Below are 55,366 nucleotides of genomic sequence, written 5' to 3'. Positions count from 1 at the left end.
GTAACCCCTGGCACATCGGCCACCACCGCAAACCGGCTTCCGGCCTTGGCATATTTCTCCGGTGCGGTACGCAATCCCAATAGTTTGTTGAACAGGCTCGACTTGCCCACATTGGGGCGACCCACAATCACTACTCGATACATAGCTCCACTCGCATTCAGTTTAGAAACCCACAGGGGCGGCTGTCCAGGAAGGGCACGAGCCTACGTTACATGAGCCCAAAAACAGCATCCTTGATGTTACCATGCACTTGTCGTATGGAACCGAAGGTTTGTTTGGTGGTGGGGATGGGACGGGGTATCGGGCTAAGCGTGGCCCGGCGCTTTGGTCGGGAGGGGTATCGGCTGGGCTTGGTTGCCCGCAGCGAAACCAGCCTGCAAAACTACGCAGGCGCACTGGAACTTGATGGCTGCATGGTCAAAACCTTCCCTACCGACGTAACCCGTACCCAGCAACTTATTTCGGCCGTTCGGGAAACCGAAAAGCAGCTTGGTTCCATTGGGGTCTTGATCTACAACGCCTATGCTTCCCAGGGCAGCCGGGCTTCGGAATTGAGCCTGGAGGCCCTCGAGCAAACCCTCCAGGTCAACCTTTACGGGGCTTTGCTGGCAGCTCAACTGGTCATCCCCGGCATGCTCTCGCGCCGCCAGGGCACCCTGCTCTTTACCGGGGATGGCCTGGCCCTAAACCCCCAGCCCGACCAGGCCGCGCTCTCCATTGGCAAAGCCGCCCTGCGGGCCCTGGTGGGCGCCCTGAGCAAAGAGCTCTACCGGGAAGGCATCCATGCCGCTACCGTGACCATCGCCGGCCCGATCCGGCGCAACACCCCCTTCGACCCCGACCTGATCGCCGAAAAGTTCTGGGAGCTGCACACCCAACCTGCGGGCCGGTGGAAGACTGAGGTGATCTACCAAGGATGAGGCCCACTTCATCAAAGCAAACTTCTTGTAGCACCTCTCCGTAAAGCTCGCTCGGCTCTGGATTTAAACAGGGGATACCGTCCTAGAGAGCGTGTTTGTATTACCAGACTTATTCCTCTGCAGTGGGCTTATCTGGACGTGCACCACGGAGCAAAGCCAACACCGCGAGTGCAGCGTTCAGACTTATAGCGAACAATACTATGGCCCATACTGCAACGGCTAAGCCTGAATTCCAGTTAATAACCATATCGCCGTTCACCGCAACGATGACCAGTGCAAAAAGTGATAACAGGATCCTGGTTAGATTTTTTTTCAAATGACGGTTCGATTTACTTTTCCCCAGCATATCTACCCTCCGCCGTGAAGCCTTCCTGTCCGTTTATTGAATTGCTGCTCTTGCTCGAACGACGCAAGAACTGAAGAAAAATCCCACCCAGCCACCCTGACAGAAACAAAATCATTGCGTAAAGTGGCAGAACCAGCAAAACCCCAGGTAGGCTAGCAACTCCCAGGCTATTGTAAAGTGCAGGGAACTGCACCACAACAGCCGCTGTTGCCCAGCCAACTGACCAGGCAAGCACCCAGAGGCTCATCTCGATGAGCGTATGGTGTTTCGTCCATGCTACTATACCGCTAAACACCGCCCCCACCAGTCCAACCGAAAAAATGGGTGGCCCACCCGACCCCATGGCTGTTCCCAGCGCGCTAAGTGAGCTTACAATAGCAATTAACCACGGAACCATGTTTATCCTCCAATTGCCGCACCAGCACGTAAATCGCGGGCAAACATCCGGCCAGTGCGTCCATCCAGGTACAGCAGACGGTTCGCGGTCCAGGGCTGGCCCAGTTCTGCCAGGTAGCGCAGGGCATCACCAGCGACATAAGAGGCAGCCCAAAAAGCAGTAGGTCCAAAGACCGGTATCTCTCTAAAGGGGCTACGCACAAACTTGGGTGGCGTTATTAGCTCGCCCAAAGAAGGGCCGGTACAAGTGTCAATAAACGGTCCCACCATTGTCCAGGTCTCGAGCAGACCCGCACCGATATGAGGGATACCCTGCCTAGCAGCTGCTTCGTCAATTACGAAAGCGATTTCTTGGGGAGTATCTACCGCTCGAACAACCAGATCACACCCCGCAATGCGCTCCTCAATCTGGTCAACCGACTCGATTGACTCGTGATAAGCCTCAACTGTTATGGTTGGATTAACCGATAGCAGGCGATCTTGTGCAGCAACTACTTTTGCTTTACCAATATCCTGTTGACCAAATAGCAGCTGGCGGCTGAGGTTGGATGGCTCCACCACATCTTTATCACTAAGCACAAGTTGTCCGACACCAGCTGCCGCGAGCAAATAGGCCACCTGAGTGCCCAAGGTGCCAACCCCCAAAATCGCCACGCGGGCCGCCTCCAGGCGTTTCTGGCGCTGGTGAGGGTCGTCGGGCCAGAAGCTGAAGAATCCCAGTTGTCGGGCATAGCGGTTGCCCTTTTCGATCCTGTAAGGAACAATATATCTTTCTTGCTCAAGAAACCGGCGCTCTTCCTCAGAAATTTCTGGGTGAGTTAAGACCACTTCTTCACCTTGCTCGAGTGCCTCAAGAGCGGGCCGATAACGAACCTGTACGGAGTTAACAGCGCCTAAGAGAAGATGTTCACCCAGCCGCGCACGGAAGCGGTAGGGGTTTACGAACATGTGTGGATGCATGCTTATCCTCCTATGAACGATTGGGTTCCTGTGACCCCTAAACTAAAAGGGCAGTTGCGATGTAGACGAGAACACTCAGGTACAGGCCCGATGCAAAGACCACCGAGAGGACCGCAAACACGCCAGCTAAGCCTGAGGCAGCACCCACAAACTGCGGCTGACCGCGGCGGGTCAGCAAGTAGCGCAGGTGCGCGAGCGAACGCTGGCGGAGGTTTTGTTGATCGAGAAGGTGGCAGAGCAACCAGTACCCATCAAGACGCACAAAAGGAACAAGATTGAGGGCAATGCCAATCAGGCTGGCAAGGGTGTAGGCGCCCAAGAAATGGTGTTGGGTGACTATCCATGCTGCAGCTGCCGCTAGCAGAGGGATGGTCTGGAAGAGAATTCCACCAAGCGCAATGGTGGCCCGAACCCTAGCTGGCTTGATCCACGATTCCGTAACGTCTGCGTAGCCCACGGGTTGAAGATAGAAAAGCCCGATTCCCACACTTCTAGTGCGAACGCCGAAGTGCGCTGCCACTGAAACGTGCCCCAGCTCATGCCAAGCTGTAGTGAGAGTCAGCGCCAACCACAAAAGTAAAGCCTCCTGCCAGCTAAACTGTGTCAAATTTGGTAACGAAGGTATACCTTTGAAAAACCCTAAAACAGCCAAGGTTGCAAGCATCCAGAGAATACTTGCAAGTATTGGTTTTAGTACTCGACCTTCGATGGCTTTGGTAAATGCTTCTGAAGGCCGCCAGATGGGGAATTTAATGAAGCCCGATTTGATCCCGGCCCAGATAAGGGAAGGGATGCCATTACTCTTCCGCTGGGCCACAAGCTCAAGTAGCTGGTCGGCAAGAACCACTGCGTCGGCCTGTGCGAAGTGTTTGCTAAGCGCAGAGATGGTTGCTTCACGCTCCATCGGTGTCTGTTGGCTAACGAGCTCGGCCAGAGCAGCGTACACCTTGCCACTAACACGAAAAAACTTCTGGCCCATACCTACAATGTTAGACTGGCAACTCCCTAGCACGGTTACCTCTCCCCAGTGTGGCCTGCTTGCATTCATGATTTGTTCAGGGGTACTTTTCGTCACGGTTTTTCCCAAAGGGTGTGCCCTGGAGCGCAGGTTGTGTCGCTCAGGGCACACAAGAGTGTGGCTTAGGCCGCGCCCAAGGCTAGATGCCGCCGCACACAAGTGCAGTGCCTATAGCAATTCCAATACCTACACCATCAAAAAACTCACTCCAATCCCAAGCCGCAGTTATATCTTCGAGCTCAGTCAATGCCATGTCGCGTGGATTCACTACTGCAAGATCGTTCATAAGCAAACCTCACCTCGGTTTTTTGAGAGTTCAAAGACCGCCGCAAACCACAATAATAATCCCGACTAAAATCCCCCAAGCTTTCTCATCGTCCAAAACGGTGACTGTCTCGAGGGGCTGCAACTCGAGCGGACAAAGCGTAGCATCTGCTTCTTCTTGCTTTCGAACCAGTGTATTTGTCATGGTTTATCCTTTCAACTCAAAACTAGAGGGCTTAGGGCCGGCTTACGCGGAAAAGATTTTTTTGGCGAAGTTACCTGTTTATACCACCTCCTCCTCTCTCAGATGGCCGTATGATTCCATCTCCAGAGAGACAGGGCGGGGACATTTTGTTGTCAAGTGTCTTTCCTACTCAAGCGCCTTCCTCAGCGGTGTTTGTCTGGCTTATAGAGGAGTAGGGCAACGCAGGACTTGTCTTTAGTTCGTCTCCACAGATGTCCGGTAGCCCCTTTTTTGATGCTGAATGCCTTGAACAGCTAGAAAACGTGTTTTTATCTATAATTTTAACTATATTCAAATAAATACAATCAAGTCGTCATAAGTCCTTTTGAGTTGAAATGTTGTGTTTACTGGAGCGGAATATGCCTAATAAATTCACCGGGCCTCAGCCAAAATTCGTTATTCCAAGCGTCCTTAAGTACGAGCTGACCCGCCCAAGCCTCATTGAAGAAATCGAGCAGTCTGCCGACTTCTCTTTACTTGTCTTGACCGCCCCCATCGGCTTCGGTAAGACAACCACCTTAACACAGTGGGCTCGAGCTACCAGGAGTCGTGTTGCCTGGCTGAATTTAGATTCGGAGGACGAAGATCCGAGCCAGCTGGCCCGCTCTCTAAGCAGCAGCATCAAGGCTGCAGAACCCTCACTAAAGCTGGAAAAGTTCGAGACAGCCCGGGGTCTCCAATCATCAGAGGCCAGCGCTTTTGCGCTGGCCGAGGACTTGAACACCTCGGCCAGTAACCTGCGCATCATAGTGGATCAAGCCCAGCACCTCGGGCCAGAAGCGGCCCATTGGATGGAACTGTTTTGTACCAATCTTGCCGAGGGGCATCAGCTAATTTTGAGTGGTTATACCGAGCCAAAGCTTCGTTTGGGGCGGCTAATAACCCAGGGCCGGGTGCGAGCCATCAACCCCAAACATCTGGAGTTTAGCCTTGAAGAAGCCAAAGTCTTCCTTGCAAGCCACGGCTACCAGGGCGACCCCATGGAGGCATACCAATGGCTCGAGGGATGGCCTGCAGGTCTGGCCATGATTGCGCAGGAGGCCCATACTAAGGTTCCTCCCGAAAAGTTGGTAGACGAGATACTAGACACTCTGGAAACTCCGTTGCAGGAAGTTTTGCCAGAACTATCTGTGCTAGAAGTCTGGAGCGAGACAGAAGCTGAGAATTTTGGCGTATCACTCCCAGAGGGATGGCTCGAGCGCATAAGGGATTTGGGCTTACCCATGACGCCTTTGGGAGGTGGGGTCTACCGCCCGCACACGCTGTTGTTGCGTGCACTGGATGCCCGCCTGTGCAAACGGCCTGCCCGCCGAAAAGAACTACATCGGCAAGCAGCCCTTATGGCCGAGCAAGCGGGAAACTCCCTCACCTCCATCCAACACTACTTAGTTGCTAAGTGCTTCGACGATGCCCGAAGGCTGGCCGAACAGGTAGTAGCCAGGCTCGAGGCCCGCGCAGAATTTAGACTTGTCCGGCAAGTGTTAGAGGCTTTTCCCGAGAACCAACTCTCCGACAAACTACAGGATGCACTGGCAGTTGCCTACATTTATTTGGGTGAAACCCAACGCACCGAAACCCTCATGCAAAAGCTATATGCAAACGGCATATTCCAAAGGCGGGGGTATTTTTCGCTCGGGCTGGTAGCCGCGCGCAAAGGCGATACCTCGAAAGCGCTGGGGCTTTTTGAGCAGGGCCTCGCCCAGGGGGGCAATGACCTGCTGGAAAACCGCCTCCGGCGAAATGTTGCCCATAGCCTAGTCAACCTAGGACTCTGGGAGCGCGCCATAGTCGAGGCGGAAAGGTGCGTGAAGTGGGCTGCGCAGGCAGGCGACTCGCTCGAACTTGCCAAATCAATACGCCTCCTCGTTTGGCCACTTGCCAGCCAGAGGCGGTTTGAGGAGGCCGAATCTGCCCTTCTCAGGGCACTTCGTGTATATCAGGAGGAGCACCTTATCTTCGATCAAATTTCTGTTTACAACGACCTAGCCGAGTTGTGCCGCCTGACGAACCGGCCCCAGGAGGCCCTCCAGCACGTCGAGCGGGCGCTGGCCTTGCTGGGCGCGGAGGACAGCCCTAATCTCCAGCTTATATTGGAGACCAAAGCGGATTGCTACATCTGGCTAAACGAGTTCGCTTTGGCCCGAGATAATTTATTGCTGGCACTGGAACGCAACGTGCTTCGTTACCTCGCCATAGAACAACGAGTTTTGTATAAACTGGCCGAGGTTTGCTGCCGCCTGGGCGACTTGGAGGCTGCAGAGAACAGGGTCTTGCAGGCCAGGGCGGTGCCACTTCAGCCACAGGACAGCACGAATGGCGTCGCACATTTTTATGAGGGCATCTTCCATTTTTTCACAGGCCAGCTACAAGGCGCCAGGAAACATTTCGAGGCTGCACTCGCGAGGCCATTGGAACGGGATCGGCAGGCGCGAAGCCACCTCTACCTGGCCGAGATTGCCCGGCTGGAAGGGCACTTGGAGCACATGCACGTCCAAAAGCTCCGGCAGGCTATTGAGCAGTTAGGCAACGCTGGGGTGCTGGCAGTGGATCGCGCGGCATTGGGCAAGACACTTGAGGAGCTGCTTGCGCTGGGTTTGCCCAATAAGTATTTCGAGATGGCCCAGGCCGGTAGTCTGAGGGTAGATGCTACCCCAACGCGGCTGCGGATGTACCTCTCTACCCTGGGGGAGTTCGCGGTAAAGATTGAGGGCAGACCGGTAGCTATAACCAACAGCAAGGCCCGGGAAATTCTGGTTTGGCTGGCACTCAACGGCAAAGGAAGCCGCGGACAGATCGTGGACGCACTTTGGGATGGCTCCGACGACTATCGTCACATTGACTATTTCAAGATCTCGGTTCGTCGGCTTCGGTCGGCGCTTGCCAGTCATCCGCTGGTGGACTTTGATCCAGTACCCTTCGAGGGCGGCCTTTACAGGCTTGGCGATCGCCTCGAGGTGCAGGTGGACGTCGTGGAGTTGGAGCGTCTTTTGGCGCTTGGCAGTGCCGAAGACCTGGAAATGGCCCTGAAAGTTTACCGAGGAACCTTTTTGCCGGAAGTCGAGGCGGGCTGGGTAGAGCCCATCCGAACCCGAGCCCTCGATGCAGCCCTGGCTGCAGCTGCCTCGTTGGGTGAAATGCTGGCGGAGGATAACCCCACCCAGGCTGCTTGGGCTTTTCAAAAGCTGGTTGAGCTTGATCCCCTCGCAGAGGCCTCGTACATCAAACTGCTGAGGGTGTTGCGCCGGCTTGGTGACCATCCTCGGGCAAAACTGGTTTTCCGCTCGTTGGTGCGTATGTTGGCCGATGAGTACGGGGCCGACCCCGATCCAGCGGTGGTTCGGGAGTTTGGCGACCTGGTGGAATAGCGAACCCAAACCACCTCCTAAAAGTACTTCCGAAGAACTCTTAGCCACGGCAACCGCACAGCCAGGGCGCGTTCATCCTTACTGCGCTGATTGTTCAACCGGGTTTGGCGCTCTATGGAGGCTTCCCGGTGTAACCGGGCCAGCTTTGTTTCGGTATACTCCCTGAGGAACATTTCGTTAATCTGCATAACCATCTCCTCTGTCCAACTCGAGCCAGTTGACAATAGCCTCTAACGAGGCCGAAACCGTCGCGGAGGCTGGGGGCAGAAGGTTGCTGGCTAGCTGGCGAATTTTGGCCAGGACGTCCGAAATTTCCTGGCCGGAGCTGAGTTTCTCTTCTGCCACAGCAATCAGCGTCTCCCCAAGTAAAACCTGCTGGTGTGTCCAGGTACGGGTAAGCGGGGCCTCGCGGAACCTGGCTCGAATGGTGTCTAAGGCCAAAAGCACGGCATCATGTCGGCGAGGATTTTTCACGCAGCCCCCGTATGCACAACATGGGCTTATACCAATCGGGATGGACCGCTTTCCTGAAGAACTGGGTATGCTTGAAGCCAGGGCTCCGGAGACGGCATTGGTTCAGGGATTGGAAGCGGAATCGGTATGGGAATTGGGCGTGGCCAGGGCAGCGGCATGGGCTCAAATCGGCGGCTCTCCACGCCAACGAGCTGGTAAGGCGAAGAAGCTCTATGAGCCTTATCAGACTCCACTAATCCCTGACTAACCAGCACGACCGAGCCCAGCACAACGCTGACCAAGGCCGAGATCAGAGCTCCTACCTGAAAACCCAAACGGCGTTTTTGCATAGCTACCTCCCTGTGTCACTTTGCGGCCCGCGCTTCTTTGGTGGCGAGCCAAGGGCAGGGTACACAGTGCGCGATAACAACATGGGAACAACCGCAAACCGCCAAGGTGTCTCCGAGGTGTCTCTGAATTGAGTTTTGGGTTGCTCCTTTAGCCTGCACGCCCGGTCAGGGGCTTGGCAGGGCCTATACTTGGGCCTGTGAGTGCCTCTACACCCAATCCCCTGGGTCGTCTGGTGGCGTCGGCCGCCTTCAACCGATTTATTACCGCTGTTATCGTGTTGGCCGCCATACTGGTGGGCCTCGAGACCTACCCATCCCTCATGGCGCGCTACGGCCCCGCCCTCCACCTGCTCAACAACCTGGTGCTGGCTATCTTTGCCCTCGAGGTGCTGCTGCGCATGGGGGCGCTGTGGCCCCGGCCGCTGCGCTATTTCCTCGACGGCTGGAACGTCTTCGATTTTTTGATCGTGGTGGGGAGCCTGCTGCCGGGGCTGGGGGCCTACGCGGTGGCAGCCCGCCTGCTGCGGCTCCTGCGGGTGCTGCGCCTCATCCGCACCCTCCCCGACCTGCAAATTATTTTGGGCGCGCTATTGCGCAGCATCCCCTCCATCGGCTACGTCTTGCTGCTGATGCTGCTTTTGCTCTACGTCTACGCGGTGGCCGGGGTGTTTTTATTCGGGGCCAACGACCCCTTCCACTTCGGCAACCTGCACACCGCGCTACTCACCCTCTTCAGCATCCTGACCCTGGAAGGCTGGGTGGATGTGCTGCGCGTCCAGTACCTTGGCTGCGAGCGCTTCGAGCTGCCCGACCCGGCCCTGTGTGTCCAACCCCAGGCCCAGCCCCTGGTCGCGGTGGTGTACATGGTCTCGTTTGTCCTGCTGGGCACGCTGGTGTTCTTGAACCTGCTGGTAGGCATCGTGGTCAACAGCATGGACGAGATGCGTAAGAGCCTGCAAGGAAACAAGGCTTCCACACCAGGCAATATAGGGCAGCTACAGGAGGTTGAAGCCAAACTAAATGAGGCCCAGGAACTGCTTAGGAAGTTTAGGAAGACAGAGGACTAACCAGATCGGTTTCGATGCTGTCCAAAACCGGGTGACCCAGCACCCGCCCTGAAGCCACCATCTGCCCCTTGTGGTGGAACTCGTGGGTAATGGGGTGCATCAGTAACCAGCGCTGGCTCACATTGGCCTTCCAGCCCTTGCGCGGATGCGTCCAGACGTACACCTCATCCAGCCGGTCAAAGGAACGTAAGGCTTCCTCCACCAACCTGTCTACACCGTCAAACACTGTCCGCACCGCAGCAACATTCGGAAAATCTGCCCCCTTAAGGTCGGTCTCGGAGTGGCCCATCCCAACCGCCCCCACCCACCATAGGTAGCGGTCGGCCACATGGACGTGCAGGTTGCGGATGCTGCCGAAGCCGAAGTCGGAGCGCTCTTGGGTATAGATTTCCAGGGGCAGTGATTCACAGTAGCCAAAAAGGACTTCGCGGGAACGCTGCACCCAGCCGTAGAAAATCGGCAGATCGTCGTTCATGTCTGAGGATATCCCGGCCCGGTGTGGTATACAAGTAACAATGGTGCATCCCAATGTGATTAGGCCCCAGACGCCCTGGCAGCGCTTTGGGGTGTGGGCTTTGCAAATGCTGGGCTGGGCAGCGGTGATGGCCCCACCGCCAGGGAAGAAGTTCGTGCTGGTGGGCTACCCCCACACCTCCAACTGGGACTTTCTGTATGCGTTGTTGTGGGGTATGGCCTCTGGAACCCGCTTTAGATGGGTGGGCAAGAAGCAGCTCTTTCCCCCAGTGATCGGGGTGGTGATGAAGTGGCTGGGAGGCATTCCGGTAGACCGCTCCAAGGCAGGCGGCGATTTTGTTACCCAGGTAGCCCGCGTCTTCGACCAGCACGACAATTTATGGGTGGTGGTGGCTGCCGAGGGCACCCGCAGCCGCGCCGAGTATTGGAAAAGTGGATTTTACTACATGGCCCTCGAGGCCAAGGTCCCCATCGCCCTGGCCTACCTCGATTACAGCCGACAGGAAGTCGGCATCGGGGGCTACTTTACCCCCAGCGGCGACATCGAGGCCGACTTCGAGCAAATCCGGGCCTTCTACGCCGACAAGGTAGGCCGCGACCCCAGCAAACAAAGCCCCATACGGCTCAAGCCGAAAGATAGTGCTTAGAGGCCAGCAAAAGCCTTCTATACTGCATTTGGAAAAGTCAATATTGCCTACCCCTAAGCCGAATGTGTGCGGTAGGGTGCAAGGTGCTGTTTTAGCAAATCTTGAAGATCCTGGTGCCTTCTATGAAGGCCATCACCTATCAGCCAAGCAGCATTCGCGTTATTCTGGTAGACAGTGACCGTTTATGCTAGAGAAACTTGAATCCCTAGAAGCCGAGTACCAAACGCTCGAGCGGCAACTGGCCGACCCGGCGGTGCTCACCAATCAGGCGGAGTATCAACGTATCAGCAAGCGCTATGCCGATATGGGGTATCTGGTTCATACCATCCGCCAGTACAAAGAAGCCCTGGCCCACCTAGCGGAGGCCCGCGAACTGCAGTTCGACCCCGAGCTGGGCGGGATGGCCCAGGCTGACATCGCGGCCCTCGAGCCCCGCATCCGCGAGCTGGAAGCCGAGCTCGAGCTGCTGCTGCTGCCCAAAGACCCCCTCGACGAGAAGAACGCCATCGTGGAGATCCGGGCCGGCACCGGGGGCGAGGAGGCCGCGCTGTTTGCCGCTGAGCTGCGCGACATGATCATGGAGTACGCCCGGCAGGGCGGCTACCGGGTCGAAGTTCTGGACACCTCGCTCACCGACCTGGGGGGGGTTTCTAAGGTGGTCTTCGAGGTGAGCGGGCCGGGGGCCTATGGCTACCTGAAGTACGAGGCCGGGGTGCACCGGGTGCAGCGGGTGCCCGCCACCGAGACCCAGGGCCGTATTCACACCTCCACCGCCACCGTGGCGGTGATGCCCGAGGCTGAGGAAGTGGACGTAGAGCTCGACCCCGCCGACCTCGAGATCACCGTCTCGCGGGCCTCGGGGCCGGGGGGGCAGGGGGTCAACACCACCGACTCGGCGGTACAGGTTCTGCACAAGCCCACCGGCATGATCGTCTCCTGCATGGAGTCGCGCAGCCAGATCAAAAACAAAGAAAAAGCCCTCTCCATCCTGCGTTCGCGCCTCCTGGAGATGAAGCGGGCTGAGGAAGCCGCCCGCCGCCGGGAAGACCGCCTGGCCCAGATTGGGGCGGGCGAGCGCTCGGAGAAGATCCGCACCTACAACTTCCCCCAGTCGCGCGTGACCGACCACCGCATCGGCTTCACCACCCACGACCTGGAAGGGGTGCTGGCCGGCGACCTCTCCAAGCTGCACGAGGCCCTGCGCAAAGCCGACCAAGAGCGGCAGCTCGAGGCTCTTTCAGCCCCCCAGACGGCATCTTCCAAGTCCGCCTAGGACACGAAAGGCAGGCTATAGATGCATGGGTTGCGACGTGACCTATTGGTGGCAGCAGCCATCCTGATGGACAAGCAGGGGCGGGTCTTGCTGGTCGCCAACGACTGGAGCCGTCGGGGCAAGGTGCGCTACACCCTGCCTGGCGGAATGGTCGAAGCTGGGGAGACCATCCCGGCTGCGATTGCAAGGGAAGTGCAGGAAGAAACCGGGCTGCGGGTCAGGGGGATTCAACATCTGGCTTATGTGATTCAGGTCGAAGACTATCGTAAGAGCGAACGCACCATCGCCATGGCCTTTCGCGCCGACTACGAAGGCTTACTCAACCCCAAAGACCCCGATGGGCACATCGTGGAGGCCCGCTTTTTTACCCCAGAAGAGGTCGCGGTCAAACTCGACGAGCACCGGCCTCTTTTGGAACCCCTCATGGACTATATCCGCGGGGAGCGGGGCCGTTTTTATGCGTACTCGAGCTGGGGTGGTGAGGGAACCAAGGTTTGAACACCTTGTGACCTTCCACGACGATCCCTCAAGCGGCTCTATGCTGTGACGTAAGGGCCACTGCAATCAACCTTCTACAAGACTGGATCGCAAGTGGTTCGCAGCTGGCCGTTGCTTCAAGCCACATATGACCCTTCCCAAGCAACACCCATTCGTACACTATGCCTTGGTGCGCTGTTGGTTTCTATTTTGAGGTCAAGTATGGTCGCAGTCATTCTTTCGGGCGGGGCAGGCACTCGGTTATGGCCGGTCTCGAGGGAGCAATACCCCAAACCCTTCATGAAGCTGCCCGATGGGCAGAGCCTCTTACAAAAGGCCTTTTTACGGGCAGTGCGGGCAGGAGCCCAGCAGGTGCTCACGGTCACGGGCCAGGAATACTATTTCAGCACGGCGAGCGAATACCAGGCCTTGGGGCTGTCCGAGGTACAGACCTCTTTTGTTATAGAACCCTTGCGCCGCAACACCGCACCTGCCATCGCCATGGCCGCCCTGGCCGTGGCCGAACGCAACCCCGAGGAGGTACTGCTGGTACTCTCCGCCGACCATCTGATCCAACACGAAGACCTGTTCGCGCAGTCGGTTGTCCAGGCTACTGCCGTGGCTGCCGACAACTACCTCGTCACCTTTGGTATTGAGCCCACCTACCCCGCTACCAACTTTGGCTACATCGAGCAGGGTGCTCCCCTCAATAAACACGCCTATCGGGTGGCCCGCTTTGTAGAAAAACCCGACCGCTCCACCGCCGAAGCCTACCTACAGACCGGGCGCTACTACTGGAACGCAGGCATCTTTTGCTTCAAGGCAAAGGTCTATCTGGAAGCTCTGGAAAAACTCCAGCCCCAGATGTTTGAGGCGGTGCTGGCCTGCTGGCAGGGCAGCGAGAAGGGGGACGTGACCTATCTGGATGCGCCCCTTTTCAAGCAAGTGCCCAGCGAGTCGGTGGATTATGCGGTGATGGAGAAAGCCGAGCGGGTGGCCGTCGTGCCGGCCAACCTGGGCTGGAGCGATCTGGGCTCTTGGGACGCGGCCGCCCTGATGGTGCCGCCCGATGCCGCGGGCAACCGGGTATTGGGCGAGGCGGTATTGCTCGAGACCACCCATACCTTTGTCCAGACCGAAGACCGTGTGGTGGCGGTAATTGGAGCCAACGATCTGGTAATCGTGGATACCCGCGATGCCCTGCTGGTGGCCCGGCGCGACAAAGTACAGGACGTGAAGAAGGTAGTGGAGCAACTCACGCACTCCAAACACGACACGGTACGTCGCCACCGCACCATCCAGCGCCCTTGGGGTAGCTACGTGACCCTGGAAGAAACCAACGGTTTCAAAATACGGCGGGTGGTGGTCAAGCCAGGCCAGGCCCTCTCCAACCATTTGCACCACCACCGCAGCGAACACTGGACGGTGCTGCGGGGCACCGCCCAGATCTGGCTGGATGGCCAGGTGCGAATCTTACGGGCCAACGAGTCGGTGAGTGCAATCGCGGGGGTGGCCCATCAACTCATCAACCCTGGGTTGCTGGACTTAGTCTTGATCGAAGTGCAAACCGGCGAGTATCTGGGAGAAGACGATGCCCAGCGGCTGGACAGCCATGTGTAACTGTAGTCTGCGGACAATGGGATCCCAAGCGATCTAGGCGTGAATTCTTCCCACTACCTTCACTCTTCTGTAACGCTACAGCGTAAAAATGGCGCTTATGAGGCATCTTCTCCTAATGGGCTGTGATATTTGGCTGCTAGGTCGGCCACAGAGCCCTGTACACTGTACAACAGCTTTGGGATAGTCCATCCTCTCTGGATGGAATACGACTAGAGGAGTCAAGCATGAAGGCTATGAAAGTTGCGGTTATCGGTACTGGATATGTAGGCATTACCACGGGGGTCACGCTGGCCTACATCGGCCACCAGGTGACCTGTGTGGATGTGGATCTGAAGAAGCTGGCTCTTTTGCGAGCCGGTAAGGCCCACATCTACGAACCGGGCCTCGAGGAACTCATGCACCTAGCCCGGGAACGCCTGAAGTTCACCGACTCCTATGCCGAAGCTGTGCCAGATGCCGATGTGATCTACATTGCGGTGGGCACCCCTTCCGCTGCCGATGGCAGCCCCGACCTGCGCTATGTGCAGACCGCCGCCGAGGGCATCGGTCAGCATCTTAATGTCAAGTTCGTGGTAATTGTGAACAAATCCACCGTGCCCATCGGCTCGGGCAACTGGGTGGAGTCGCTGGTGCAAACCGCGTACGAGGCCAAGCACGGCAAGAAGGCCAAGGGCAACTTTGCAGTGGCTTCCAACCCGGAGTTCCTGCGCGAGGGCTCGGCCATCTACGACTCGCTCTACCCCGACCGCATCGTGGTAGGGGCCGAGCGGGGGGAAGCCCTCGAGACCCTCTACAACCTCTACCGCCCCCTGATCGAGCAAAGCTTCGCCGAACCGGCCTTCCAGCCCCGCCCCAACGCCATGAAGGCAGTTCCGCTAATTTCCGCCGACCTTGCCTCGGCGGAACTGATCAAGTACGCCGCCAACGCCTTCCTTTCGGTCAAGATCAGCTTCATCAACGAGATCGGCAGCCTAGCCGAGCGGGTGGGAGCCGACGTCACCCAGATTGCCCGTGGCATTGGCCTTGACAGCCGCATTGGCCCGCGCTTTCTGCAGGCCGGCATCGGCTGGGGGGGGAGCTGCTTCGGCAAGGACACCGCCGCGCTGGTTTCCACAGCCAAGGAGTATGGGCTCATCATGCCCATCGTGCAGGCCGCCCGTGAAGTGAACTACCGCCAGCGCGAACGCATGGTGGAGAAACTCCAGCATGAGCTCAAGATTCTCAAGGGCCGCACCATTGGCCTGCTGGGCCTGGCCTTCAAGCCCAACACCGACGATCTGCGCGATTCCCCAGCCCTTGACCTGGCCGAGCGCCTGATTCGGCACGGGGCCAGGGTGCGCGTCCACGACCCCATTGCCCTAAAGCAGGCCAAAGAACAGAACCCCGATCTGGCCGTCGAGTACTGCGAGAGCGTGATGGACCTGGCCGAGGATGCCGATGCTTTGGTGCTGGTCACCGACTGGGCCGTCTACCGCGACCTCGACTGGGAAGGCATGGCCAAACTCATGAAGAAACCCCTGGTGGTGGACGGGCGCAACTTCCTAGATAAAGGGCGCCTGACCAGGGCCGGTTTCCACCATGTGGGGGTGGGCACGGGTACCAACCCGCAGTTGGTCACGGCAGAGGGATGATTCTCAGGGGCTTGCAAACCAAATGTTTGCACTTTTCGCTCAGACTGCCCATCTGCGGCTCGAGGCCCGAAGCACAAGGCCCATAACCGCGGTTGAACCAAAGCTATAAAACCGGGTTTGGCCCGGTACGAAAGGTTTACTAGATGCGAATACTCATCACTGGTGCAGCAGGTTTTCTGGGGAGCCACCTGTGCGAGCGGCTGCTGCTCGAGGGGCACGAGGTCATCGGTGTAGACGATTTCAGCAGCGGGCAGCCACGCAACATTGCCCTGCTCTCGCAGCATTCCCGGTTTCACTTCATCAAGGCCGATGCCTCCAAGCCGCTAAGCGTGGAGGGTTCCCTCGACTGGGTGATGCACTTTGCTTCGCCCGCCTCACCCCCGCGCTACCTCAAGCTGCCCCTCGAGACCCTGCTGGTCAACGGTGAGGGCACCCGCCACCTGCTCGACCTGGCGGTGGAAAAGGGCGCTCGGTTTTTTCTGGCCTCCACCTCTGAGATTTACGGCGACCCTCTGGTACATCCCCAGCCCGAAACCTACTGGGGCAACGTCAATTCGATTGGGCCCCGCTCCATCTACGACGAATCCAAACGCTACGCCGAGACCCTCACGACGGCCTACCAGCAGGCCAAAGGGGTCTCGACCCGCATCATCCGCATTTTCAATACCTATGGCCCCCGCATGGACGCCGAGGATGGGCGGGTGGTCACCAACTTCATCGTCCAGGCTTTGCGGGGAGAGCCCCTCACCATCTACGGCACGGGCAGCCAGACCCGTAGCTTTCAGTACGTGGACGATCTCATCGAGGGCATTCGCCGTCTGATGGACGTGGAGTATCACCAGCCCGTGAACCTGGGCAACCCCGAAGAGTACACCATGCTCCAGCTCGCCAAACTGATTCAGGAGCTGGTAGGTTCCAAGACCCCCTTCACCTACCAACCGCTACCCCAGGACGACCCCCGCCAGCGCCGCCCGGACATCCGCCGTGCCAAGGAGTTGCTGGGCTGGGAGCCCAAGGTTCCGGTGCGAGAGGGATTGGCCCGCACCATCGCCTATTTTCGAGGTCTGCTGGACGAAGCTCTGCCCCAGGAGATTCAGCCATGAACGTTTTGGTTGTAGGTGGCGCCGGCTATATTGGCAGTCATACCGCCAAGACCCTAAAGAAAGCCGGTTATACCCCGGTGGTATTGGACAACCTCAGCACCGGCCACCGCTGGGCCGTGCGCTGGGGGCCACTTGTTGAGGCCGATCTGGCCGATAAAAAGGCGGTTCTGCAAACCCTGCACGACCACCAAATTGACGCGGTGATTCACTTCGCCGCCAATGCTTATGTGGGCGAGTCCATGCAGAACCCAGCAAAGTATTTTCGCAACAACGTAGCCAACATGCTCAACCTGCTCGAGGCCATGCACGAATCGAACGTCCAGCATATCGTGTTCTCCTCTTCGTGCACCACCTATGGCATCCCTGAGCGGGTTCCCATCCACGAAGACTTTCCCCAGTCGGCCATCAGCCCCTACGGTGAGTCCAAGCTGATGGGGGAAAAGATGCTCAAGTGGTTTGGCGAGTGCTATGGCATGGGCTGGGTGGCGCTGCGCTACTTCAATGCCAGCGGGGCCGACCCCGAGGGCGAAATTGGCGAAGTCCACGACCCCGAAACCCACCTGATCCCCCTGGTGATTGATGCCGCTCTGGGCAAGCGCCCCCCGGTCAAGATTTTTGGTACCGACTACCCCACCCCCGACGGCACCGCCATCCGCGATTACATTCACGTGATGGACCTGGCCGATGCCCACGTGCGGGCCTTACAGTACCTGCTCGAGGGCGGCCCATCTACCGCTTTTAATTTGGGTACCGGTAAAGGCCACAGCGTGCGCGAAGTCATCGCCGCAGTGGAACAAGTAGGAGGCCGCAAAGTACCCGCCGAGGAAGCCCCCCGCCGGGCTGGGGATCCTCCCGCCTTGGTCGCGGATCCTACCAAAGCCCGCACGGTACTGGGCTGGGAGGCTTCATACACAGACATTTACCGGATCGTCGAGACGGCCTGGCGCTTCGCCAACAGTCGAGGGCAGTAGTCCACTCAAAATTCACCCAGCCGCTGCCTCTCTTAAGGACTTCCTCGCCGAGGATTCTTCAGGGCAGTCGGGGCCAACCCTTGACAAATTTTTTAGGCTAGCCTAAACTTTCTATACTTTTTTGGTAAGTCTTACCTAAATCCGGAAACCAGGTTGAATGCCATGAGCGAACTAACTGCCAGAACACCCCTTTCCGAAGCCCAGGAAGACTATCTGAAGCAGGTGCTCTTGCTGGGCAGCGGGGGCGCGGGAATGGGAAAATTAGAAGATACCCTAGCTGTATCTACTCAAGACCTAGCCGACCGGATGCAGGTTAAGCCCGCTTCGGTCACGGGGATGCTCAAAAAGCTGGCCGAGCTGGGGCTGGTGGAGTACGAAGCCTACCGGGGCGTGCGGCTCACCGAGGCGGGCTATAAGGTGGCCCTCGAGGTGCTCCGCCACCACCGGCTCATCGAGGCCTATCTGCACCAAGCTTTGGGATATGGCTGGGAAGAAGTCCACGCTGAGGCAGAAAAGCTCGAGCACCACATCTCCGAAGCTTTTGAACAGCGCATCGCCGAGTGGCTGGGCCACCCTTCTCACGACCCCCACGGCGACCTCATTCCCAGCGCGGCCCTCGAGCTGCCTCAAACCATCCCCAACCGCCGCCTGGCAGCCTTGCAAAGCGGCCAGTATGGCATGGTGGCACGGGTCGCCACCCAGGATCAGGACTCGCTCAACCTCTTTGCCCATCTGGGGCTCAAACCCGGCGCTCAGGTTCAATTGCTGGAACACATAGCCGAGGGAAGCCGAGTTCGCGTGGGTAAGGAGCGCTACCTTCTGCCCATTAGCCTGGCCCAGGTGCTATGGATACACCTCGAGGGAGATTCATATGTGGACCCTATTTAGACCTTCGATGCTGTTGCTGCTGACGCTGGGCTTTTTTTCCCAGGCTTCCGCCCAGCAACCCGACAAAATTGCCCAGCTCCAGCCGGTGCGACAGACCCCCATCCGAATCGTGGCTACGGTTAATTTCCTGACCGATCTGGTGCAGCAAGTGGGCGGCAGCCGTGTCCGCGTAGAGGGCTTGATGGGAGCTGGGGTTGACCCCCACCTCTACAAGGCTTCAGCTGGGGATGTGCGCAAGTTGCAGCAAGCCCACCTAATCTTCTACTCGGGTCTCTACCTCGAAGGCAAAATGATGGAACTTCTGGAACGGCTGCCCAAGGCCATCGCGGTAACCGATGCCATCCCGCGCGAACGCCTGATCCAACCTCCTGGAGGTTTCGAGGGTCAGTACACCTACGATCCGCACGTCTGGTTCGATGTAACCTTATGGAAGCTAACGGTGGGTCGCGTGCGCGACGCGCTCAGCAAAGTAGACCCCGCGGGGGCCAGCAGCTACCAAGCCAATGCCGAGGCCTACAGCAAGCGCCTCGATCAACTCGATGCCTTTATTCGCCAGCAAATCGCACGGGTTCCCCCTGGGCAGCGGGTGATGATCACCGCCCATGACGCTTTTGAATACTTTGGACGGCGCTACGGGCTCGAGGTGCGGGGGCTGCAAGGGGTCTCGACAGTGGCCGAAGCCGGAACCCGCGATGTACAACAATTGGCCGATTTTATTATTCAGCGAAGAATTCGCGCCATCTTCGTGGAGTCCAGCGTGCCCCGGCGGGCTATTGATGCAGTGATAGCAGCTGTGCGGGCCAAAGGCTGGAATGTCGCGGTGGGAGGCGAACTGTTTTCCGATGCTGCAGGCAATCCCGGCACCCCCGAAGGAACCTATGTGGGCATGATGGAACACAACATCCGCACCATCGTAGGTGGGTTGTTGGGAGGTACCCCTTGATCCACACCCAATCCAACCCTAAAGCGCTTTTGTCTCAGAGCTTAGCTCCGTTGGAAGTGCGTGATCTCACGGTAGCCTACCGTGAAAAGCCTGTTCTTTGGGACGTGGATTTGCAAGTACCCGTTGGGCAGTTATGTGCCATCGTGGGCCCCAACGGGGCGGGTAAATCCACCCTGATTAAGGCCGTACTGGGGCTGATACCCAAAGCCTCCGGGCAAGTCAAGTTCTTCGGGCAAACGCTGGTCGAAGCCCGTTCCCGAATTGGCTATGTACCGCAGCGTGGCTCGGTAGATTGGGATTTCCCCACCAGTGTGTTGGATGTGGTAGTGATGGGACTCTATGGCAAGTTGGGCTGGTTCAGGCGACCAGGGAAGCTCGAGCGCGATGCAGCCCTGCGCTGCTTGGAGCAAGTCTCGATGAGCGAGTTCGCCGGGCGGCAAATCTCACAGCTTTCAGGCGGACAACAACAACGGGTGTTTCTGGCCCGGGCCCTGGCCCAGGACTCCGACCTCTATTTTATGGATGAGCCCTTTGCCGGGGTAGACGCCGTTACCGAAGATGCCATTTTGAGAGTGCTGCATGAACTCAAGGAACATGGGAAAACCGTGGTGGTCGTACACCACGACTTAGAAACCGTGCGGGCCTATTTCGACCACCTGACCCTGCTCAACGTGCAGGTCATTGCCAGCGGGCCGATGGACGAGACCTTCACTCCCGAGAACCTAAAACGGACGTATGGCGAACGCATGATTATGGTTTCCTAACCATCGCTTTGATTCGGCGCCATCGTTATAGCAATAAAAACTATATGTTTGAACTTGTATCCCAGATCTTTACCGACTACACCCTGCGCAATGTGGCGCTCGGTTCGGCCATGTTGGGCGTGATTGGCGGGGTGCTGGGAGCTTTTGCCATGCTCCGCCGCCAAAGTTTGTTGGGAGATGTGCTGGCCCATGCTGCGCTACCGGGTATCTGCCTGGCCTTCATCCTTACCGGCTCCAAAGCACCGCTCATCTTGCTCCTGGGAGGGGGCTTGGCCGGTTGGCTGGCTTCTTTGCTGGTGTTGGCCGTGTTGCGCAATACCCGGCTGCCCGAAGACTCAGCCCTGGGGGTGATGCTCAGCAGCTTTTTTGGTTTTGGCATCGCCCTCTTGACCTTTATCCAGCATGGGAACAATGCCAACCAAGCCGGGCTGGATAAGTTCATTTTCGGACAAGCTGCTACCATCTTGGCATCGGATGTGTTGAACTTTATAGTTTTGGGCGGAATCGCACTTTTGGTCGTGGGCCTGCTTTACAAAGAGTTCAAACTGCTTTCCTTCGACCCTGGCTATGCCGTCAGCCTGGGTCTGCCGGTGCGTGGCCTGGGTACCCTGCTCACCTCGCTGACGGTACTGGCGGTCATGGTAGGGCTGCAAACGGTAGGGGTGGTCTTGATGGCCGCTATGCTGATTGCCCCGGCTGCTGCCGCAAGGCAGTGGACCGACCGGTTGGGGACGATGATCTGGCTCTCGGCCCTGTTTGGAGCCATGGCCGGTGTGAGCGGGGCTTTGATCTCGGCCAGCCGTGAAAACCTGCCCACCGGACCATTGGTTATCCTCTCCATCAGCGCGATTCTGCTGGTTTCGCTCTTCTTCGCGCCCTTGCGCGGGCTGGTGTGGGACTGGGCCCGCACCCGGCAAAACCGCCGCCGGATCCACCTCGAGCGCCTCCTGCTGGACGCCCATGTGCTGCACAACCACGATGTCCTGACCCCGCAGACCTTGGCGGAACGCCGCCGCGAATCGGTGGCAATGGCCCAGCGGCACCTCGAGGCGCTGCGGTCTTTGGGCTGGGTACAACAGAGCCAGAAGGGCTTGGCCCTCACGCCGGCGGGCGACCAGAAAGCCCATGAGCTAGAACAAGCCATGCGTGTTTTACCCAGAGCCAAGGGCGAACCACCGGCAACCTTTCTGGGGTCTAATCCCTCCTGACCATGCCCGATTTTCGTATGAACGCCGATCTCGTGATTATCCTCACCGCCATTCTGGTCTCCACGGCCTCGGCCCTGGTGGGCACCTTTCTGGTGCTGCGCCGTATGGCTCTAATGGCCGATGCCATCTCCCATGCGGTGCTGCCGGGTATCGTTTTGGCATTCTGGCTCTCCGGCGGTGAGCGGGCCACCCTACCGGCCTTGCTAGGGGCCGCTGCTGCGGGCCTCGCTACCGTCACCCTGGTGGAATGGCTGACCCGCACCGGCAAGGTCAAAAACGATGCGGCCATCGGCATTGTGTTCCCCGCGCTGTTTAGCCTGGGGGTCTTGGCGGTTTCGCTCTATTTCCGCAACGTGCACCTGGATATGGACGCCGTGCTCTACGGCGAAATTGCCTATGCACCCTTCAACAATCTGACCCTGTGGGGCCGGGAAATTCCCGAGTCGTGGCTGGTGATGGGCTCACTGACCCTGCTCAACCTGCTGTTCGTACTGCTGTTCTACAAAGAACTCAAGCTCTCCACTTTTGATGCGGGTTTGGCCGCCACGCTGGGCTTTGCGCCCGGCGCGTTGCACTACGGCCTGATGACCCTGGTCTCCTTCACTTCGGTGGGGGCTTTCCAGTCAGTAGGGGCTATTTTGATTGTAGCCTTCCTGATTATCCCCCCCGCCACCGCCTACCTACTTACGCAGCGCCTACCGGTCATGATTGCCCTGGCTGTTGGGATCGGTTTTATTTCCAGCTTGGCGGGGTATGCGCTGGCCATCTGGCTGGACGCTTCCATTGCCGGCATGATGGCAGCCGTAGCTGGAATCTGCTTTGCCCTGGCCTTCTTCTTCTCGCCTCTGGAAGGTTTCCTGACCAGCCGTCTGCGCCGAGATCGGCAACGCCTCGAGGTCGCCGCCCGCCTACTGGTCGCGCACCTGGCCCATCACAGCCAGCCGGTTCCCGAACAGGAGGTGCTCGAGGAGTTTGGTTGGAACCCTCGGTTTCTCAAGCAAGCCAGAGAAAAGGCCCTGCAAGCGGGTTGGCTCGAGGTGGTGCGGGAAGGGCTGCGCCCAACCCACAGCGGCCTTGCCGTTAGTGCCCAGCCTCAACTCGATCGGTAGCTCAGCGGCTCACCGCCACGCTGGTGCGGTTGCCGGCTGCATCCACCGCAATGAGGGTCACGCGGCGCACCGGCACTTCCACATAAAAACTGACCTCTTTGCCCTTGGGCAGCGAGAGCGGGCTAAAGGTGCGGTCGTACTGCAGGGTGACCCGGTCTACCCCGGTGTCATCCAGCACCCGCCCGGAAATTTGCAGCGTAGACTCGGTACGGGCCGGGATTTCCTCCTCGGTGCCATCGGGCAGGGTACGCTTGCGGGCCGGTTGCACCACGGTAACGACGCGCTCGGCCCGCTCGATAACAATTTGCGGCGGGCGGGCATCCAGCACCAGCGGCAGGCGCACGGTGCGGGTCTGGCCGCTGGTATCGGTGGCATCTACCCTGATCTCCACCTGCCCCGACTGCGGGGCCTGCACCCGGAAGCTGAAGCGCACCAGCTTCTGCCCCCGGCTGGCCTCGGGAAGCAGTTCCTTTCCACCGGCCTTCACGCTTTGCACCCCCACATCGTCGAGGGCGTACCCCTGTACCTGCAACGAGCGCTGGGAGAGCACCCCGCTTTTGGGCTGGGTGATACCAATCAGGGGCGGCTGGGTATCCCCCGGCCGCTGGCAAGCCGAAAGCAGCAATAACAAAAGAAGGGGCGCGTACCGCACCCCTTCATCCTAACAGTTACTCAGGGTCTGAAAATTAGGCCGGCCCGTCCGTTAAAGTCCAGGCCACCTACCCCTGCCACGCCACCTGTAAAGATGCCAAAGCCAACTTGGAGCTCGCCATAGACACTAAAGGGTTGTCCCGGAAAGGCATATTCGATACCCGCTAGACCATGAGGGAAGATGTAGATGCCGCCCACACCACTGAAGGTCCAAAGGCCCACAGAGGCCCCAGCGCCGGCGTACCAGCTCAGGTCAAAGCCTGGTGCGGCTGGAATGGCTTGCTCGAGGAACATGTAATCCACCCCAGCCCCCAGCCCTGCAAATGCAAGACCAGCGCCCACGCGGAAGTTACTGACTTGGTACTGTACACCCAGCCAAGTTGGGAAGCCCGAGTAGAGGCCAAAACCATCCGACTGGGCCTTACCGAGAGAGCCAAACAACAGCGCAAACAACACAACCAACGGTGCTAAACGTTTCATTTTTTGCTCACCTCCGAACGTAGTCTAACACCTTCGCGTTATTTTTGCGTTACTTTAGGTAGTATACAGCGCGTTAATTCGCACATAGCCCTCGGTGAGGTCGCATCCCCAGGCCATTCCCTGCCCCTCCCCCAGCCCCAGGTCGGCCTCGACCAGCACTTCTTCGGTTTGCATGGCCTGGCTGGCCTGAGCCCGGTCGAACTCGAGCACCTTCCCTGCATAAAGCGGGATGCCCTGCAGAGTAATGCGCACTTTGTCGGGCTCGAGCGCCACCCCCGCCTTGCCCAGGGCCATCATGACGCGGCCCCAGTTGGGATCGTTGCCGTAGACCGCGCTTTTCCACAAAGGGCTGGCCGCTACCGAGAGAGCAGCCTTGCGGGCCTCCGCGTCGCTTTTGGCCCCGGTTACCTTTACGGTCAGCAGCTTGGTAGCCCCTTCGCCGTCGCGGGCCAGCTTGCGGGCCAGCTCCACACAAACCCTTTCCACCGCCTGCCAGAACTCGGCTAAATCTACCGGCCCCGCCGCGCCGTTGGTCATCAAAACGGCCATGTCGTTGGTGGAGGTGTCGGTGTCCACGGTCACCTGGTTGAAGCTTTTGTCCACCACGCCCTGCCAGCCCCGGCGTAGCTCTTCTTGGGAAACCGCCGCGTCCGAGACGATATAGGCCAGCATGGTGGCCATGTTGGGGGCAATCATGCCGCTCCCTTTGCAAACCCCCACCACCCGCGCCCCGCTCGAGAGGGTGGCTTCGGCCATCTTGGGCACCAGGTCGGTGGTCAGGATGGCTTCCATGAAGGGGTCTATTTCCAGTCCCAGCCGAATCTGGGGCAGAGCGGCCTCGATTTTTTCCACCGGTAAGGGCTGCCCAATCACCCCGGTAGAGGCGGTCAGCACCATCTCGGGAGCCAGCTGTAGCTGTGCCGCTGCCAGTTCGGCCATGCGTGCATCGGCCCAGATGCCCTGCTCACCTGTGGCACAGTTGGCGTTGCCGGCATTGACCACAATGGCTTGTAGGCCCCGGCCAGCGGCCAGCAATTGGCGGCCTCGAGCCACGCAAGGCGCAGCGGCTTTGTTCAGGGTTCCCACAAAAGCCCAGTTACAGGGAGTTCCCGAGGCCAAAAGGGCCAGGTCGGGCTTGCCAGAGGGTTTGATGCCGGCCTGGGTTGCACCGGCGCGAAAACCGATCGGGAGTCGCATAGCAGCAGCATATCCTCAGGCCCGGCAGTAAGAGAAGCGGTGGGTTCAAAATCAACCGGGGCACGCCGCCCAAGCGGAACCGGTATGAAACGGGCAAAGCCTGCAAAAGCACAGTTTAGGTAGGTCAAAAGCCCGCTTTAGAGGCGGTTTTTCGGGTCTCGTCCACCTGAGGTACGTCCTAATCGCAACGTTACGCTCGCATAAAGTGGGCGTTAAACCGCTACATTTCGCACACAACAGGTTTTTATGCGATACCATAGCGGCAATTGCAGGGGTTGAGCATTTGGGTCTCAACCCCGGTTCTATTTGGGTGGAGGAATCATGAATGAGGTGCTGGCTGGAGTGTTAGTGACTGGTGTACTGCTGGTGTACGCGCTGGTTTTTTGGGATGAGCTGGTATTCGATCTGATCTATCTGCTGCGTTACCGCAAGCTCAAAAACCACATCCTAACCCCCGAAGAGCTCGAGGCCGATAAACCCAAGCGCATGGCCGTTCTGCTGCCTACCTGGCAGGACGCCAACATTGCCCCCATGATCCGGGCCACGCTTGGCTACACCAACTACTCTCCCCTGCACCTCGACTTCTTCGTAGGGGTGCACCCCAACGACCCCGAGACCCTCGAGGCCGTTGAAACCCTCTCGCAGGAGTTTGTCAATGTACACCTGGTGGTCGCGGATGGGCCTGGCCCTACGTCCAGGGGGCAGTTGCTCAACACCCTGTTTAGCTACCTCGAGCGCTTCGAGCGCAGCAACCGCCTCGAGTTCGAGGTCGTTGCCCTCCACAGCGCAAACGATGTAATACATCCCTACACCTTCAAGCTCTACAGCACCCTGCTGCGCAAGTATCCCGCCGTGCAACTGCCGGTGCTGACCCTCCCGTCCCAGGGCGGTTTCTGGAAAGGTCTGCTTAATGCTGTCTATACCGGCGATTCAGCCGAAGAGCAACTTCGCCACCTGCCGGTTCGGGAAGCCCTGGGGTTTTTTGTGCCGTGCGCCCCCAGCGGGTTTGCTGTGCGTCGTAGCCTTTTACCCGAGATGGCCAGCGACGGCCACATCTTCGACCCAAAGCCAGGGGCTACCCCCTTCGACCCCGCCCTGCGGCTGTGGCGAATCGGCCAGCCGGTTCACTTTCACTTGCAGCCCATCCGGCGGATGGACGATAACGGTCAAACACGGCGTGAAATTATTGCAGTCAGGCAGTCGCCGGGCCCTCACAGTGTCTGGGGCCAACACCACCTGCGCTGGGTCTGTGGCCTGGGTCTGCCACTGCTCAGGCTGCTGCTGGGCCGCCCCCTGGCCGAAAATGCTCGGCTGCTACTGCCCCCTAGGCTCACCCATGCCCTACTCAACCTGGCCCATCTGATCGGTTTTCCCACCTTGGTCTACGCCCTCTTGGCCCAACTCTTTGGCTGGCCTGGGGCAGGCAGTCCAGCATTGGAAGGTTTGCTCGCACTCATTGCCGCAACTTGGATGGTGCGGGGGGCCATGCGCTACAGGGCAGTAAGAACCCTCTACGGCCCCCAAGAAGCCCGCAAAACCCTGCTGCTACCCCCCGGTTTTCCCCTGCGCTGGATTTTAGAGGGCTTGATCAAAGGGTTTTCCAAAGCCAAACCCACCTATATGGGTGAGCCCTACCTTGAGGCCAACCGCCTGCGGCTGGGCGATCAACTGCTCTTCTACAACGATATTTCTGCCAATCAGCTCGCACTGGCCATGCAAATGCAGGACTTTGGCGTATACCGCCCTCGGTTGGGGGAAATCCTGGTCGCCGAAAATTTCATCGGCGAGCAAACACTGCGCAAGCGACTGGCCGAGCTACGCTGGACCAAAATGGCTGCCACCGTTGCCAAGCAAACCCAGGCTCTCAGCAACCCTACCTATTACCCCCGCGACCTGCACCACCGCAAATCGGCACAGGTCAACCAAGAGAAAAACCCTACCGTTCTTACCGATACTATGCTTTAGAGTGCTCTTCACAACTATTGAGCCGCCCATAACTCGAGTGCTTTGTCCCGCACAGCACAGTTGCCTCCCGGATGGGAGGCAACGTCTGTGAAGAGTGCGATAGGGGATGGGATGAAATGAACCCCCCACCTGCACAGCAGGTGGGGGGTCTCGGCAGCTCAAGCAGTGGGTTCAATTAGACCATAGTCGCCGTCGCGGCGGCGGTAAATCACATTGATCTGTTCGGTCTCGGAGTTGCGGAACACAAAGAAATCGTGGCCCAGGGCCTCCATCTCAAAGGCAGCATCCTCTGGGGTCATGGGCTTCATATTGAAGCGCTTGGTGCGAACAATACGGGGTACAGCTTCTTCCTCGAGCTCGACCTGTCCAGCCCCCATCAATACCGGCTCGGGCGCCGGCTGGCGAACCCGCTGGAAATGGCGTTCCTTATAGCGCTTGAGCTGGTACTCGAGGCGGTCAATCGAGCGGTCTATGGCCGCGTACATGTCGGGGTCGGACTCCTCCACCCGCACCATGCCCCCCGGCACATTGACTTGAATCTCGGCCTTGGCCTTGCGTTCGACCCGTGCCCCCTGGGCCATCGAGAGCACCACTCGAGCTTCTGCGTTGTCTTCGAAGTGGCGATCCAGCCGGGCCATCTTCTTGTCCAGGTAGTTCTTGAGGGCCTCGGTAATCTCGATTTGACGACCAACCAGCTTGTAGACGTTCATTCTCGCCCTCCAATCGTGCTCCGAGTTGGGTTGCCAGGCTGGGCTTCGGGGTGGTGAAGGCAACTCGGAAACCTCCACTGGATTTGGGATTCCCGAAACGATGCTTTAGGCTTTCAAAATGCCCTCCGCCTGGTAGCTCAATACTACCACTGCCAAATGAGGGATATTTGTCCAACTGCCTCACTCATATACATTCCTACGCCCTTCGGTCGGCTTGATCCCCTCACCTTTGATTGCACCCAAAGATGAAGGGTTCAAGCGGAACTGGTATTACACCAGGCTATACTTCCCTTCCCGTTCGTCGCGCACCAGTTGCCCGGCCTTGAGCACCACCACCCGCTGGGGATAGGCTTCCACTAGATCACGGGAGTGGGTTGCCATCAGCACGGTGGCCCCTCGAGCATGCACCGACTTGAAAATTTCCAGCACCGCCAGCGCATTGGCCGGATCGAGGTTGCCGGTGGGCTCATCGGCTAAGAGCACCTGGGGGTCGCCCACCAGCGCCCTGGCAATCGCCACCCGCTGGGCCTCCCCTACCGAGAGTTCCTCGGGGTAGGCCCGCTTCTTGTGCACAATCCCCACCTGGCGTAGCACACGGGTCGCACGGGTATCCCACTCGGTTTTGGGAACGCCCAGGACGCGCAGGGTAAAAAGCAGGTTTTCCTCAACGGTTCTGTCTTTCAATAGCCGGTGATCCTGAAACACCACCCCAATCCGGCGACGGTGCAGGGCAATACGATCTCCCCACAGAGCCTTAAGGTTCTCTCCCGCGAAATACACCGCTCCGGAACTGGGCTCGAGGCGCTTTAGAATCAGGTTGAGCAGGCTCGACTTACCGGCGCCCGAGTGGCCGACCAAAAATACGAACTCGCCTTTTTTTATTTCTAGGTTCAGGTCGAACAGGGCTTTGGTCTGGGTACGGGGGTACTCGAGCGTCACCCGGTGGAAGTGGATCATCGGTACTTAGGGTACTACGGACAAGGGCCTCGGGAGAAGCGCTGTGCGCCGGGTAGCGCTGTGCGCCGGGTAGCGCTGTGCGCCGGGTAGCGCTGTGCGCCGGGTAGCGCTGTGCGCCGGGTAGCGCTGTGCGCCGGGTAGCGCTGTGCGCCGGGTAGCGCTGTGCACGAGGTAGTTCACCGAAAAAACCTACACCTTTCACGCTTGCTCTCTGCCCTTTGTCCGTTAATGAACACTTCGCTCTCATCCATTGCCGCTACACTGTTGTCTTAGGTGAACGAAACCATGAAGCGTAGAGCCTGGATAATCGTGGTGGGTGGCATTCTGGCTGCCCTGGTTTATGCCCAACTCTCAGGGGGGGTCGCCGAGGCTTTCAACCGCAACCCCAACGGACAAGCCCTGGTACAGACTTATCAACTGATCCAGAACCAATACCTGACCCGCCTCGAGGCCGACCAGCTCAACCGCGTGCTCGAGGGCGGCATCCGGGGCATGCTGGGCGCACTAGACGACGAGTTTACCAGTTACTCCCCGCCCCAACGGGCCAATCTGCGCAACCAGGATATCCAGGGTGAGTTCTTTGGCATTGGCGCGACCCTGGCCCCCAACGAAAACGGCGGCGGCGCACGGGTACAGGGGGTCATCCGGGGCCTACCGGCCTTCAATGCGGGCATCCGGGCCGGGGACGTCATCATCGAGGTCAACGGTCAGGACGTCACCAAGCTCGACCTCAACGAGATTGTGGCCCAGATTCGGGGGCCGCAAAATACCAAGGTCACCATCGGCATCCGCCGCGAGGGCACCAACGCCATCCTGCGCTTCGAGATGATCCGCCAGCGGGTCGAGATCATCTCGGTCTCCAAGACCATCCTGCCCGGCAACGTGGGGTACGTGGCGCTGGAAACCTTCGGCAACGTGCGCGTCATCGAGCAGCTCAATGCGGCCCTGAACGAGATGAAGCAGCGGGGTGTGCAGAAGCTGGTCTTCGACCTGCGCGACAACGGTGGCGGTCTGCTGGATCAGGGCTGCCAGGTGGCACGGGCCTTTATCCGCGAGGGGCCCATCGTTTATACCCGCACCCGCAACGAAACCCGGCTCTACTGTGACGCCAACGGCCAGATAGCCTGGAGCGGGCCGATGGTGGTCTTGATCAACGGCAACTCGGCCTCGGCTTCGGAGATCGTGGCCGGGGCCATGCAGGACACTGGACGGGCCAAGGTGATCGGCGAAACCTCCTTTGGCAAAGGGGTGGGGCAAAACGTGATTGACCTGGCCAACGGCGGCGACCTGACCCTGGTCACCTTCGAGTGGCTCACCCCCAAGCGGCGGGGCATCAACAAAGAGGGCATCAAGCCCGATATCGAGGTCAAGGATACCCGCTTTGAAGTACCGGTATCCTTCGAGGGTACCGGGGCCAAGCCGGGTGAAAACGTGACCATCACCATTGGCGGCCAGACCTTTACGACCAGGGCCGACGCCCAGGGCAAGTACAACTTCAGCCAGCCCCGGCCCGCGGTCAACCTGCCCGCCGAGCGCGGCCAGGCCGAGGTTGACCTGAACAAAGACGCCATCCTGCGGCGGGCGCTGGAAGAGCTTCGATAACGCTGTTACGCTTGGCCGAAAGCGCAAAAGCAGGTTTTGCACCTTTGCCTGGAGCTTTCGGCCTTAGGCTTTAATTGTGGCGATGATCCGGCTGGAAGACCTCAGCAAGCGGTACGGCCCCTTTGTGGCCCTGGACGGCTTGAACCTGGAAGCACGTCCTGGCGAGACCCTGGCTTTGTTAGGCCCCAACGGCGCGGGCAAAAGCACCACCATTAAAGCCCTGGTGGGGTTGTTACGGCCCAGCCGGGGCCGGGCGCTGGTGGGCGGGGTGGACGTGTGGAAAGACCCGGTGCGGGCCAAGGCCCAGTTCGGCTACGTGCCCGACCGGCCCTACCTGTACGGTAAGCTGTCGGGCCTCGAGCTCCTGCGCTTTGCCGCTGGGGTGTACCGCCTCCCCAGGCCAAAAGCCGAGGCCCGCATCGAAGAGCTGCTGGTGCAGTTCCGCCTCGACCGCTTTGCTTCCTCACTGATCGAGACCTATTCGCACGGTATGCGGCAAAAGCTCTCGCTGGCCATGAGCCTTCTGCACGCTCCCCAAGCCCTTATTCTGGACGAACCGATGGTGGGGCTCGACCCCCACGCCACCCGGCTGGTTAAGGACTTGCTGCGCGAGTACTCCAAGGACGGGCGGGCGGTGCTCTACGCCACCCACCAGCTTCATCTGGCCGAGCAGGTCGCCGACCGGGTGGCCCTGGTGCACCGGGGCCGCTTGCTGGCCCTGGGTTCTCCCAAAGAGTTACTCCACCAGCACGGTTCCGCCGACCTGGAGGAATTCTTCCTGCGCCTCACCGAAGACGCGCACGAAACGGAACCCCTGCTCGTCTAGGGGGGTACGCCTGGCAACGGTGTATGCGCTCTGTTTTTAGCAGAAATTGATCGTCAAAGCCAGTGGAAGACGTAATCCAGCGCTGCATGGGCTGGCTCCTTCTGGAGTGCCAGGTGTAATGTGCAGGGGGAAGTTTTGGGTCGTCGGCCAGTAGAACCTCCTGGAAAAGTGAGTAAAAAGCACCGTTACGGCTGACGTGTACTTTGTAGGAAAAGATATAATCCCCTCGAGGCCGAAGATGCGTGGGCGCAATGTCTTTCTGTTGGTTCTGATCGTGGTGATGGCGCTATTTGCCTGGCGAAACTGGGCGGTCTTTAGCGAGGAAAAGACGCTTTCGCTGTTTTTCACCCAGGTGACGGCGCCTTTTGGCGTTGTGATGCTGACCGTGATGGCGGTGCTGGTGGTGGTGTATTTCTTGTACACCGTGGGGCTCGAGACAGCGGCTTTGCTCGAGGTCAAGAAATACGCTCGAGAGCTGCTTTCGGCCCGCAAACTGGCCGACGAGGCCGAGGCCAGCCGCTTCTCTGAACTGAAAAAGTGGCTCGAGGGCGAGCTGGCCACCCTCAAGGCCCAAAGCCCGGCGGGGCTCGAGACCAAGCTGCAAGAGGTGGTCGAGCGCATTGACCGGGTCGAGCACGAGCTGCGTGAAGACATTGAAAAGGCGGGCAATACCCTGGCCGCCTATATCGGCGAGCTCGAGGATCAGATTACCGGCCAGGACAAGCACCCCCCGCCCCCGCGTTGAGCAAAAGGGGCATATCCGCTAGACTAGCCTTTGCCACAGTTGGGGGCCGTTAGCTCAGTTGGTCAGAGCAAGCGACTCATAATCGCCAGGTCGCGGGTTCAAGTCCTGCACGGCCCACCAAACCTTGCCCTGTCAAAAGGGGCTTACCTTCCAAATCCGCACCGGAGGGTTGTGGTTTTGGAGCTAAAACCGGTATCCCCATCCTGCGGTGGGGATTTTTCTTTATGCTCATGGGGTGCAACGGGTCATCACCAAAACCGGCAAAGACAAGAAGGTACGCAACTTCTATCCGGGGCTGTTTGCCGACGAACTGGAATCTGCGCCGGAGGGGGCGGGGATTGTGCAGGTTTTCTCGAGCGAACAGGTTTTTCTGGGGGTGGGCTACTACGACCCCAGAAGCCGCGTGGCCGTGCGGGTCTACCGCTTCGACGAGGGGCCGCTCGATAAAAGATTCTTCCTGCAGCGCTTCGAGCGGGCCCAGAAAAAACGGGCCCAGCTAGACCCCTTTCACCGCCTGGTACACGCCGAGGCCGATGGGCTGCCGGGGCTGGTGGTGGATCGCTTTGGAGGGGTACTGGTGGTACAGGTGCGCAACCGGGCCATGGAGGCCCTGCGGGAAACCTGGCTGCCGGCCCTGATCGAGGCGGTAGCACCGGTGGGCATCTACGAGCGTTCCGATATGGATAGCCGCCGGCAAGAAGGGCTACCCGAGCGGGTGGGCATCCTTTACGGCGAGGTTCCGCCGGTGTTGGAAGTGAACGAGGATGGGCTGGTCTTCCCCATCCCGCTTTTGCTGGCACAAAAAACCGGCTACTACCTTGACCAGCGCGAGAACCGCAGGCGGCTCGAGCAGATGCTGAAGCCAGGTGAGCGCGTGCTGGACGTGTACAGCTATGTGGGGGCCTTTGCCCTGCGGGCCGCCCGCAAGGGGGCCTATGCCCTGGCGGTGGACAAAGACCTGGAGGCCTTGGCAGTGCTGGATCGGGTAGCCTCCATGCAGGGGTTGCGGGTGGATATACGCCAGGGAGACGCTCTGGAAGTGTTGGAAAACCTGGCGAGGAGCAAAACGCCCCCCTTCCAGCACGTGTTGCTCGACCCCCCCACCCTGGTCAAAAAGCCCGAGGAGTTGCCCAGGGTCAAGCGGCTGCTGGTGGATTTGCTACGGCCTGCCCTAAGGCTGCTGGATCGGGAGGGTTGGCTGTGGCTCTCGAGCTGTGCGTACTACCTGGGGGTGGATGCGCTCTTGGAGGTCACCCGCCGGGCCAGTGCCGATGAAGGCCGCCGCCTGCGGGTTCATGCCATCCACCACAATCCCCCCGACCATCCCTGGAGCCTGCACGTACCGGAGTCGCTCTACCTCAAAACGGTTCTTTTTCAGGACGACCCGCTGTAGGAAGCATCAGCTCAAGTTCGACAAAATAGTCTGCCAACTCGGTGGAGGGAGTCGGATATCCCAGGTTTTGCACCAGGGCCGATAGTTGCCCCCGAAAATGGGCAGCCTGATTGACTGCACTCAACACACCTTGCCACATCCTTCTTTCGATGAAGCACAATTCCTAATGCATCGCTCATAGTCATACGCATTTCGGCAGTATCGTTCGCTTCGGCAAGCCTAAACGATACTACCGAAATGCTTTTCTACTCCCTTCGGTCGGCTTGAATCCTTCACCTCTGACTACGTCCAACGGTGAAGGATTCAAGCGGAAACGGTATCAGACGCCGAGGGCCGTTTATGCTGGGGGTGTGCAGGAAGCCCACTTGCCCATCCGCGATACCATCCACATCCAGGTAGAGGTGGTGTATGCCGAGCAACATTCCAGACCAGGGCAGCATGTGTTCATCTATTTTATCACCCTGGAAAACCGCGGCCAAGAAACCGTGCAACTGTTGAGCCGCGAGTGGTTCATCCACGATGGCAACGGCCAAGTAGGACACGTGCAGGGCGAGGGCGTGGTGGGCGAAAAACCCATTCTGGAGCCGGGGCAAAGCTACCAGTACAACAGCTTTTGTCCCATCGCCCATCCACCGGGTTCAATGCAGGGGTATTACACCTTCCAAAACACATTGGGTGAGCTATTTCGGGTAGAAATTCCGGCCTTTGCTCTACGGCTTCCGCATCCTTCCTCGCGCTTGCTGAACTAGCCGTTGCCAATCCCTTGGCATCCTAGTCCTGTAGTAGGCCCAGGCCCGCCGGGCAACCAAAGGCTGGGTACTGGTGATAGATGGGCGCACCCCCTCGGTTTGAGCTGCTAGGCTTTTGGATATGAGTTCGTACCCGTGGCAGGTCAAATGGCCTATTTTTGTGCTCTCGCCGGAGCTGCACCTGGTGGACGCACAGGGGCGCAACCTCCTGACCTTCAAGCAAAAGATTTTCACCCTGCGCGAGGCCACCTCGGTCTTTGCGGACAAAAGCAAAAAACAACTCCTCTACACCCTCGAGGCCGACCGGGTGATGGGCTTTGGGGCCAAGCATCTCATCAAAGATACCTCCGGACAACGGGTGGGGAGCTTCGAAAACGACGGCTGGAACTCACTCTGGCGCACCCGCTATTTCGTTAAGGATGCCCAGGGCAACGTCGTCTACCACGTGCAGGAAGAAAACCCCTGGATCAAGGTTATCGAGGGAATCGCAGGTCTAATTGACGACATCCCACTGGTGGGGTGGGTGCTTGCCGGAGCCTTGCTCTACTTCCTCAACCCCACCTACCTGGTGGTGGATTCTTATGGCAACAACCGCTATCGCATCCGCAAACAGCGTTCTATCTTTGAGCGGCGCTTCCTGCTCGATCCCATCGAAGCAGTGCCGGAAGAATGGGAAGCCTTCACCCAGCTAGCAGTCATGCGGCTGGTGCAGTTGGAGCGCCACCGGGGTTAGTGGAGGCGTGGATGGTTTGGGCGCTCACTCGAAATGCTCATAAAACGCCCGATACTGCAGATGGTCGAGCTGTTCGCGCAGTTCTCTTGCGGTGTCGTGATGTCTGTTGTGGACCAGCCAAGTGACCAGGCTTTCGATTAGTTGATCCGCTTCTTGGTGGTAAAACTCGCGCCGCAGGCGCAATTCCACCAGCCCTGCCTGAAAACCCAGGTGGGTCTGTAGTACACCATGAACCAGGTTCCAGATTGCGTCGCTGCTGAGAGGAGTGGCTTTGAGCTCGCTGGAGGGCCAGGGTTTGAGGGGTTGGAGGTTCAAGTTTAGTACCGGAGGGTCGCGCTTTGTCCAGGCGATAACGGTTTGGCGGGTTGGTTCAAAATCCGTAGGGGTTTCGGTTCCCAGACGGATCAGCCCGTCCTGAAAAAGCCTGATATGCAAGACGGCTCTATCTTCGAGGGCCAAGACCCCCGAAAAATGCCTGCGCTGGAATTCCTTCCACAGCTCGCTATAGTGAGTCTCCAGAGGCTCAGCTAGCCGCATAATCACCCCATCCACCGCCGCCAAAGCCAGGGTCTGCCGGGGCTCATCGAAGGGATACACCGAGAAAGTGGCCAGCAAGGCGGTTTGCTGGATTCTTTCCGCCGCCTCGCCTGGGGTGTGCTCCTTCCAACCCACATAAACCAGTGCACCCCGGTGGTAGAGCAACCGAGCCAGTTCCCCTCCTGGCAACTCAACGATCACCAAACCACAGAATGCGGCGTATGAAAGGGCATCCTCGAGCCATCCCCAACGCTTTCCAGCCACCCGCTCTACCGGTAATTTGCCCCAGATGAGCAGGCGCAACACAGCCGAAATGGTGACCTGTGTTTGTGACCCAGTCAAATTCATCTCCCAAATTGGCGGTTCGTACAGCAACCTTGCAGTTGATATCAAGTATAAAATCCCCGCCGTTCCACATAGCAAACATTTGACCGCACATCGTGGTTCCACCGTTACGGCGCATGGAAATAAACACCGTGCAGCGCATACGTGGGAACCACTTACACAATAGACCACAGTTGTAAACTGCACTGCAACCCATCAAGTAGATTCAGCCCTCGGTTCCTTGGGAAGCCCGCCGCAAGCGATCCATAATGGCCCGGCCCAGCCCCTCCTCTGAAACAGGTTCGGCGTAAATGGCCTCCAAACCCAGCCGGTCGAGTTGGTGCAGGGCTTCAAACAGATGCGCAGCAGCTTCTTGCAGGTTGCCGGTGGGCGACAGAACCTTAACTACCTTGAATCCCTTGGGCACTTCCTGAAAAGCCAGATACCCCACCCGCTTGCGAAGCTCTGGGGGTATTTCTTCAGGTAAGGCCATGTAAATGGGGGTTCGGGGTGCGTAGTGCTGGGGCAACTGGCCCGGAACCAGGGGTTTTTCGCGCTCCGCTACCTGGAATTCCAGCGAACCCAGCACTTGCTCCAACTCTTCCACCGCTACCGCGCCATAGCGCAGCAGGGTTGGCTTTTCGGCCAATAACACGATGGTGGACTCCACCCCAAACTCGGTTCTTCCCCCATCCAGGATCAGGTCTACCCGCTCCCCCAGCATCCGCTCGACGTGCTCGGCCCGGGTAGGGCTCAGGTAACCAAAAGGATTGGCACTGGGCGCGGCCACCGGCACCCCGGCCCGCCCAATGAGCGCCTGGGCCACCGGGTGGGCCGGTATTCGCACCGCCACCGTCGGAAGCCCGGCGGTCACGATACCCGGAACCCGCTCCGATTTGGGCAAGACCAGCGTAAGGGGGCCCGGCCAGAAGCACGCCATCAGTCGCTCGGCCACCGCCGGAATTTCCTGCACTACTACTTCTAACATCTCCCGATTGGCCACATGCACAATCAGCGGGTTGAAGCTAGGACGCGCTTTGGCTTCGAAGATCTTGGCCACGGCGAGTGCATCTAGGGCATTGGCCCCCAGGCCATAGACGGTCTCGGTAGGAAACGCCACCAGCCCACCGCTGCGGATAATATGGGCGGCCCGCTCGAGGTTTTCGGGGGTGGGGGACACGACCATATAACCCCGACATAATAGCAGAGCCGCACCGCCATTGGATTGCGAAGGGCAATCCCGAAAACGCAACGCACCCAGCGCACCGGCGCTAAGTGGTTTGGTAAATTAAAGATTGATATCCAGTGAAGTTCCCAAAATGAAGCGCTCAAAGCAACTTCCAGATATTGGGTGAGCCAAATCCATCCCGGGAATTATGTTACCGGAGCACTAAGAGGGCTAACTTTCTTCTAACCTACACAACCCATTCACAGACCCTGCCATAGTAGAGCCATGGCTGTGGTTCTGAAAATTCTGGCTTGGGTGGCTGGTCTTCTGGGCGTAGGAGTAGTGGTCTTGGTGCTTTCAGTGGTGATAGATGCAGCACTGGACGGCAACCGCTTGGAAACCCTAACCAATACCCGCATCTCTCCCGAGGTGCAGGCCTATGTGGCTAAACCTGGGGGCAGCGGATCGTTCCCAGCCATCATTATGATCCACGAGTTCTGGGGCCTCAAACAGGAGATTGTGGATAAAGCCAGGCTGCTTTCCGAGCAAGGTTATGTGGTGGTTGCACCCGACACCTATCGCAACCAGAAAACCGACTGGATTCCCAGGGCCATCTACCTCTCGGCCACCACCCCACCCGAACGCGTTAATCAGGATTTGGACGCGGTGTTTAATTGGCTCTCCCAGCAGCCTGAAGTGGATACCGGGCGCATTGCCGTGATGGGCTTCTGCTACGGGGGTACCGCCGCGCTCAACTATTCCCTGCACAACAACCGGATAGCCGCCACCGGAATCTTCTACGGGCAGCTCGTTACCAACCCAGAAACCCTGGAACGCTTACCAGGGCCTGTTCTGGGCATTTTTGGCTCCAACGACAATCTGATTCCGCTGGAAGAAGTGAGGGCCTTCGAGGTTGGGCTCCAGCAGGCTGGAATTCCCCACGAAATCAAGGTTTATGAGGGGCAAGGCCATGCCTTCGTGCAAAGCGTGGAAGCCATCCAAAAGGGGGGCGCTCAGGGGGAAGCCTGGCAGCAATTGGAGGACTTCATGAAACGCAACCTTAAGGAGCGCCCGCGTTCAGACGTAGAGCCCGTCCTGACCAGACTGCCCACCGACCGCTATGGCAACCCAACACCCGGAAATCTGTTTCAGATGGTCTGGTCACACCTCAACCATAGCTCCCATAGCCACCCCTAATCGGATGCACCGCAAAAAGGCAACACAAGGGACTTTTCGTGTTTCGTATAAGCCGTACCTTATTTACCCTTGGCGTGTTTATCGGTATTGAGCACAATCCCACCGACCCCTCGGCTGACCACATCTCGAGCCCCCCAACGTCTATCCGGCTTTATGCAGCGAACTCGACATTTTGTGACTTCCCATCGGCCCAACACCCCATCGAGCGGTAGACTAAAGTGTTATGAGTTGGTTTCAGCGCCTCAAAGAGGGCCTTAGCAAGACCCGCGACAACATCACCAGATCGGTTCCTTGGAGCAAAAGCCCTGAAGAGGTGTTGGAAGAACTCGAGTTCGCCCTGATCTCCTCCGATGTAGGCGTAGAGGCCACTGCTGAGGTGCTGGAAGAAGTACGCCAGTCGGGCAAAAAAGACCTGCGCGAAGCCCTCAAACAAGCCCTTACGGTACAGCTCGAGCCCGACCAGTTCCGGGCCAAAATTCGCAAGGCGGGCTTCAACCCCAACGCCAAAAAGTCCACCGTCGAGCCCGCCGGCAAGGTGATTCTGATGGTGGGGGTCAATGGGGTGGGCAAGACCACCACCATCGCCAAGCTTGGGCAGTACTACCAGAGCAAGGGCAAAAGCGTGATGTTCTGCGCCGGCGATACCTTCCGCGCGGCGGGTGGAGCCCAGCTCGGGCTGTGGGGGGAACGGCTGGGCATCCCGGTGATCCAGGGCCCCGAAGGCTCCGACCCTGCCGCGCTGGCCTTCGACGCGGCCAGCAGCCGCAAAGCCAGGGGCACCGATCTACTGCTGGTAGACACCGCTGGGCGACTGCACACCAAGCACAACCTGATGGAAGAGCTAAACAAAGTAAAACGCTCCATTACCAAGGCCGACCCCGGCGAGCCGGGCGAGGTCTGGCTGGTGCTGGATGCCGTGACCGGACAAAATGGCCTCGAACAAGCCAAAAAATTCAACGAAACCGCCGGCCTGACCGGGGTGATCGTAACCAAGCTCGACGGTACGGCCAAGGGCGGGGTGCTGGTGCCCATCGTGCGCGAGCTGGGCGTACCCATCAAGTTTATCGGGGTGGGTGAGAAAGCAGACGACCTTCAGCCGTTTGATGCTGGCGAGTTTGTGGAAGCGCTGCTGGGCTGATACGGGTGGTGCCGGCCTCTATGGATCTGCACGAGCTATACCTCCCGCTGGCCTCGAGGCAACACTCTGGCAAGGTCGCGGGTATCTCCTATCTGCTCCAACCCAACTTCCCGCTGCTGTTGACAAACACCGCTTTCGGCTTTGACAGATCGGTACTCGAGGAACTTCGGGCACGGTTCACGCAGGTAGGCGCACCGCTGGCCTGTACACTGCTCGAGCGCTCCGACCCCTCCGAGCTTGTAGCCCTCGGCTTTCGGCTTTCAGCCACCTTCGAACTCTGCCAATCCGAACCCAGCCCCCGCGCCTACTGGACCGAACAGGTTCCCTGGTCGGAAGCCTGGACCCTCTCACGCCTCCTTACCGAGGCCTACAACGTCCCCGAATGGCGCTTTCCCTTTTCACATCCAGTGGGCAAGTTGCTGCAAAACCCCAACAATCAGGCGTTCGTGGCTTATCTTTATGGCGATGCAGTAGGCGCCATCCTCACCTATCAGGAGGTGGGCCTGCTGGCAGGGGTGGTGCCCGAGCGGCGGGGCAACGGGGTGGGGGCGGCCCTGGTTGGGCGTATCTACCCCAGGCCTTTTATTCGCTTGGCCGGCACAGAGATGGAATTTCCTGGTCAGGTTCAGGATCGTTTTATACGCTACACTTTAGAATGATGCAGACCTCGTCCAAACCCTCTTTTGATCGCAACGCCCTGCTGCTGGCTTTTGCCTGGCTGGTGGCCCTGGCAGCGACCCTTGGTAGCCTTTACTATTCGGAGGTGCGCAACTTCATTCCCTGCACGCTGTGCTGGTACCAGCGCATCGCCATGTATCCCCTGGTATTCATGCTTGGGATCGCTACTTGGCGCAACGACCCCCACATTCGACCCTACGCCCTTACCCTATCGCTTTTAGGGTTGTTCTGGAGCAGCTACCATCTTCTGGAACAGTGGGTTCCTGGGGTAGCCCCCAGCGTCTGCAAAGGCCCCATCCCCTGCAACGTCGAGTATGTGCCCGGCTTCCCCATCCCGCTGCAGGCCGGAATCGCTTTCTTGCTCATCTCGATAGCGCTTTTTTGGGTACGCCCCACCCAGCGGTAGTACCTATCGGGCTAAGCCCTTTTGCGTATCCAGTGCGGAACCCACAGGGTGCAAATCAGGGCCACGCCAAAGGGCAGGGTGAGGGTTAGTGCCAAAGTAGGGTCAAAGAACCCCAGCAGCGCACCTATGCCCATCAGAACCAACACAGCGAAGGCAAAAGCTCGGTGTCCAGCCAGTTGAAGGCGCCGAAACCACTCGGTCGGTGGAAAAGTGCTTTGGGTCATGGCTTTGGTCAGGCCCAGCATGGCATACCAGGCCAAGAGCAGCATGACCGAAACCACCAGCAAGGCATCGCGCCAGGAACCCACCGTCTGCACCAGCAGCACATACAGCAGTTGAACAGCCGCAGTAAATCCGATGTTGATGCGGCTTTGTAAGCGGTTCTGGGTCTGGTTCAGACTCACTTCCGCCGAGACCCACAAGGCCATCGCCCAGGCACCCATAGCGAAAACCAGCGCGATCAGCAGGTCAATAACCATCCGTCACCACATTTTGCAGGGGTTCGCCACGCACATACCGTGCCACCTGCTGGTGTACCAGCCTGAAGCCCCGCTCGAATAGCTTGGGGGTTGAGCCTGCCATGTGCGGGGTCAAAAAAACCTCTGGCAACGACCACAAAGGATGTCCTTCGGGCAGGGGCTCGGGATCGGTGACATCGGAAACCAAGCGCACCTGCTTAGCTCGGATGGCCTCCACCAAAGCTTCTTGATCTACCGTTTTGCCCCGGCCCGCATTGACGAAAAGCACCCCTGGTTTCATCTGAGCGAAGTGCTCGGCCCCGATTAGCTTGTCGGTCTGAGGGGTGTAGGGCAATAGGTTGATGATCACATCGGCTTTGGGAAGCAACTTTGGCAGCGCAGCAAATCCGTACACCCCCTCGCGGGCTGTTCGTGCGACCCGAATAAATTCAACTTCAAATGGGGCTAGGCGCTTCTCGGTGGCCCTGGCAATTGAACCATAACCCAAAAACAACACTGTAGAGCCTTCCAGATCGTCCACCCAGCGGTAGGCCCAGCGCTGCTCCCGCTGGGCATCGCGGAACTCAGGAAAGCGCTTGATAGCCCCCACCACTGCCGCAACAATCCACTCCGAAACCGGAATATCGTGAACGCCGGCCGCATCACAAAGCACAATTCCAGGGGGCAAGTGGGGCAGAATCCAGTCCACGCCCGCCGTGAGGGTCTGCACCACCTTGAGGTACTTTAGGTTGGGGAGTTCGGCAAAAAAACGCTTGGCCCCGCTGCCGTAGGGTGCCACGGCAAACTCGGCTTGCAGGGCTTTTTCTGACAAAGGAGCTTCTTTAGGCAAAAAGGCCACTTCTACCGAATCGGGAAAATCCTGCAAAAGATTGGACGCGATCACTTCGGAAACCAGAAGAACCATCAGCATTAATATATCGCGGTTCAACACGTTTTCTTCATGCGCTCAATAGGTCGTATCTCAAAGCACTCTCCGCTGCAAGCCTTACAGCAGCTCAGCCTGTACAATCGCTTTAGCCGTGAGCGATAAACCGGATATTCAGACACGCAAACGTAAACATTTAGAAGTCTGCCTCCGCGAGCCGGTGGAATACACCCGGCTCACCACCGGGTTTGAACGCTACCGCCTGCGCTACCGGGCGCTACCCGAGCTGGCATTGGAGGAAGTAGACCTCACCACTCGGTTTTTAGGCAAAACCCTACAGGCCCCCTTTCTGATTGGAGCCATGACCGGCGGCGAGGAGCACGGGGGACGTATCAACCGGGCCCTGGCCCAGGCCGCCGAACAACTGGGGGTGGGCATGATGCTGGGCAGCCAGCGGGTCATGTTGGAACGCCCCCAAGCTAGGGCAAGTTTCCAGGTGCGCGAGGTGGCCCCCAGCACCCTGCTGGTGGGCAACCTGGGGCTGGTGCAGCTCAATAAGGGGTACGGCCCCCAGCACCTCCAGCAGGCGGTCGAACTGATACAGGCCGATGCCCTCGCCCTGCACATCAATCCCCTGCAAGAAGCCCTTCAGGTAGGGGGAGATACCGACTTTGGGGGTCTGCTGGACAAGCTGCATAGCCTGCTTCCCCAAGTACCCTTCCCGGTCGTTCTCAAAGAAGTTGGGCACGGCATTGGCTATGAAATTGCTCAAAAACTGATCCATCTGCCTTTTGCAGCACTGGATGTAGCCGGAGCCGGCGGAACCAGTTGGGCCAGGGTCGAGGAACTGGTGCACCACGGGCGCATCCTGCACCTCGAGCTGGTCGAAATGGGCATTCCTACAGCCCAGGCCCTGGTGGAATGCCGGTCTACCCTATCCCAAAAACCCCTGATTGCTTCGGGGGGCATCCGTACTGGCAGCGATGCAGCCAAAGCCCTGGCCCTGGGTGCGCAGATGGTTGCGGTGGCTCGTCCGCTGCTGGAGCCCGCCTTGAAAGGCCCCGAGGCCGTGGTAGCCTGGCTCCACAACTTCCTGCACGAGTTGCGGATCGCCCTCTTCGCCATCGGGGCCCGCACCCCCGCCGAGGCGCTGGGGCGTATCGAGCAGGTTTGACAAAAAAGGCCCCCGAAACCGAGGGCCTAGGGATTTGGTTGCGGGGATAGGATTTGAACCTATGACCTTCGGGTTATGAGCCCGACGAGCTACCAGACTGCTCCACCCCGCGTCGGCGGCTGCATGTGACAGCTTTTACATACTAGCCGGGCAAGCTTGTTTGGTCAAGATGCCCTGTTATACCGTTTCCGCTTGAATCCTTTACCGCCCGCCGCAGTCAGAGGTGAAGGATTCAAGCCGACCGAAGGGAGTAGAAAAGCATTTCGGTAGTATCGTTTAGGCTTGCCGAAGTGAACGATACTACCAAAATGCGTATTAGACTGATACTTGAACTTCGGCTTGACAAGTGCATTTGCCGCTTGTGCATTTTCTTCACGTGCTACAATGAGCCGCAAGATGAGGATTAACCTGAAGGAGACGCTATGAAACAACTTTTGTGTGCGGCGCTTCTGATTCTTTCGCTGGGCTGGGCGCAGCAAAGTCAACCTGCACAGCCTGCACCTGCGGTTCAGCAGACCCTGCAACAAGCCCAGGCTGCCCTCGAGGCCGGGCGTCTCAACGAAGCCGTGCAGGGCTTTGAAGCCGTTATTGCCCGCGATTTCTCCAACTACAGCGCGCATTTTGGATTGGGGCTAGCTCTATACCGCCTGGGCGACCTGCGGGGGGCTGCCTTCGAGTTCACCCATCTGACCGCTCTCGACCCCAATCGCTTTGAGGGCTGGTTCAACCTGGGGGTGGTGCGCGACCGCCAGGGCCAGGCTGCTGAGGCCAGCCAAGCGTTTGCCAGGGCCGTCGAAGTCGGCGAGAAAGCCAACCTGAGCGCAAACGACCTGAAGCCGGCCTATATAGGCCAGGTAAAGGCGCTGCGAACCCAGGGACAGCATGAAGCCGCCACCGCTGCCGCCCGCAAGGGCCTGGAGAAGGTACCCGGCGATGCCGAGCTCACTTCTTTGCTGGCAGATAGCCTGGTTCGGGCCAACAAGCCCTTAGAAGCCCTGCCGGTGCTTTACCAGATTCTGGGCACCGACCCTGCCAATGTGCAAGCCATTTCCCAGATCGCCGATATCTATACTGCCCAAGGGTTGCCCCTACGGGCCCTGCGCGAGATTGACCGGGGGTTGGAAGCGGCTAAGGATAACTCGGCACGGGCCCAACTGTTGCTCAAAAAATCCACCCTCCAGCAGGGCCGCGAACAACAGACTTCCCTACAGGAAGCAGCCCGTCTCGATCCAAGACTGTGGGCTGCCCAGTACAACCTGGGGGTAGCTCGCCTGCGCGATGGCAATGCCAGGGGAGCTTTGGAGTCCTTCCAGAATGCCTATGCCCAGAACCCCGATGAACCCAAAGTGCTGTTGGGACTGGCCACCGCCTACGACCGCCTGGGTCAGGCCGCCGAGTCGGGCCGCTTCGCCGCGATGGCTGTCAGAGCCAGCCAAGGGGCCGATAGAGTAGACGCCCTGTTCTTGCTGGGCAAATCTTCTTATACCCTGCGTCGCTATACCGAGGCCGTCGAAACCCTCTCGCAGGTAACTCAGCAAAAAGCCGATAATGCGGAGGCCTGGTTTTTCCTGGGGGTCTCGCAGTTCAACCTAAAAGACTATGCTGCTGCCGCCGAATCGCTGGAAAAGGCCCAAGCCCTAGCCCCCAGTGCCTCTACGGCTGCCAACCTGGGTGCGGCCCTCTACTCTGCAGGTAAATACTCTGATGCCGAACGGGTGCTCTCGCAAGCAGTAGCCCTGGATGGCCGCAACTCGGTGGCCTGGTACAACCTAGGCCTCACCCTGCGCTCGCTGGGTCGGGTGGCCGAGGCCCGGCGGGCCTGGCAGCGCTCCGCCGACCTGGGCTATGCCCCGGCTCGAGACTTATTGCGGTAGATTGGTGGCATGGGTTGGCTTAGAACAAACTGGCTCGATGCGCTAATCTTCTTACTGGTAGCCGCCATCATGGCAGGCGTGGTGTTTTTCCTGATTGGGGTTAATCCCTTTAGTGGGCCGCAGGGGAACCCCACACCCCCTTCGACCGTTGCCCCCTCGGCGCCGCAACAGCCTGCGCCACCCCCCACACCGCAGCCCCAGCCACAAACTGCGCCCGCTAGACCACAGCCGCAACCACAAACCCCGCCCACGGCACGGCCCCAGCCCCGCCCGGAGCCCGAAACCGTGGTCACGGTTCTGCCCATTCCACAAGCCCCTACGGCTGCACCCCCCGTTGCCAAACCTATTCCGGCCCCTCCTAAGGTAGCAGATCGACAACCCCCACCCGCACAGCCGGAAACCACCCGACCTGCGCCCGCCCCCCGGCCCGAACGCCCGACCTTGACCGCCGATCCAGGGGGCGCTTGGCGGGTGATGGTGGGCTCGTTTGGCAACCGCGAAAACGCCGAACGCCTGGCCATAACCCTGCGCCAGCAGGGGTATCCGGTGGGCCTCGAGGCTTCTGGCAGCCTCACCCGGGTTTGGGTGGGCCCCTACAGCAGCCAGACCCGGGCACGCTCCGTTGCCAACACCCTCGGCCAGTACCAACCCCAAGTAGCCCGGATGGCCGCCAGTGCCCCCACCGAGCCGCAGGCCAGCCCCACGCCCAGTTCGGGCCGTTTCCTGCAGGTGGGCGCTTTCCGCACTGCCCAAAGCGCACAATCGGTCGTTGAAACCGTGCAGCAAGCGGGGTTTCCGGTGGTGCTGGTGGAAGAGGGTGGGTTGGTGAAGGTGCGGGTCGGCCCCCTCGACGATACGGTTGCTGCCGCTACTGCATTGCGGGCCAGGGGCCTCGAGGTTTTGGAGGTTCGCTAGATGTCCGTAACAGGAGTTTTTTATGGCTAAAGTACCCAGCGCGGCCATCTCCCGCCTGGTCACCTACCTGCGGATTTTAGAGGACCTCGAGGCCCGTGGGGTCAACCGCACCTCCTCCGAACAACTGGCCGAGGAAGCCCAGGTCACCGCCTTTCAGGTACGTAAAGACCTCTCCTACTTTGGCAGCTATGGCACGCGGGGGGTGGGCTACACGGTGCAAATTTTGCGCCGTGAGCTGCGGCAAATTCTGGGCCTCAACCGCCGATGGGGGCTCTGCATCGTAGGTATGGGCCGCTTGGGGCAGGCCATCGCCGACTACCGAGGTTTCAGCGAGATTTTTGAGTTAAGGGGTTTGTTCGACCGCGACCCCTCCAAAGTCACCATGACCTTTCACGGCATGCACGTCGAAAGCATGGACAACCTACCACGGGCCGTAGCCGAAAGACGCATTGAATTCGGCCTTCTGGCAGTTCCTGCTGATTCGGCCCAAGCAGTAGCCAATCGTCTGGTAGAGTCAGGTATCAAGGGTATTCTGAACTTTGCCCCGGCAGTTCTGGAAGTGCCCAAGGAAGTAGCAGTGGAGAACGTAGACTTTCTCACCGGACTTAGCAGGCTCTCGTTCTTCGTGCTCAACCCCAAATGGAGAGAGGAGATGATTGGATGAAAAAACTTATCGCCTTGGTGGTGGCCGCTTTTGTGCTGGCGGGGTGCGGCAACTTTATCACCGATTTTGGTATTCCCAGCGTTCTGATCGCGCCAGCTGGCAGCGAAGACCGTAGCATACGCGACCAAAACGGCAATGTGATCCGCGTAGCCTTCGTAGTGAAATACACTATCCGCACCCTGCCTGGAAGCCCCCTAGGGGTCGTCAGCCAACTTAACCGTGTGGGCGGCGGTTCGCTTCCGGGGGGCGAAGTGCTTTCTTGTGCCCCAAATACCGCGCCAGACAACTGCCCTATCATCAATGGAGAAATTACCTTCAATACTTTCCCGGCTCCAGGCAGCATCCTAATTGAGAGCTACGATGCCAACAGTGCCAACGGTCAGGGTCGTACCGTGTTCCTCCCCAGGCCCATCACCCTGTACTGAAAAATCTGAAAGGCACCCCTCCTGCCTTTGTGCTTCTCACCAACCCAGACCCCAGGGTCTGGGTTATACTTTTTGGAATGAGTGTGAAGGACTTCACCCACAACCTCGAGGCCCTGCTGGCAGAATTTGAAGACCGCCTGCGGGCTGTGGTGCGCTCGGAAGTGGAGTTTGTCCAGCTCATCGAAGAAGACCTGGTCACTGCAGGGGGCAAGCGGGTGCGCCCCCGGCTGGTTTTTTTGGCCAGCAATGCCCTGGGGAGTGTGCCGTATGCCATGGAACTGGCCCTGGCGGTGGAGCTTTTGCACTCGGCCTCGCTCCTGCACGACGACCTCGTAGACGACGCCGAGACCCGGCGCGGCAAGGAGGCCGCCTTTCGCAAATACGGCAACGCGGTCTCGGTGCTCTCGGGCGACTACCTGCTGTCGCGGCTGATGGCCTTGCTGGCCCAGACCGGGCGTATGGAGCTGGTGGCCATGTTTGCCGAGACCGCCCGACAGCTCTCCGAGGCCGAGGTGCTGCAGTTTCAGGTGGCCGCCCTGCACGACTACTCGCTGGAAAACTACGAACGCATCATTGACGGCAAAACCGCCTCGGTGATGCGGGTGGCCTGCGAGGGGGCTGCGGTGCTGGGGGATGCACCCCCGGCAGAGCGCGAGGCCCTGGCCTGTTTTGGCTCGCTCTATGGTCAGGCCTTTCAGATGCGCGACGACTATCTGGACTTGATGGGCACAGCCGAGATACTGGGCAAGCCCGCAGGCGGGGATGTGCGCGAGGGCAAGGTGACCCTCATCACCCTGCGGCTTCTGGAGGCCTTCCCCGAAGAGGTGGGGGCCATCTTTAAGCGCCGGGCGGCTGAACCGGGGGATATCGCCCGTTTACAGGAGTTGGCGGTGCGCTCAGGGGCCGACCTCGAGGTCACCGAAGCCATCGCGACACGGGTCGAACAGGCCATCAAAGCCCTGCGTGGGCTGCCGCATTCGACCTACCGCGACGAGCTAGAAGCCCTGGCGAGGCGCGAGCTGGTGCGGGTGAAGTAGGCGGGCCGCAACCTCCATTCCTAACTCCCTTCGGTCGGCTCGATCCCTTCAACTTTGATTACACCCAAAGGTGAAGGGTTCAAGCGGAACCGGCATCAAACACCTTCCCAGTCCTCTTTGGTAATTTCCATTGGCACAAATTCGACCTTGGGCGCCAGACCGAAATTAAAACGCGGTGTTGGAGCGGGAGGGGTCGCTATATGGCGGAAACCTGCTTTTTCAAAGGCCCGCTGGGCTCGAAGGTTGTGTTTGTAGGTGCGCAGCTTGACCTTTTGCAGTCGGAGGGTGAAGAAAGCATATTCCAGCACTGCCTTAACCGCATCGGTGCCATAGCCCTGGCCCCAGCGGTTCTTGGCCCCAATCAGGATGCCCAGCGTGGCCTCGGTGCGGGTTATTTCATAAAGCTCCACCGTGCCCAGCCACTCGCCCTTTTCGTCGAGAATCCCGAACCCCACCCGGTCGCCCCGGCTCACCTCCCCCATGACCACCCGTTTGAAGAGCCATAAGGGCATTTTGAGTGGACGGCTGCCGTTCCATTCGGCGATTTCCGGATCGCGAAAACAGTCGTAAAACCGCCGCCACTCAGCCTCGGTAAGGGCCTCGGTAAAGGGTTTGAGGGTTACTTTGCCATGGCGCGGCCAGGTATTGCTGAGCGTCACCCTTTTAGCATACGCCACTTGGGGGTGGCGGATGGTTGAAATGGATTGCAAAGGCCAGGGGCGTTTACGGGTATAACCCCAGCAAAGACCGCGCTTCCAGCACTCGCGTCGCAGCCACGATATAGGCTGCGGTGCGCAACGAAACTTTTTTGTCTTGGGCAACCTGCCAAACTGCCTCGAACGACTGGCGCATCAGGCGCTCGAGCTTGGCATTGATCTCGTCTTCGGTCCAGAAAAAGCTGTTGAAATCCTGTACCCATTCAAAGTAACTCACTGTTACACCGCCCGCATTGGCGATCACATCAGGAATCACCAGGATGCCCCGCTCACCCAAGATGTCGTCGGCAGCCGGGGTGGTGGGGCCGTTGGCGCCTTCGGCGATGATTTTGCACTGCACCTTCCAGGCATTGGCTTCGGTAATCTGCTTTTCCAGTGCGGCCGGAACCAGAAATTCACACGGGGTGGTCAACACCTCGGCAGCGGGAATCGGCTCGGCCTTGGGATAGCCTTTCACACCCCCCATTTGCTTAACGTAGCTGGTCAGGTCGTAGGGGTCTATGCCGGCGTCGTTGCGAATGGCCCCGGTCACGTCCGAGACGGCGATGATTTTGGCGCCATGGTCGTGGAAGATGCGGGCCGCCGCGTTGCCCACGTTGCCGAAACCCTGAACCGCCACCCGGCTACCTTCGATGGGCAAGCCTATCTTCTCAGCCGCCACCGCCGCCGTCACAAACACCCCGCGCCCAGTGGCATCCTGCCGCCCCAGCGAACCCCCCACCGCGATGGGTTTGCCGGTAACCACCCCCGGCGCGGTGCGCCCCACATTCATGGAGAAGGTATCCATCATCCAGGCCATCTCGCGGGCACCCGTACCCATGTCGGGGGCCGGAATGTCCTTGTCGGGGCCAATGATAATGCCGATTTCGGAGGTATAGCGACGGGTCAGGCGCTCTATCTCACCGGGACTGAGCTTGCGGGGGTCTACCCGGATACCTCCCTTGCCACCCCCGTAGGGCAAACCCACCGCCGCGTTCTTGATGGTCATCCAGGCCGATAGGGCCATCACCTCGGAGAGGGTCACGTCCTGGTGGTAGCGAATGCCGCCCTTGGCCGGGCCGCGGAAGGTATTGTGATGGACGCGGTAGCCCTCGAAGTGGGCCACCGAACCATCGTCCATCTGAATCGGCACATCCACAATCAGAATGCGCTTAGGTCGCTTGAGGTCTTCGACCCAAAAGGCCAGTTTGCCCAGGTAGGGGGTGACGCGGTCTACCTGGGCCAGATAGATCTCCCAGGGGCCGATGTTTTCGCTGGAAAGGTAGGAAAGGGGTTCGGATTTCATGCACTCCTCCAAAAAGCGGATAGCGGATGGTAAAAATTTCCAGGTGTGCGGCTTTGCTCAGGCACAGGGCTTCTGGTTTATGGATACACGCCCCGCAAGCGGCTGGCTTCGTTGATGCGCTCGACCGCCAACGCATAGGCTCCGGCCCGCAGGTCGCCCTGGAGGGGCTTGGCCCGCTCGAGCACCGCCTGCAAGCTCTGGTGGATAAACTCACGCAACCTCTGCTGAACCTCGCCCTCCTCGAAAAAGAGCATCGAGAGGTCCTGCACCCACTCGAGGTAAGAGAGCACCAGCCCTCCCCCGTTGGCCAGGATGTCGGGCACGATCTGGGTACCCTGGAGCTTGAGCAGGTACTCGGCCTCGGGGGTGATGGCCCCGTTGGCCCCCTCCAGCACCACCTGGGCAGCGATCTGCTGCGCGTTGTGCTCGTTGATCACCCCTTCCACTGCGGCTGGAACCAGGTAGTTGACCTTCAGGGTCAGCAGTTCGTGGTTGGTGATGTACTTGCCGCCGGGGAAACCTTCCAGATGCCCCCGCTCGGCGTAGTGCTGCTCGAGGGCGGCCACCTCCAGCCCTTCGGGGTTATACACACCGCCTTGGCTGGTCGAGATAGCCACCACCTTTAGCCCTTCCTTGACCGCGTAGCGAGCCACCGCACCGCCCACCTGCCCGAAACCCTGAATGGCGATGTTGGCCCCTGCTACCGGCCACCCATTGACCTGGGCCAGATCGGAGAGCACGTAAACCAACCCCTGGCCCCCACCTTCGTCCTTGACCACCACTCCGCCCAGTTGGGTAGGCTTGCCGGTCACCGCACTGAGGGTGGTCTGGCCGCGGGTCATGGTAAAGGTGTCCTGAAACCAGGCCATCACGGTTTGGTTGGTGCCCACATCGGGGGCCAGCACATCCTCGTCTGGCCCAATCAGTTCGATAAGCTCGGTCACGTAGCGGCGCGAAAGCCGCTCGAGCTCGCGCCTCGAGAGCTTACTGGGGTCTACCACCACCCCCCCCGCCGAGCCCCCAAAAGGCAGGCCAAACACCGCCGATTTCAAGGTCATCCAGGCGGCCATACCACAGGTCTGGCCCAGCCCCACCTCCGGGTGGTAGCGCACCCCGCCCAGCGCCGGGCCACGGGCAATGTTGTGAATCACCCGGTAGGCCGTGAAGTTGCGCACGCCCCCATCGTCCATCACCACCGGCAGCGAAACCCCCACCAGGCGCTTGGGATGGGTCAGGTACTGGATGGTGGCGGGGTGAATCTTGGCTACCTTGATGGTGGCCTCGAGGCGGCGCAAAAAGCTTTCCCACAGGCTCGCATCTCCCGGGGGACGATAGGCGTTTCTGAGTGGCATCGAGTAAACCTCCGTTTCATAAACCTTTGGGCCATTTTGTCACAGTTGACATGGGCGTTTGACCCTAATTTCAACGACCATGAGTATACCTGGAGGCAATACCCGAAGATGATCATCCAAAGCAACCGCTCTTGGAGCTATCTTTGCCGAATCCCTCGAATGTCCCGACGCTCCGCCTCGCTGGCAACCCCTTGGAGCGCTCTTCACAATGCGCCGCTCACAACTGCTTTGTCCTGCACAGCACAGTGGCCTCCCGGATGGGAGGCCACGTCCGTGAAGAGTGCGATAGGCTATGTGCGGTGATGGTATGAGCGAAGCCCGCACACTGGAACTGGTTTTTCCCGAACACGCCAACCCTGGTGGCAACGCCTTTGGTGGTTTTGTACTGGGCCTGATGGACAAAGTGGGCTCCTATGCGGCCATTCGTCGTGCTCGCAAACGCTGTGTGACGGTGCGGGTGGGCGAGGTGGTATTCGAGGTGCCCATCAAGGTAGGCGACCTGCTGGAAGTGGTGGCCAAAGTCGTGCGGGTAGGTCGCACCTCGCTAACGGTTGAGGTGGAGGTGTACCGCGAAAACTTGCGCGAGTCCAAGGTACTGGCTACCAAGGGCAACCTGACCTATGTGGCCGTTGACGAGCAGGGCAAACCAACCCCCGTGGATACGGCATCAGAGTAGGAGGGACTCGAGTTCCTCGAGGTTCCCCACCGTCGAGTCGGGGTCGGGGGCATGGGTCTCGGGCGCCGCACCCGTGCGGTTGCACCAGGCAACCCTGAAACCAAACGCCTTGGCCCCAGCCACATCCCAGCCGTTGGACGAAACAAAAACAATCTCTTCGGGAGTCGCAAAAAAGGCCCGGACGGCCAGGTCATAGGCTTTTGGGTGGGGCTTGTAGGTTTTGACGCTCTCGACGCTAAGGATTTGACTGAAATAGCCTTCCAGGCGGTTGTGGTGTAGCAGTTTACTCAGCATCTCCTCGGTTCCATTGGACAGAATGGCCAGCGGAAAGCGCCCGGAGAGGCGTCGCAGCACCGGAGGCACCTCGGGGTAGGGTTCCAGGGCCAGGTAGCTTTCCAGCAGTTGCGCTTGATGATCGGCGCTCAGGGGTAAAACCAAGGCACTGCAGGAATGGTGCAGGGCCATGCGGGTGACCGTCCAGAAATCTTGGTACTGCCCCATCAAAGACAACAGCCAGGTGTACTCGAGCTGCTTCCTACGCCACAACTCAGCAAGCGCAGCCCCTCGACCCGGATAGATGGCGTCGCAGAACTGGCTTAGACCTTGTACATCAAACAAGGTCGAGTATGCATCAAAGACCACTGCACTAGGCATGCTTTAGGGTAGCAAAAAAGCAGGCTTACACGAAGGCGTTACTCCACTGCCCGCAACCAGAGTTCGCCCCTGGGGGCCAGGGTTAGGCCGGGTTTGGGCTGGGGGTCGCCTTGCAGGGGCTCGAGGCGCCCAAAGAGCGCAAGGGCCACCCCCAGCACCATCTGGGCGAAGTGCATCCCCAGGCAGATACGCTCCCCCCCGCCAAACGGCAGATACCCCCAGGCCGGGATGCGGCCCTCGAAGCGCGCCGGGTCAAACACCAGGGGGTTCTGCCACAGGTCGGGGTGGCGGTGGGTCAGGTAGGGGCTGTAAAGGGCCAGCGCACCTTGGGGAATGAGGATTCCGTCAAACTCGAGGGCCCGTGCCACCCGGCGGCTCCCGATAAAGCCCGGCGGGTACAGGCGGAGGATCTCCTTGATGAGCAAGGGATGCCCCGCCGAGCTGTGCCAGTCGGGGTAGCGGGCCGCGTGCCACACGGCCCAGGCCAGGGTGTGGGCAGTGGTGTCGTAACCTGCCGCCAGCCCGATCAGCACCTCCTCCAGGGGCAGATGGGCGGCCAGCCCCAAACCCCTCGCCTGCATCTCGGCCACCCGGCGGCGCACCCGGGCAAAAAGCAGGGGCCGCGGCCACAAGGGAGCGGGAAAGGGCTGTTTGAGCGGTGCCAAGAACCGGGCCAGCTCTGCCTTGGGAAACTGCCCCTCAAAGTAGGCCACATTGAGGCTGGTCTGGGCCACCTGAGAAGCCCAGCGGTTGGCCTCGAACACGCCCTGGGGGCGGATTTCTTGCAAGGCCGTGCGGATACGGGCCTCGAGCCCCCCCAGGGCCTTGGCATGAAACCGGGGGTTGAGTTCCTGGCGCCTGGCCCTGTGCGCGGGGGCATCGGTGGTGATGATGCCGCCGTTCAGGTAGGGCACCAGGCTGGAAAAGCTGCCTTTTGAGCGAAAGGTTTCCAGGTCAGTCAGCAGATGGCGGTTCCAGTCGGGGCTATATCCCACCACCGCCGGACGGCCCAGGCCCAGGGCAAAGATGGGCCCCAGGGCCGCCCCCTCCTCGAGCAGGGCCAGAGGCGCCCCCGCCCAGCGGGGCAGGTGGGCCCAAGGCCCCCAGGGATGGCCCTTGGGCTGGGGCAATCCCCTGAGCCCAGTATCCCTTACAGCATTGGGGCTCTTAAGGCTCAAGCCCGCCTCCTCCACGCGTTCTATCCAGCAGCCACCCCGCCCCATTCCAGCCCGAAAGCATAGAGAGCGGAACCCCCCCTCCAGGGTGAACCGTTCCGCCCACCTGCGCGAAATTGCGCAGACCCGCCACCGCCCAGCCAGGCCGCAGGGCCCCCAGCAGCCCGTGCGGCGCCCGCCCGTACAGGGCCCCACGGTAGGCGGTCAGGCTGTAGTCCTGGGGGCTCATGGCCCGCCAGGCCGCAATGGGCAGGGGGTGCACCTGAGAGAGCTTTCCCAGCAACAGCCAGGCGTAGTCCTCGGCGTTTGGGGGCTGCGCTCGGCCCGTCGGGGGTGCGTTCACCAGCAAGAAGGCGGCCTCGCCGTCGGTGTGCAGGTACAGGGTGGGGTCCTGGGGCCAGCGCCCGGCGGCGATCGCCTGCCACTCGGCCCGGTAGTCTGACGAAAAATAGATATGGTGGCCCAGCGGTACCGCCTCGGCCAGCTTCAAGAGCACCGCAAAGCCCGAGACCCCCAGGGCATAGGTCGGCAGGGGCAGGTCCAGCCACCCTAGGGTGAAGTGCCGGTCGGCGGCTGAGATATACAGGTCGGCGCTGTGCCAGCCCTGGTCGGTTTGCAGCGCACCCACGCGGCCTGGCAACCGCTGCATCTGCAAGACCTTGTGCCCAAAGGCAAACTGAACCCCCTGGGCCAGAGCCAACTGGAAGAGGTGGTCGGCCAGGGCCCGCATCCCCCCCGCCAGATGAAACACGCCCAGCCCCAGCTCCACCCAGGCGATGTTGTGCAGCACCGCCGGAGCCTGGTAGGGGTTGGCCCCTAAGTAGGTGGCAAAGCGCAGGAAAAACGGGGTCAGATAAGGGCCGGACTGCACCAGGGCCGCCAGCGACCGGGTGGGGTGGGCCTTCAGGCCATCGCGCAGGCCATACCGCAGCAGGCCATAAGTCGGGGGCGGTGGGCCAAAGATAAAGGTATCTTTGGCTCCCTCGTACATGGTCCTGGCCGTGTCCAACAAGCGCCGGTAATGCCGGGCTTCCTGCAGCGAGAGCTGGCTTAGGGTGGCCTCCTGATCCAGTTTCGGCGCGAACACCCGCCCATCGGGCCAGGTGTAGCGGGTGAGGGGCGAGACCGGCTTGAGTTCGGGCAGTATAGCCCCAAACGCTTCGAAGATGCGGCGGGGAATCTCGGGCAGGGTCAGGACGGTGGGACCGGTGGGCACCCCTTCCCAGCCGATGGCCTTGCCGCCCGGCGCCTCGAGCTGCTCGAAGACCGTGACCTCGAGGCCCGCCTTCCTAAGCCGCAGCGCCGCGGCCAGCCCCGCAAAACCCGCCCCTATCACAATGGCCTTCATCGGCTATATTCTCGCCCTTTCCAGGTATATTTTCGTTGTGCAGAACGCAAATAGATGGGCGTGCTGAGCAAGGGTGCCAGCGGCACCAGCACCAACTCCCATCCTGGCCGCCCGGTTTTGAGGCCCAGCAACAGCCGCTCTAAAAGCCCCAGCACTCCTATCAAAAGCCACAGCGGATTGAACAGGGCCAGCGGCCAGCACAGGGTATAGGCCAGCAGGTGCCCCATGTACGAGAGGGCCAGCATCACCCGGCTGCGCCCGTGAAACTCGATCAGGTTCTTGCCCAGGCCCTCCACAATCTCGGCAAAGCTACGGTACATCCGCACCGCCACCAGGCCACCCCCCAGGGCCAGGGCCAGGCGCTGCCCCGCGGCCTTGGTTTTTTGGGCTAAGCGCACGTCCTCTAGCACCTCCCCCCGCACCGCAGCGTGTCCCCCCGAGGCCAGGTAGGCCAGCCGGGTAAAGGCCATCACCTGCCCATTGGCCGCCGACGCCGAAGGAAAGGGGGTTCGGAGGAGGGGGTAGGGCAGGTAGCACAGCAGCACATCGTCAATCAGGGGCAGGATCACCCGTTCGGCCAGGCTATGGGTCATCTGGAGCGGATACACCGAGACCAGCCCGGCCCGTTCGTGCTCCATCCGGGCCAGCACCGCCCGCACCCCGCGCTTGCGCCAGTGCACATCGGCATCGGTGAAGATCAGCACCTCGCCCTGGGCCGCCTGGGCCAGTTGGTAGCAGGCCCAGGTCTTGCCCATCCAGCCCTCGGGTTTGGGCCGGCCC

57 protein-coding genes and 2 tRNA genes (2 of these 59 only partly in view) are annotated in these 55,366 nt (G+C 59.6%); 34 read left to right on the top strand and 25 right to left on the bottom strand.

Annotation, left to right across the window (positions count from 1 at the left end):
- Positions 1-143, bottom strand: the start of a protein-coding gene (gene der, locus WKI89_RS06595) for a ribosome biogenesis GTPase Der (protein ID WP_337868374.1). 1,219 nt of this gene lie to the left of the window's left edge; only the first 143 of its 1,362 coding nucleotides appear in the window; the start codon lies at positions 141-143; its stop codon lies beyond the left edge, outside the window.
- 114 nt (positions 144-257) lie between these two features.
- Between der and WKI89_RS06590 the strand changes: the two genes are divergently transcribed.
- Positions 258-920: an SDR family NAD(P)-dependent oxidoreductase gene (locus WKI89_RS06590; protein WP_337868373.1), complete on the top strand. Its 663-nt coding sequence runs from the start codon at positions 258-260 to the stop codon at positions 918-920.
- Positions 921-1,029: 109 nt separating this feature from the next.
- Here WKI89_RS06590 and WKI89_RS06585 read toward each other — a convergent pair whose 3' ends face one another.
- The 4 genes from WKI89_RS06585 to WKI89_RS06570 all read right to left on the bottom strand — a co-directional run bounded on the left by WKI89_RS06585 (position 1,030) and on the right by WKI89_RS06570 (position 3,926).
- Positions 1,030-1,266, bottom strand: a complete 237-nt coding sequence (locus WKI89_RS06585) for a hypothetical protein (RefSeq protein WP_013014912.1) — start codon at positions 1,264-1,266, stop codon at positions 1,030-1,032.
- Between the two features lie 399 nt (positions 1,267-1,665).
- Positions 1,666-2,622, bottom strand: coding sequence for a ThiF family adenylyltransferase (locus WKI89_RS06580; RefSeq protein WP_337868372.1), 957 nt, complete (start codon positions 2,620-2,622; stop codon positions 1,666-1,668).
- 37 nt (positions 2,623-2,659) lie between these two features.
- A complete protein-coding gene (locus tag WKI89_RS06575; RefSeq protein WP_337868371.1) occupies positions 2,660-3,601 on the bottom strand; it encodes a site-2 protease family protein in 942 nt (313 codons plus the stop codon).
- Positions 3,602-3,779: 178 nt separating this feature from the next.
- Positions 3,780-3,926, bottom strand: coding sequence for a hypothetical protein (locus WKI89_RS06570; protein ID WP_337868370.1), 147 nt, complete (start codon positions 3,924-3,926; stop codon positions 3,780-3,782).
- Between the two features lie 581 nt (positions 3,927-4,507).
- On the opposite strand from WKI89_RS06570, the gene WKI89_RS06565 reads away from it, so the two are divergent.
- Complete coding sequence (locus WKI89_RS06565; protein ID WP_337868369.1) at positions 4,508-7,513, top strand: tetratricopeptide repeat protein; 3,006 nt, start codon at positions 4,508-4,510, stop codon at positions 7,511-7,513.
- Positions 7,514-7,690: 177 nt separating this feature from the next.
- Here the strand turns inward: WKI89_RS06565 and WKI89_RS06560 are convergent, their stop codons facing one another.
- Positions 7,691-7,987 carry a hypothetical protein gene (locus WKI89_RS06560; protein ID WP_337868368.1) on the bottom strand — a complete coding sequence of 99 codons (297 nt, stop codon included), beginning with the start codon at positions 7,985-7,987 and terminating at the stop codon, positions 7,691-7,693.
- 526 nt (positions 7,988-8,513) lie between these two features.
- Here WKI89_RS06560 and WKI89_RS06555 point away from each other — a divergent pair.
- Positions 8,514-9,383, top strand: a complete 870-nt coding sequence (locus WKI89_RS06555) for an ion transporter (RefSeq protein WP_337868367.1) — start codon at positions 8,514-8,516, stop codon at positions 9,381-9,383.
- On the opposite strand, the gene WKI89_RS06550 is transcribed toward WKI89_RS06555, so the two are convergent.
- Entirely contained in the window at positions 9,364-9,858 is a 495-nt protein-coding gene (locus tag WKI89_RS06550; RefSeq protein ID WP_337868366.1) for a DinB family protein, read from the bottom strand. The genes WKI89_RS06555 and WKI89_RS06550 overlap by 20 nt on opposite strands.
- Before the next feature lie 40 nt (positions 9,859-9,898).
- On the opposite strand from WKI89_RS06550, the gene WKI89_RS06545 reads away from it, so the two are divergent.
- The 12 genes from WKI89_RS06545 (at position 9,899) to WKI89_RS06490 (ending at position 22,491) form a co-directional block, all read left to right on the top strand.
- Positions 9,899-10,504 (top strand): lysophospholipid acyltransferase family protein, encoded by a 606-nt coding sequence (locus tag WKI89_RS06545; protein WP_337868365.1) that lies wholly within the window; start codon positions 9,899-9,901, stop codon positions 10,502-10,504.
- A gap of 184 nt (positions 10,505-10,688) precedes the next feature.
- Positions 10,689-11,777, top strand: a complete 1,089-nt coding sequence (gene prfA, locus WKI89_RS06540; RefSeq protein WP_337868364.1) for a peptide chain release factor 1 — start codon at positions 10,689-10,691, stop codon at positions 11,775-11,777.
- Positions 11,778-11,807: 30 nt separating this feature from the next.
- Entirely contained in the window at positions 11,808-12,275 is a 468-nt protein-coding gene (locus tag WKI89_RS06535) for an NUDIX hydrolase (protein ID WP_337868381.1), read from the top strand.
- Positions 12,276-12,476: 201 nt separating this feature from the next.
- A complete protein-coding gene (locus tag WKI89_RS06530) occupies positions 12,477-13,874 on the top strand; it encodes a mannose-1-phosphate guanylyltransferase/mannose-6-phosphate isomerase (RefSeq protein ID WP_337868363.1) in 1,398 nt (465 codons plus the stop codon).
- A gap of 233 nt (positions 13,875-14,107) precedes the next feature.
- On the top strand, positions 14,108-15,505 hold the full coding sequence (locus WKI89_RS06525) for a UDP-glucose/GDP-mannose dehydrogenase family protein (protein WP_337868362.1): 1,398 nt from the start codon (positions 14,108-14,110) through the stop codon (positions 15,503-15,505).
- 143 nt (positions 15,506-15,648) lie between these two features.
- A complete protein-coding gene (locus WKI89_RS06520; protein ID WP_337868361.1) occupies positions 15,649-16,608 on the top strand; it encodes a UDP-glucuronic acid decarboxylase family protein in 960 nt (319 codons plus the stop codon).
- Complete coding sequence (gene galE, locus WKI89_RS06515; protein WP_337868360.1) at positions 16,605-17,579, top strand: UDP-glucose 4-epimerase GalE; 975 nt, start codon at positions 16,605-16,607, stop codon at positions 17,577-17,579. The genes WKI89_RS06520 and galE overlap by 4 nt, the downstream gene beginning before the upstream one ends.
- A 162-nt stretch (positions 17,580-17,741) precedes the next feature.
- Positions 17,742-18,467: a metal-dependent transcriptional regulator gene (locus tag WKI89_RS06510; protein ID WP_337868359.1), complete on the top strand. Its 726-nt coding sequence runs from the start codon at positions 17,742-17,744 to the stop codon at positions 18,465-18,467.
- Positions 18,451-19,410 carry a zinc ABC transporter substrate-binding protein gene (locus WKI89_RS06505; protein ID WP_337868358.1) on the top strand — a complete coding sequence of 320 codons (960 nt, stop codon included), beginning with the start codon at positions 18,451-18,453 and terminating at the stop codon, positions 19,408-19,410. The genes WKI89_RS06510 and WKI89_RS06505 overlap by 17 nt, the downstream gene beginning before the upstream one ends.
- Entirely contained in the window at positions 19,407-20,174 is a 768-nt protein-coding gene (locus WKI89_RS06500; RefSeq protein WP_337868357.1) for a metal ABC transporter ATP-binding protein, read from the top strand. Before WKI89_RS06505 ends, WKI89_RS06500 begins: the two co-directional genes overlap by 4 nt.
- A gap of 44 nt (positions 20,175-20,218) precedes the next feature.
- Complete coding sequence (locus WKI89_RS06495; RefSeq protein ID WP_337868356.1) at positions 20,219-21,382, top strand: iron chelate uptake ABC transporter family permease subunit; 1,164 nt, start codon at positions 20,219-20,221, stop codon at positions 21,380-21,382.
- 2 nt (positions 21,383-21,384) lie between these two features.
- Entirely contained in the window at positions 21,385-22,491 is a 1,107-nt protein-coding gene (locus WKI89_RS06490) for a metal ABC transporter permease (protein WP_337868355.1), read from the top strand.
- A 1-nt stretch (position 22,492) separates the two neighbouring features.
- Here the strand turns inward: WKI89_RS06490 and WKI89_RS06485 are convergent, their stop codons facing one another.
- Genes WKI89_RS06485 through argJ form a run of 3 tightly spaced genes read right to left on the bottom strand, consistent with a single transcriptional unit; the run spans position 22,493 to position 24,819 of the window.
- Positions 22,493-23,143 carry a hypothetical protein gene (locus WKI89_RS06485; RefSeq protein ID WP_337868354.1) on the bottom strand — a complete coding sequence of 217 codons (651 nt, stop codon included), beginning with the start codon at positions 23,141-23,143 and terminating at the stop codon, positions 22,493-22,495.
- Positions 23,144-23,163: 20 nt separating this feature from the next.
- A complete protein-coding gene (locus tag WKI89_RS06480) occupies positions 23,164-23,622 on the bottom strand; it encodes a hypothetical protein (RefSeq protein WP_337868353.1) in 459 nt (152 codons plus the stop codon).
- A gap of 54 nt (positions 23,623-23,676) precedes the next feature.
- Positions 23,677-24,819, bottom strand: a complete 1,143-nt coding sequence (argJ, locus tag WKI89_RS06475; RefSeq protein WP_337868352.1) for a bifunctional glutamate N-acetyltransferase/amino-acid acetyltransferase ArgJ — start codon at positions 24,817-24,819, stop codon at positions 23,677-23,679.
- 321 nt (positions 24,820-25,140) lie between these two features.
- Here argJ and WKI89_RS06470 point away from each other — a divergent pair, with 321 nt between their 5' ends.
- Positions 25,141-26,784 (top strand): glycosyltransferase, encoded by a 1,644-nt coding sequence (locus WKI89_RS06470; RefSeq protein ID WP_337868351.1) that lies wholly within the window; start codon positions 25,141-25,143, stop codon positions 26,782-26,784.
- A gap of 158 nt (positions 26,785-26,942) precedes the next feature.
- On the opposite strand, the gene raiA is transcribed toward WKI89_RS06470, so the two are convergent.
- The 3 genes from raiA to WKI89_RS06455 form a co-directional block, all read right to left on the bottom strand.
- Complete coding sequence (gene raiA / locus WKI89_RS06465; protein ID WP_337868350.1) at positions 26,943-27,494, bottom strand: ribosome-associated translation inhibitor RaiA; 552 nt, start codon at positions 27,492-27,494, stop codon at positions 26,943-26,945.
- A 270-nt stretch (positions 27,495-27,764) separates the two neighbouring features.
- A complete protein-coding gene (gene ftsE, locus WKI89_RS06460; RefSeq protein ID WP_337868349.1) occupies positions 27,765-28,451 on the bottom strand; it encodes a cell division ATP-binding protein FtsE in 687 nt (228 codons plus the stop codon).
- A 6-nt stretch (positions 28,452-28,457) separates the two neighbouring features.
- Positions 28,458-28,631: a hypothetical protein gene (locus WKI89_RS06455; RefSeq protein ID WP_337868348.1), complete on the bottom strand. Its 174-nt coding sequence runs from the start codon at positions 28,629-28,631 to the stop codon at positions 28,458-28,460.
- A gap of 105 nt (positions 28,632-28,736) precedes the next feature.
- Between WKI89_RS06455 and WKI89_RS06450 the strand changes: the two genes are divergently transcribed.
- The 7 genes from WKI89_RS06450 to WKI89_RS06420 all read left to right on the top strand — a co-directional run bounded on the left by WKI89_RS06450 (position 28,737) and on the right by WKI89_RS06420 (position 34,499).
- On the top strand, positions 28,737-30,053 hold the full coding sequence (locus WKI89_RS06450; RefSeq protein WP_337868380.1) for a S41 family peptidase: 1,317 nt from the start codon (positions 28,737-28,739) through the stop codon (positions 30,051-30,053).
- A gap of 82 nt (positions 30,054-30,135) precedes the next feature.
- The gene (locus WKI89_RS06445; RefSeq protein ID WP_337868379.1) at positions 30,136-30,879 is read left to right on the top strand and encodes an ABC transporter ATP-binding protein; all 744 of its coding nucleotides are present in this window, start codon (positions 30,136-30,138) and stop codon (positions 30,877-30,879) included.
- A 238-nt stretch (positions 30,880-31,117) separates the two neighbouring features.
- Positions 31,118-31,624: a DNA cytosine methyltransferase gene (locus WKI89_RS06440; protein ID WP_337868347.1), complete on the top strand. Its 507-nt coding sequence runs from the start codon at positions 31,118-31,120 to the stop codon at positions 31,622-31,624.
- A 43-nt stretch (positions 31,625-31,667) separates the two neighbouring features.
- Positions 31,668-31,744: transfer RNA gene (locus WKI89_RS06435), tRNA-Ile, on the top strand.
- A 115-nt stretch (positions 31,745-31,859) separates the two neighbouring features.
- Complete coding sequence (locus tag WKI89_RS06430) at positions 31,860-33,017, top strand: class I SAM-dependent rRNA methyltransferase (RefSeq protein WP_337868346.1); 1,158 nt, start codon at positions 31,860-31,862, stop codon at positions 33,015-33,017.
- A 350-nt stretch (positions 33,018-33,367) separates the two neighbouring features.
- Positions 33,368-33,766, top strand: coding sequence for a Co2+/Mg2+ efflux protein ApaG (apaG, locus tag WKI89_RS06425; RefSeq protein WP_337868345.1), 399 nt, complete (start codon positions 33,368-33,370; stop codon positions 33,764-33,766).
- Between the two features lie 121 nt (positions 33,767-33,887).
- On the top strand, positions 33,888-34,499 hold the full coding sequence (locus WKI89_RS06420) for a hypothetical protein (RefSeq protein WP_337868344.1): 612 nt from the start codon (positions 33,888-33,890) through the stop codon (positions 34,497-34,499).
- Between the two features lie 24 nt (positions 34,500-34,523).
- Here the strand turns inward: WKI89_RS06420 and WKI89_RS06415 are convergent, their stop codons facing one another.
- Together WKI89_RS06415 and WKI89_RS06410 are read right to left on the bottom strand one after the other, a co-directional pair.
- The gene (locus WKI89_RS06415; RefSeq protein ID WP_337868343.1) at positions 34,524-35,342 is read right to left on the bottom strand and encodes a hypothetical protein; all 819 of its coding nucleotides are present in this window, start codon (positions 35,340-35,342) and stop codon (positions 34,524-34,526) included.
- A gap of 244 nt (positions 35,343-35,586) precedes the next feature.
- Positions 35,587-36,546, bottom strand: coding sequence for an L-threonylcarbamoyladenylate synthase (locus WKI89_RS06410; protein ID WP_337868342.1), 960 nt, complete (start codon positions 36,544-36,546; stop codon positions 35,587-35,589).
- 267 nt (positions 36,547-36,813) lie between these two features.
- Here WKI89_RS06410 and WKI89_RS06405 point away from each other — a divergent pair, with 267 nt between their 5' ends.
- The 4 genes from WKI89_RS06405 (at position 36,814) to WKI89_RS06390 (ending at position 39,947) form a co-directional block, all read left to right on the top strand.
- A complete protein-coding gene (locus tag WKI89_RS06405) occupies positions 36,814-37,725 on the top strand; it encodes a dienelactone hydrolase family protein (RefSeq protein ID WP_337868341.1) in 912 nt (303 codons plus the stop codon).
- 223 nt (positions 37,726-37,948) lie between these two features.
- Positions 37,949-38,863 (top strand): signal recognition particle-docking protein FtsY, encoded by a 915-nt coding sequence (gene ftsY / locus WKI89_RS06400; protein ID WP_337868340.1) that lies wholly within the window; start codon positions 37,949-37,951, stop codon positions 38,861-38,863.
- A gap of 20 nt (positions 38,864-38,883) precedes the next feature.
- Positions 38,884-39,522: a hypothetical protein gene (locus WKI89_RS06395; protein ID WP_337868339.1), complete on the top strand. Its 639-nt coding sequence runs from the start codon at positions 38,884-38,886 to the stop codon at positions 39,520-39,522.
- Positions 39,522-39,947 carry a disulfide bond formation protein B gene (locus WKI89_RS06390; RefSeq protein WP_337868378.1) on the top strand — a complete coding sequence of 142 codons (426 nt, stop codon included), beginning with the start codon at positions 39,522-39,524 and terminating at the stop codon, positions 39,945-39,947. Before WKI89_RS06395 ends, WKI89_RS06390 begins: the two co-directional genes overlap by 1 nt.
- A gap of 11 nt (positions 39,948-39,958) precedes the next feature.
- On the opposite strand, the gene WKI89_RS06385 is transcribed toward WKI89_RS06390, so the two are convergent.
- Both WKI89_RS06385 and WKI89_RS06380 read right to left on the bottom strand, forming a co-directional pair.
- Positions 39,959-40,426, bottom strand: coding sequence for a hypothetical protein (locus tag WKI89_RS06385; RefSeq protein ID WP_337868338.1), 468 nt, complete (start codon positions 40,424-40,426; stop codon positions 39,959-39,961).
- Positions 40,416-41,330 carry a 2-hydroxyacid dehydrogenase gene (locus WKI89_RS06380; protein WP_337868337.1) on the bottom strand — a complete coding sequence of 305 codons (915 nt, stop codon included), beginning with the start codon at positions 41,328-41,330 and terminating at the stop codon, positions 40,416-40,418. Before WKI89_RS06380 ends, WKI89_RS06385 begins: the two co-directional genes overlap by 11 nt.
- 115 nt (positions 41,331-41,445) lie before the next feature.
- Between WKI89_RS06380 and fni the strand changes: the two genes are divergently transcribed.
- Positions 41,446-42,465, top strand: a complete 1,020-nt coding sequence (gene fni, locus WKI89_RS06375) for a type 2 isopentenyl-diphosphate Delta-isomerase (protein WP_337868336.1) — start codon at positions 41,446-41,448, stop codon at positions 42,463-42,465.
- Between the two features lie 35 nt (positions 42,466-42,500).
- Here the strand turns inward: fni and WKI89_RS06370 are convergent.
- Positions 42,501-42,577 (bottom strand) — tRNA-Met (locus tag WKI89_RS06370).
- Positions 42,578-42,887: 310 nt separating this feature from the next.
- Here WKI89_RS06370 and WKI89_RS06365 point away from each other — a divergent pair.
- The 5 genes from WKI89_RS06365 to WKI89_RS06345 all read left to right on the top strand — a co-directional run bounded on the left by WKI89_RS06365 (position 42,888) and on the right by WKI89_RS06345 (position 47,380).
- On the top strand, positions 42,888-44,339 hold the full coding sequence (locus tag WKI89_RS06365; protein WP_337868335.1) for a tetratricopeptide repeat protein: 1,452 nt from the start codon (positions 42,888-42,890) through the stop codon (positions 44,337-44,339).
- A gap of 9 nt (positions 44,340-44,348) precedes the next feature.
- Positions 44,349-45,254, top strand: coding sequence for an SPOR domain-containing protein (locus WKI89_RS06360; RefSeq protein ID WP_337868334.1), 906 nt, complete (start codon positions 44,349-44,351; stop codon positions 45,252-45,254).
- A gap of 22 nt (positions 45,255-45,276) precedes the next feature.
- The gene (locus tag WKI89_RS06355; RefSeq protein WP_337868333.1) at positions 45,277-45,918 is read left to right on the top strand and encodes a redox-sensing transcriptional repressor Rex; all 642 of its coding nucleotides are present in this window, start codon (positions 45,277-45,279) and stop codon (positions 45,916-45,918) included.
- Positions 45,915-46,343 (top strand): hypothetical protein, encoded by a 429-nt coding sequence (locus WKI89_RS06350; protein WP_337868332.1) that lies wholly within the window; start codon positions 45,915-45,917, stop codon positions 46,341-46,343. Before WKI89_RS06355 ends, WKI89_RS06350 begins: the two co-directional genes overlap by 4 nt.
- 77 nt (positions 46,344-46,420) lie before the next feature.
- Positions 46,421-47,380, top strand: coding sequence for a polyprenyl synthetase family protein (locus WKI89_RS06345; protein ID WP_337868331.1), 960 nt, complete (start codon positions 46,421-46,423; stop codon positions 47,378-47,380).
- A 95-nt stretch (positions 47,381-47,475) separates the two neighbouring features.
- On the opposite strand, the gene WKI89_RS06340 is transcribed toward WKI89_RS06345, so the two are convergent.
- The 3 genes from WKI89_RS06340 to WKI89_RS06330 form a co-directional block, all read right to left on the bottom strand.
- Positions 47,476-48,039, bottom strand: a complete 564-nt coding sequence (locus WKI89_RS06340; protein WP_337868330.1) for a GNAT family N-acetyltransferase — start codon at positions 48,037-48,039, stop codon at positions 47,476-47,478.
- A gap of 64 nt (positions 48,040-48,103) precedes the next feature.
- Positions 48,104-49,381: a Glu/Leu/Phe/Val dehydrogenase gene (locus tag WKI89_RS06335; RefSeq protein WP_337868329.1), complete on the bottom strand. Its 1,278-nt coding sequence runs from the start codon at positions 49,379-49,381 to the stop codon at positions 48,104-48,106.
- A 77-nt stretch (positions 49,382-49,458) separates the two neighbouring features.
- Complete coding sequence (locus tag WKI89_RS06330) at positions 49,459-50,733, bottom strand: Glu/Leu/Phe/Val dehydrogenase (RefSeq protein WP_337868328.1); 1,275 nt, start codon at positions 50,731-50,733, stop codon at positions 49,459-49,461.
- 307 nt (positions 50,734-51,040) lie between these two features.
- Between WKI89_RS06330 and WKI89_RS06325 the strand changes: the two genes are divergently transcribed.
- Entirely contained in the window at positions 51,041-51,409 is a 369-nt protein-coding gene (locus WKI89_RS06325; protein ID WP_337868327.1) for an acyl-CoA thioesterase, read from the top strand.
- Here WKI89_RS06325 and WKI89_RS06320 read toward each other — a convergent pair.
- The 4 genes in view from WKI89_RS06320 to WKI89_RS06305 are tightly spaced (at most 38 nt apart) and all read right to left on the bottom strand, a layout consistent with a single transcriptional unit that may run on beyond the window.
- Positions 51,401-52,063 carry a haloacid dehalogenase type II gene (locus WKI89_RS06320; RefSeq protein ID WP_337868326.1) on the bottom strand — a complete coding sequence of 221 codons (663 nt, stop codon included), beginning with the start codon at positions 52,061-52,063 and terminating at the stop codon, positions 51,401-51,403. The genes WKI89_RS06325 and WKI89_RS06320 overlap by 9 nt on opposite strands.
- Positions 52,064-52,101: 38 nt before the next feature.
- Positions 52,102-53,241, bottom strand: a complete 1,140-nt coding sequence (locus WKI89_RS06315) for a cytochrome P450 (RefSeq protein ID WP_337868325.1) — start codon at positions 53,239-53,241, stop codon at positions 52,102-52,104.
- A complete protein-coding gene (locus WKI89_RS06310) occupies positions 53,231-54,586 on the bottom strand; it encodes an FAD-dependent oxidoreductase (RefSeq protein ID WP_337868324.1) in 1,356 nt (451 codons plus the stop codon). Before WKI89_RS06310 ends, WKI89_RS06315 begins: the two co-directional genes overlap by 11 nt.
- Positions 54,583-55,366, bottom strand: the 3' portion of a protein-coding gene (locus WKI89_RS06305) for a glycosyltransferase family 2 protein (protein WP_337868323.1). The gene runs 305 nt beyond the window's last position; only the last 784 of its 1,089 coding nucleotides appear in the window; the start codon falls outside the window, past its right edge; the stop codon is at positions 54,583-54,585. Before WKI89_RS06305 ends, WKI89_RS06310 begins: the two co-directional genes overlap by 4 nt.

It is taken from the genome of Meiothermus sp. (assembly GCF_037443965.1).
Taxonomy (GTDB): Bacteria; Deinococcota; Deinococci; order Deinococcales; family Thermaceae; genus Meiothermus.
The sequence above is the reverse complement of the archived record's forward strand: the minus strand, read 5'-3'. Positions and strand labels throughout refer to the sequence as shown.

Bases quoted from the DNA above. Each gene is read 5' to 3' on its own strand.
- WKI89_RS06490 (WP_337868355.1), top strand. From the start codon at position 21,385: ATGCCCGATTTTCGTATGAACGCCGATCTCGTGATTATCCTCACCGCC.
- WKI89_RS06580 (WP_337868372.1), bottom strand. From the start codon at position 2,622: ATGCATCCACACATGTTCGTAAACCCCTACCGCTTCCGTGCGCGGCTG.
- WKI89_RS06410 (WP_337868342.1), bottom strand. From the start codon at position 36,546: ATGGTCGTGTCCCCCACCCCCGAAAACCTCGAGCGGGCCGCCCATATT.
- WKI89_RS06570 (WP_337868370.1), bottom strand. From the start codon at position 3,926: ATGAACGATCTTGCAGTAGTGAATCCACGCGACATGGCATTGACTGAG.
- WKI89_RS06470 (WP_337868351.1), top strand. From the start codon at position 25,141: ATGAATGAGGTGCTGGCTGGAGTGTTAGTGACTGGTGTACTGCTGGTG.
- WKI89_RS06335 (WP_337868329.1), bottom strand. From the start codon at position 49,381: ATGAAATCCGAACCCCTTTCCTACCTTTCCAGCGAAAACATCGGCCCC.
- WKI89_RS06530 (WP_337868363.1), top strand. From the start codon at position 12,477: ATGGTCGCAGTCATTCTTTCGGGCGGGGCAGGCACTCGGTTATGGCCG.
- WKI89_RS06350 (WP_337868332.1), top strand. From the start codon at position 45,915: ATGAAAAAACTTATCGCCTTGGTGGTGGCCGCTTTTGTGCTGGCGGGG.
- galE (WP_337868360.1), top strand. From the start codon at position 16,605: ATGAACGTTTTGGTTGTAGGTGGCGCCGGCTATATTGGCAGTCATACC.
- WKI89_RS06380 (WP_337868337.1), bottom strand. From the start codon at position 41,330: ATGGTTCTTCTGGTTTCCGAAGTGATCGCGTCCAATCTTTTGCAGGAT.
- ftsE (WP_337868349.1), bottom strand. From the start codon at position 28,451: ATGATCCACTTCCACCGGGTGACGCTCGAGTACCCCCGTACCCAGACC.
- WKI89_RS06575 (WP_337868371.1), bottom strand. From the start codon at position 3,601: ATGGGCCAGAAGTTTTTTCGTGTTAGTGGCAAGGTGTACGCTGCTCTG.
- WKI89_RS06545 (WP_337868365.1), top strand. From the start codon at position 9,899: ATGGTGCATCCCAATGTGATTAGGCCCCAGACGCCCTGGCAGCGCTTT.
- WKI89_RS06320 (WP_337868326.1), bottom strand. From the start codon at position 52,063: ATGCCTAGTGCAGTGGTCTTTGATGCATACTCGACCTTGTTTGATGTA.
- WKI89_RS06495 (WP_337868356.1), top strand. From the start codon at position 20,219: ATGTTTGAACTTGTATCCCAGATCTTTACCGACTACACCCTGCGCAAT.
- WKI89_RS06510 (WP_337868359.1), top strand. From the start codon at position 17,742: ATGAGCGAACTAACTGCCAGAACACCCCTTTCCGAAGCCCAGGAAGAC.
- WKI89_RS06520 (WP_337868361.1), top strand. From the start codon at position 15,649: ATGCGAATACTCATCACTGGTGCAGCAGGTTTTCTGGGGAGCCACCTG.
- WKI89_RS06355 (WP_337868333.1), top strand. From the start codon at position 45,277: ATGGCTAAAGTACCCAGCGCGGCCATCTCCCGCCTGGTCACCTACCTG.
- WKI89_RS06585 (WP_013014912.1), bottom strand. From the start codon at position 1,266: ATGCTGGGGAAAAGTAAATCGAACCGTCATTTGAAAAAAAATCTAACC.
- WKI89_RS06590 (WP_337868373.1), top strand. From the start codon at position 258: ATGGAACCGAAGGTTTGTTTGGTGGTGGGGATGGGACGGGGTATCGGG.
- WKI89_RS06450 (WP_337868380.1), top strand. From the start codon at position 28,737: ATGAAGCGTAGAGCCTGGATAATCGTGGTGGGTGGCATTCTGGCTGCC.
- WKI89_RS06480 (WP_337868353.1), bottom strand. From the start codon at position 23,622: ATGAAACGTTTAGCACCGTTGGTTGTGTTGTTTGCGCTGTTGTTTGGC.
- raiA (WP_337868350.1), bottom strand. From the start codon at position 27,494: ATGAACGTCTACAAGCTGGTTGGTCGTCAAATCGAGATTACCGAGGCC.
- WKI89_RS06345 (WP_337868331.1), top strand. From the start codon at position 46,421: ATGAGTGTGAAGGACTTCACCCACAACCTCGAGGCCCTGCTGGCAGAA.
- WKI89_RS06360 (WP_337868334.1), top strand. From the start codon at position 44,349: ATGGGTTGGCTTAGAACAAACTGGCTCGATGCGCTAATCTTCTTACTG.
- WKI89_RS06385 (WP_337868338.1), bottom strand. From the start codon at position 40,426: ATGGTTATTGACCTGCTGATCGCGCTGGTTTTCGCTATGGGTGCCTGG.
- WKI89_RS06395 (WP_337868339.1), top strand. From the start codon at position 38,884: ATGGATCTGCACGAGCTATACCTCCCGCTGGCCTCGAGGCAACACTCT.
- WKI89_RS06505 (WP_337868358.1), top strand. From the start codon at position 18,451: ATGTGGACCCTATTTAGACCTTCGATGCTGTTGCTGCTGACGCTGGGC.
- WKI89_RS06525 (WP_337868362.1), top strand. From the start codon at position 14,108: ATGAAAGTTGCGGTTATCGGTACTGGATATGTAGGCATTACCACGGGG.
- WKI89_RS06310 (WP_337868324.1), bottom strand. From the start codon at position 54,586: ATGAAGGCCATTGTGATAGGGGCGGGTTTTGCGGGGCTGGCCGCGGCG.
- WKI89_RS06565 (WP_337868369.1), top strand. From the start codon at position 4,508: ATGCCTAATAAATTCACCGGGCCTCAGCCAAAATTCGTTATTCCAAGC.
- WKI89_RS06420 (WP_337868344.1), top strand. From the start codon at position 33,888: ATGAGTTCGTACCCGTGGCAGGTCAAATGGCCTATTTTTGTGCTCTCG.
- argJ (WP_337868352.1), bottom strand. From the start codon at position 24,819: ATGCGACTCCCGATCGGTTTTCGCGCCGGTGCAACCCAGGCCGGCATC.
- WKI89_RS06390 (WP_337868378.1), top strand. From the start codon at position 39,522: ATGCAGACCTCGTCCAAACCCTCTTTTGATCGCAACGCCCTGCTGCTG.
- WKI89_RS06325 (WP_337868327.1), top strand. From the start codon at position 51,041: ATGAGCGAAGCCCGCACACTGGAACTGGTTTTTCCCGAACACGCCAAC.
- prfA (WP_337868364.1), top strand. From the start codon at position 10,689: ATGCTAGAGAAACTTGAATCCCTAGAAGCCGAGTACCAAACGCTCGAG.
- WKI89_RS06550 (WP_337868366.1), bottom strand. From the start codon at position 9,858: ATGAACGACGATCTGCCGATTTTCTACGGCTGGGTGCAGCGTTCCCGC.
- WKI89_RS06330 (WP_337868328.1), bottom strand. From the start codon at position 50,733: ATGCCACTCAGAAACGCCTATCGTCCCCCGGGAGATGCGAGCCTGTGG.
- WKI89_RS06440 (WP_337868347.1), top strand. From the start codon at position 31,118: ATGCGTGGGCGCAATGTCTTTCTGTTGGTTCTGATCGTGGTGATGGCG.
- WKI89_RS06445 (WP_337868379.1), top strand. From the start codon at position 30,136: ATGATCCGGCTGGAAGACCTCAGCAAGCGGTACGGCCCCTTTGTGGCC.
- ftsY (WP_337868340.1), top strand. From the start codon at position 37,949: ATGAGTTGGTTTCAGCGCCTCAAAGAGGGCCTTAGCAAGACCCGCGAC.
- WKI89_RS06405 (WP_337868341.1), top strand. From the start codon at position 36,814: ATGGCTGTGGTTCTGAAAATTCTGGCTTGGGTGGCTGGTCTTCTGGGC.
- WKI89_RS06365 (WP_337868335.1), top strand. From the start codon at position 42,888: ATGAAACAACTTTTGTGTGCGGCGCTTCTGATTCTTTCGCTGGGCTGG.